Source organism: Streptomyces sp. NPDC014676 (assembly GCF_043084105.1).
Lineage (GTDB): Bacteria > Actinomycetota > Actinomycetes > Streptomycetales > Streptomycetaceae > Streptomyces.
The window spans coordinates 139,728-195,644 of sequence record NZ_JBIBZI010000005.1; the positions used below are offsets into that span (position 1 = coordinate 139,728).

The window sequence follows — 55,917 nt, forward strand, 5'->3', positions numbered from 1 at the left end:
CCGCCGGGGGGGGGGGGGGCGGGGCCCGCCGGGCGCCCCCGCCGGGGGGCGCCGCGGGGCGCCCGCCCGGGGGGGGGGGGGGGCCGCGGCAGGGTGTGGCCCGCGCCCCGCCCCGGTCTCAGCCCGTGCTGCAGGAGACGGTCGGCCAGTTCCAGTTGCCGTTGGCCATGATCGTCACCCCCCAGTTGTCGCCGCTGCCGTTGGGCTTGGCGACGAGGGTCTGGCTGTCGGGGTAGGAGGTGCTGACGTTCCAGGTCGAGGAGACCTTCGCCGGGGACGGCACGTTCATGGTCACCGTCCAGTCGCTGCCGCCGCTGACCGAGACGTTGAGGTTGTAACGGTCGCCCCAGCGGCTGCCCGCGGACAGGGTCGCGGTACAGGCGGTGCCGCCACCGCCACCACCGCCTCCTCCCCCGCCGCCGGAACCGTCGGGTGCGACGGCGCGGCCGGTCTGCGGGGAGATCATGCCGGCGCACAGGCCCCGGGAGGCCAGGTTCTGCGCGATGCGCGGGATCGCGGCGATGGTGTTGGCCGGCCAGTCGTGCATCAGGATGACCTGCCCGTTGGTGAGCCGGGAGGCGGCCTGCACGATGGCGTCGGTGCTCGCGTTGTTCCAGTCCTGCGAGTCGACGTCCCAGATGATCTCGGTCAGGCCGTACTTGGCCTCGACCGCGCGCAGCGTCGAGTTGGTCTCGCCGTACGGCGGACGGAACAGCTTGGGCGTGCCGCCGCCGGCGTTCGCGATCGCCTGCTGGGTGCGGGAGATCTCCGAGTCCATCTGGGACTGGCTCAGCTGGGTCATGTGGGGGTGGGTGTAGCTGTGGTTGGCGACCCACATGCCGGCGTCGACCTGGGCCTTGACCAGGGAGGGGTTGGCGGCGGCGTACTGGCCCTGGTTGAACATCGTGGCCCGCAGCCCGTTCTGCCTGAGCGCGTTGAGCAGGTTCATGGTGCTGCCGGTGGACGGGCCGTCGTCGAAGGTGAGCCCGACGTAGCCGCTGCAGGCGGCGGCGTGCGCCGGTGCGGCGTCGAGGGTCGCGCCGGCGGTGCCGGCCAGGGTCAGCGCGGCGACGGCCAGCCCTGACACCAGGGACCGGGAGACTTTTCCGGTGGTCATCTGCGGTGCTCCTCCTCGTTGAGGGGTCAGCCTGCGCTGCAGGAGACCGTCGGCCAGGTCCAGTTGCCGTTCGCCATGATCGTCGCGCCCCAGTTGTCGCCGCCGCCGTCGGACTTGGCGACGAGGGTCTGGCTGTCGGGGTAGGACGCGCTGACGTTCCAGGTCGAGGAGACCTTCGCCGGGGAGGGGACCCGCATCGTGACGGTCCAGTTGTCGGCGCCGCTCACCGAGACGTTGAGGTTGTAGCGGTCGCCCCACTTCTCACCGGCCGACAGGGTCGCGTTGCAGCCGCCGCCACCGCCCCCACCGCCGCCACCGGAACTGCCTTCACTCACGGTGATGTTGGAGCTGCCGCTGCTCTGGTAGCCCTCGGTGGCCATGATCATGTAGTTGTGGTTGCCCAGGTTCATGCCCTTGCTCGCCCAGGCGTCGAAGTGGTTGCCACTGGTGATGGTGCCGCCCGTGCGCTTCGACTGGCGGACACTCCAGTACTGGTCGAAGGTCCTGGTGCCTTCGATGGAGGGGGCGTTGTACCGGGTCGTCTTGTAGATGTCGTACGTGCCGCCGTCACTGGTGACGGTGCCCTTGTACTCGCCGGTGGGACGGTAGGTGCCCCAGTTGTCGACGATGTAGTACTCGATGAGCGGGCCGGTGGTCCATCCGTAGAGCGTGAGGTACGCGTTGCCGGACGGGTTGAAGGAGCCCGAGTAGCTGACGGTCTTGCGGCCGCCGGTGCTCCAGCCCTTGCCGGCCACGAAGTTGCCGGTGTTGCTCCACCGGGTGCTGTAGTTGCCGCCGGAGCCCAGGTCCATGGAGACGGTTCCCTGGGAGTCGGTCCAGAACGAGTACCACCAGCCGTTGTGGGTGCCGGTCTGGTTCGTGGTGACGGCGGTGGCGGTGGTGGCGGTCAGGAGCAGTGCGGTGACGGCGGCCAGCGCGACGGTCCAGACGCTTCTGACTCTGAGCAGCGGTCGGCCGTGTCTGCGGCCCTTCGGATGTACGGGCACGTGCATGTGGTGCGCCTCCTGTGCGGCTCGGTGGGGGTGCGATGCCGGACAGTGTTGGTCTGTGCGCGTCAACCGTCAACAGTTTCGGTGAATGTTTCGAAATCTTCGCTTGATCAAAAACAGGGAGGGATTCACATAACACCAGCTCAATAGGCGTACTGAACCGGTCAAATTCAGGGGCCTTGCACTATGCGTCGGAAAGATGCCGAACTCCGATGTGAAGTAACCGAAAGTTTCGCTCTCCCGAGCGCGGCCGACGATGTCACCTGCCGGTCGCAGGCTCACGAGGGGCGCCGGGTCAAGGCCCTCACTGCCGAGCCCCGGCGGCCACACCTCACGTAGGTGTCGTCCAGCGCGGGGCCGTCTCCGCCCAGGCCGTGTCCCAGTCGGCGAGGTTGCGGCGGCGCAGGGTCAGGCCGGTCAGGGCGTGGGCGGCGGCGCCGGTGAGGGCGACGCCGATGGCGGCGAGGAGGGCCCAGCCCATGGTGCGGCTGCGGACCTCCTTGCGGGTCAGCGGCCGGTCCGTCGCCTCGCCGTCGGCGGTGACCCAGATGCGTACGGTGTTGCCGGCGGTCAGCCCCGGCTGGACCTCCGCCCGGGTGGTGCGGGTCCGCCCCTCGCGGGTGACCACGCGGACCTCGACCGGGTAGCGGATCTTCTTCTCCTCGTCCGAGCCCGGCTCGGGGTGGCGCGGAGCATCGTGGACGAGGGCCGCGTCCGTCTCGTACCGGGTCTGGTTCTGGTGGCGGGCGGTGTCCTCGTAATGCCGGCGGGCGGCGTCGCCGGCGAGGACGGCGGCCATGGGCGCCACGGCCAGTACGGCGATCAGCGCCCCGAGGCCGAGCCAGGCGTGGAGCGTGTCGGTGCGGCGGCGCAGGGGGTTGTGCCGCCAGCGCCACAGCAGGGGGCGCGGGGGCGGGCCCGGGGGCGGCTGTGCCGGAGGGATCTCGCCGGCCACGTCAGGGCTCCTTCCGGTGGCGGGGCGCGGGCGGCCGGGCCGGTCAGACGGTTCCGGTGGCCGAGGGGTGGTGGTGCGCCGAGGCGAGGAGGCCGGCGGCGCCCCGGACGGCGGCGGTGTGCGGCGACGGGACCTGCCGGACCGCGCAGCCGAGGCCGGCGGGGAGGCCGTGGGTGATGTCGGGACGCAGCGCGCCGCCGCCGGCCAGCAGGACGTCCCGGCGCAGGGCGGCACGGGTGAGCCCGGTGCGGTCCTGCCGCAGCATCGCGGTCACCATGCCGGCCACCGCCGCGGTGATGTCGCCGGGCGGCGTGCCGTCGGCCAGGTCGGCGGTGCCCAGCGCGGTGCGACGGGCGTCGGTGACCGCGCCGTCCACGAGCAGCACCACCTCGGTGAGGTGGGCGCCGATGTCCACGACGAGCAGCGGCCGGATGTGGTCGACGCCCGCCGCCAGGGCCACCGCGCGGGCGCCGGGGACGGTCAGTACGGCGCGCGGGCGGAGGATCTCGACGGCCGTGCGGGCGGCGGTCCGGAAGGCGAGCCCGTCCAGGACCGGCGCCGTGACGACGACCAGCGGGCGGCCGGTCCGGGGCAGCCGGTGCCCGAGCAGCCGCTCCAGCATCCGTGCCGTACCGGGGGTGTCGACGATGGTGCCGCGCTGAATGGGGTGGATCGCGCCGGTGCCCGGGAAGGTCACGGTGGGCACGTCGAGGACCATGCCCCGTCCGGTGATCCAGGCGCGTGTGCGGGCGCTGCCCAGGTCGAGAGCGATCCCCGGGCAGCGCCGGCACAGCGGCCGGTGCCGGTGCCGTACCGGAGCCGGGAGGGAACGCCGGATCACGGTCACCGGCCGGCCTCCCTCACCTGCTGGCAGCGCCCGCAGTAGCGGGCCTGGGGGACGATCAGCAGGCGGTGGCGTTCGACGGCGCGGCGGCACAGGTGGCAGGCGCCGTACTGCCCGGAGTCCATCCGGGCGAGCGCCGCCTCGACGTCGGCGAGCACCATGCGGGCGGACGCCGCGAGCTTGACGCCCACCTCGATCTGTGCGGCGTCCGTCTGACGCCGGTCGTCGGCACGGTTCGAGGAGTGGACGGCGAACTGCCGTAGCTGCTCCTGCCGGAACAGCCGCTGCTCGTGCAAATTCTCGCGCAGCGCGGCGAGGTCCTCGTCGTCGAGGACCGTGTCGCGCTCGCCGATGATCTGGTGGGTCACCACTGCACCCCTTGGGCAGAGCGGGAGGGAAGGACGACAGGACCTAAGAACGCCCCTGGCAGGCGACGCAGTACCGGGTGTGCGGGAGGATCTCCAGCCGCTCCGGCGGTACGGCCTTGGAGCAGCCCAGGCAGGTGCCGTAGGTGCCGTCGTCGACGCGTGTGAAGGCCTCGTCGATCTCCTTCAGGACCCGCTTGATGGCGTCCTTCTGGTTGGACATCAGGTGGTCGCCGGGACTCTGCCCCGTTTCGTCGAGGGCCTTGAGCTGCGCGAGCCGGGTCGTACGGGCGTGTTCGAGGCGCCGGCGGACCTCGTCGGCGGCCGGGTGGGCGGTACGGGTTTCGGTGCGGGGCAGGTCGAGCGACACGGACGGTCCTCCTCGGGGACGGTGACGTACAGGGGTGACGTACGGATGTGACGTACGGGTGTTGTCCCCACCCTCGCCCGTTTCCGCCCCGGCGCCCATCGGGCGCGGTACCCATCCGAGCGGGGTCCGAGGACCCACCCCGCCCGGTGCGGGCCGGGCGGGCCGGCGGAAATGGGTCGCGGGGCCCATCGACCGGGGGCCGCTCCTGGTGCAGGCTGGCCGGTGTCCGCCGGGACAAGGGGGCCGCGGCCGCACAGGACGGCACGGTGACCGACAGTAGAGGCAGACGAGAAAGAGGAAGGCGTGACCTCCGTGTCCCTGTACTGGCGGATCTTCGGGCTCAACGCGGTGGTGCTGGGCAGTGCCACCGCGCTGCTGCTGTGGGCTCCGGTGACCGTGTCCGTTCCGGTGCTGCTGACCGAGGCGGTGATCCTGGTGGGCGGCCTCGGCGTCATGCTCGTCGCCAACGCGGCCCTGCTGCGCATCGGCCTCGCCCCGTTGGACCGGGTGACGCGGCTGATGACCACCGTGGACCTGCTGCGCCCCGGTCAGCGGCTGCCCGTGCGCGGTGGCGGCGAGGTCGCCGAACTGGTCAGCACGTTCAATTCGATGCTGGAGCGGCTGGAGGGGGAACGCGTCGCGAGCAGCGCCCGCGCCATCCTCGCCCAGGAGGGCGAGCGGCGCCGTATCGCCCAGGAGCTGCACGACGAGGTCGGACAGAGCATGACCGCCGTGCTGCTGGCCCTGAAGCGGGCGGCCGACGAGGCGTCCCAGCCGCTGCGCGGTGAACTCCAGCAGGCGCAGGAGATCACCCGGGAGAGCCTCGACGAGGTCCGCCGGCTGGTGCGCCGGCTGCGCCCGGGCGTCCTGGACGATCTGGGCCTGGTCAGTGCGGTCACCTCGCTGGCCACCGAGTTCGCCACGCACACCGGGCTGCGCGTGCTGCGCCGCTTCGACCCCGATCTGCCCGCTCTCGACCACGAGGCGGAACTGGTGATCTACCGGGTGGCGCAGGAGAGCCTGACCAACGCCGCGCGGCACGCCGAGGCGCGGTGCGTGGAGGTGAGCCTGCACGCCACCGACGGGTGCGTCGTCCTGGAGGTGGGCGACGACGGCCGCGGCATCGGGGCCGCCCGCGAGGGCGCCGGGCTCCGCGGGATGCGGGAGCGGGCCCTGCTGATCGGGGCCGGACTGGACATCTCCGGCCCCGGCGAGACTTCCGCGACACCGGCCGGTACCCGGGTCCGGCTGACCGTGCCCACCGTCAGGAAGCAGCCATGAACCACCAGGACACCCAGGACACCCACGGCGACCGCCGGACGGATCCCCCGATCCGGATCCTGCTCGCCGACGACCACGCGCTGGTACGGCGCGGTGTGCGGCTCATCCTCGACCGGGAGCCGGACCTGGAAGTGGTCGCCGAGGCGGGTGACGGCGCGGAGGCGATCGCCATGGCCCGCACCCACGACGTCGACCTGGCCGTCCTGGACATCGCCATGCCCCGGCTGACCGGTCTGCAGGCCGCCCGCGAGCTGACCGTGCTGAAGCCGGGGCTGCGCATCCTGATGCTGACGATGCACGACAACGAGCAGTACCTGTTCCAGGCGCTCAAGGCCGGAGCCGGCGGTTACGTGCTGAAGTCCGTCGCGGACCGGGACCTGGTCGCCGCCTGCCGGGCGGCGATGCGGGACGAGCCGTTCCTGTACCCGGGTGCGGTGACCGCCCTGATCCGCAACTACCTCGACCGGGTCCGGCACGGTGAGGAGGCACCGGAGCGGTTGGTGACCCCGCGCGAGGAGGAGGTGCTCAAGCTCGTCGCCGAGGGGCATTCGTCGAAGGAGATCGCCGAGCTGCTGTTCATCAGCGTCAAGACGGTCCAGCGGCACCGTGAGAACCTGCTGCACAAGCTGGGGCTGCGGGACCGCCTCGAACTGACCCGTTACGCCATCCGTGCCGGGCTCGTCGAACCTTGACCGCCGGCCGGCGGGGACGCTCCGCCCTTCCGTCCCGGGCCGCCGCGGCGGCCCTCGCCGCGTTCGCGGCCGTGCTGCTGGCCCTCGGGTTCACCCACGGCGCGGAACTCGCCCCCGCCACCGCTTCCTCCGCCGCCTCGGCGTACCAGTCCGACACCCGTCCGTACGGCGACGACGCCTACGTCGGTGCCCGCACCCTGTTCGTCAGGCCGGAGCGGGACACCGGTGAGCGGACGGTGCCCGCCGGCCATCTGCTCTTCACCGCGGCGCACACGCCGCCGGTCCCGCCCCGGCCAGCCCGGCCCGCTCCGGCGGCCGGGCACGCGCCGCCCGCCGCCGCGCACATGCCGTCGGACCTGGGGCGCGCCCCGCCCACGGCCTCCAGCACCTGAGATTCCCTCTTCCTCTTCTCCGCGTGCCTGCTGGAGGCATCTGTGAAACGTCCCGCCCGCGTCAGGGCGTTGTTCGCGCTCGCCGTGATCGCCCTGTCCGTGTTCGTCGCCGTCACCGTCCCGGTCCGTCTGGGCCTGGATCTGCGGGGCGGCACCCAGATCGTGCTGGAGACCCGTTCCACCGAGACCGTGAAGGCCGACGCCGAGGCCACCGACCGCACCCTGGAGGTGCTGCGCGGCCGGGTCGACGCGCTCGGCGTCGCCGAACCGGGCATCGTCCGCTCCGGGGAGAACCGGATCATCGTCGAGCTGCCCGGCGTACAGGATCCGCGCAAGGCCGCCGACGTCCTCGGCCGTACCGCGCAGCTCTCCGTGCACCCGGTGCTCGGCACCGCCACCGGGTCCGACGAGGCTCGGAAGGAGGGCGAACGCGTCCTGCCAGACGAGCAGTCCGGTGAACGGCTGCGGCTGGCCGCCGCGTCACTCACCGGTCAGGACGTCGAGGACGCCGAGGCCCTCTTCGACCAGCAGAGCGGTGCCGGCTGGCACGTCACCGTGGACTTCGAGGACGGCAAGGGCTGGGCGAAGCTGACCGGCGAGGCCGCCTGCCATCCGGCGGGCGACCCGCAGCGCCGGGTCGCGATCGTACTGGACGACAAGATCATCTCCTCGCCGCAGGTCGACCCGTCCGTCGCCTGTGGCACGGGCATCACCGGCGGATCCACGCAGATCACGGGTTCCTTCACCAACGACGAGGCCAAGGAGCTCGCCCTGCTGGTCAAGGGCGGCGCCCTGCCGGTGCCGGTCGAGACGGTGGAACAGCGGACCGTGGGCCCGACGCTGGGTGCCGAGGCCATCGAGGCCAGCGCCTGGGCGGCCGTCGTCGGCACCGCGCTGACCGCGCTCTTCATCATCGTCGTCTACCGGCTGATGGGCGTCCTGGCCACCCTGGCCCTGCTCTGCTACGGCCTGATCTCCTACGCCGGTCTGGCGGCCCTCGGCGCCACCCTCACCCTGCCCGGTCTCGCCGGTTTCGTCCTGGCCATCGGTATGGCCGTGGACGCCAACGTGCTGGTCTTCGAACGGGCCCGGGAGGAGTACGGCAAGCGCAACCGGCCCAGCGGCCGCTCGGCCCTGACCGCCGGCTTCAAGGGCGCGTTCAGCGCCATCGCGGACTCCAACGTCACCACGCTGATCGCGGCGGCGCTGCTGTTCCTGCTGGCGTCCGGTCCGGTGAAGGGCTTCGGTGTCACGCTGGGCATCGGTGTCCTCGCCTCCATGATCAGCGCCCTGGTGATCACCCGGGTGCTCGCGGAGTTCGCCGTGGCCCGCCGCTGGGTGCACCGGCGTCCGGGGGTCACCGGTCTGGCCTCCATCGGCCGGGTCCGTACGTACCTGACCCGCCGCGACCCGCGGCTGATGCGGCGCCCGCGCCGCTGGCTGGCGGTGTCCGCCGTGGTGCTCGCCGTCGCCGGTGCGGGCATCCTGGTGCGCGGGCTGGACTTCGGGGTGGAGTTCACCGGCGGCCGTCTCATCGAGTACTCCACCGGCGAGACCGTCGACCCGGACCGGGCCCGTGCGGCCCTGGCCGACGCCGGGTTCCCGCAGGCCGTCGTGCAGTCCTCCGGGGACGACAGGCTGACGGTGCGCACCGAGGAGCTGACCAACGCGGAGGCGGTCGAGGTGGCCGACGCCGTCGCGGAGGTCGGCGGCGGGGCGGAGAAGGTCCGCGACGAGCTGATCGGCCCGAGCCTCGGCGACGAGCTGCGGCGCAACGCGCTGATCGCGCTCGGTCTGGCGCTCGGCGCCCAGCTGCTGTACCTGGCCTTCCGGTTCCGCTGGATGTTCGGTACGGGGGCGGTGGCCGCCCTGGCGCACGACGTGGTGATCCTGACCGGCGTCTTCGCCTGGCTGGGCAAGCCGGTCGACGGTGTGTTCCTGGCCGCGCTGCTCACCGTGATCGGTTACTCGGTGAACGACTCCGTCGTGGTCTTCGACCGGATCCGCGAACTGTGGCGCAAGGACGGCAGGGCGCCGCTGGCGCAGGTCACCAACCAGGCGATCCTGCAGACGGTGCCCCGTACGGTCAACACCGGTATCGGTGTGATCTTCATCCTGGCCGCGCTGGCCCTCCTGGGCGGCGACTCGCTCACCGACTTCGCGCTCGCGCTGCTGATCGGCGTGCTCGTGGGCACGTACTCGTCGGTCCTGACCGCCTCGCCGCTCGCCGTCGTGCTCGACGCGTACGCCGGTGACGGCAAGGGCGGCCGGGGCCGTTCCGGGCAGACGAGGTCCGGCGCCGCGGGGCGCCCGGAGCGGACCGAGGCCGCCGCGCGGGCACGGTAGGAACAGCCGGAAGGGGTGGGCCGCCCGGAGGCCGTCCATCCCTTCCGCCCGGCAGCGCCGCTACGCCACCGCCGCCTCCCCCGGCCGCCGTTCGAACTGGGTGCGGTACAGCTCGGCGTAGCGGCCGCCGGCGGCCAGCAACCGCTCGTGCGTGCCGCGTTCCACGATCCGGCCGGCCTCGACGACCAGGATGAGGTCGGCGGTGCGGACGGTGGACAGCCGGTGGGCGATCACCACCGCCGTCCTGCCCTCCAGCGCCTCCGTGAGCGCCTCCTGCACGGCCGCCTCGGAGGTGTTGTCCAGGTGGGCGGTGGCCTCGTCGAGGATGACGACGCGCTGGCGGGCCAGCAGCAGCCGGGCGATGGTCATGCGCTGGCGTTCGCCGCCGGAGAGGCGGTAGCCGCGTTCGCCGACCACCGTGTCCAGGCCGTCGGGCAGGGACCGTACGAGGGCGTCGAGGCGGGCCCGGCGCAGGGCGTCCCACAGGTCGGGCTCGTCCGCCTCCGGCCGCGCCAGGAGCAGGTTGGCGCGCACCGTGTCGTGGAAGAGGTGACCGTCCTGGGTAACCATCCCGAGAGTGGCGCGCAGGGAGGCGGCGGTCAGGTCGCGGACGTCGACGCCGCCCACGCGTACGGCGCCGGAGTCGACGTCGTACAGCCGTGGCAGGAGCTGGGCGACGGTCGACTTGCCCGCGCCGGAGGAGCCGACGAGGGCGACGGTCTGCCCGGGGTCGGCACGGAAGGAGATGCCGTGCAGGACTTCGTCACCGCCGCGCGGGTCGAGGGTGGCGACCTCCTCCAGGGAGGCCAGGGAGACCTTGTCGGCGGACGGGTAGCCGAAGCGGACGTCGTCGAACTCGACGGCGACCGGGCCCTCGGGCACCTCGCGCGCGTCGGGCCGCTCCCGGATCAGCGGTTCGAGGTCCAGGATCTCGAAGACCCGCTCGAAGCTGACCAGCGCGCTCATCACCTCCACCCGTGCCCCGGCGAGCGAGGTGAGCGGCGCGTACAGCCGGGTCAGCAGCAGCGCCAGCGCCACGACGGCGCCCGGCTCCAGGGTGCCGTCGAGGGCGAGCCGGCCGCCGAGGCCGTAGACCAGGGCGAGGGCGAGGGCGGAGACGAGGGTCAGCGCGGTGATGAACACCGTCTGCGCCGTGGCCGTACGCACCCCGATGTCCCGCACCCGGCGGGCGCGGACCGCGAACTCCTCCGACTCCTCCTCGGGGCGTCCGAACAGCTTGACCAGGGTGGCGCCGGGGGCGGAGAACCGCTCGGTCATCCGGGTGCCCATGGCCGCGTTCAGGGCGGCGGCCTCGCGCTGCATCCCGGCCATGCGGCGGCCCATGCGGCGGGCCGGGACCACGAACACCGGCAGCAGGACCAGCGCGAGCAGGGTGATCCGCCAGGACAGGGTGAGCATGACGGCGAGGGCGAGGACCAGGGTGACCAGGTTGCCGACCACGGTGGACAGGGTGTTGCTGAAGGCGCGCTGGGCGCCGATGACGTCGTTGTTGAGACGGGAGACGAGCGCTCCCGTACGAGTGCGTGTGAAGAACGCGACCGGCATCCGCTGTACGTGGTCGAAGACCGCTGTCCGCAGGTCGAGGATGAGTTCCTCGCCGAGGGCCGCCGAGAGTCTGCGGCCGAGTACGCCGAGGGCCGCCTCCACGACCGCGATCAGCGCGATGAGCAGGGCCAGCCGGACCACCGTGGCCTCGTCGCCGGCGGAGACGATGGTGTCCATGACGCGCCCGGCCAGTACGGGGGTGGCGACGGCGAGCGCCGCGGTCGCCGTGCCGAGGAGCACGAACAGGACCAGACGGCGGCGGTGCGGGCGGGCGAAGGCGCCGATGCGGCGCAGCGTCGCCCTGCTGAGGGGGCGGTGCTCGTCCTCGGCGGTCATGATGCCGCGCAGTTGTGTCCACGCTGTGGTCTCCATGCTCATGCGGACGACGGTAGGACCTCAAGCATGATTGAGGTCAAGGACGGCCCGGTGCCGTCGTCCGGCCGTCAGCGGGCGTCCGGGCCGCCGCAACCCGCCGTTGGTGCCCGGCGGGCATCCTCGGCGAGCGTGACGGGGACGATCCGCCGGGTGCTGTGTGTGCTGCCGCTGCTGCTCGTGACCGTGGTCGCGGTGCGGCACCGGTCGGTGCTGGCCGAGGGATTCGCCCACCTGGCGACCGCCCGGTGGCCCTGGCTGCTGGCCGCGGCGGGCGTGACCTGTCTGACCTGGGTGGCGGCCGCGTGCACCCGGCAGGGCGCGGTGCTCGAACGACTGCCCCGGCGGCGGCTGCTGGCCACCCAGTTCGCGGCGGGCGCGGCGAACCACCTGCTGCCGACGGGGCTGGGGGCGAGCGCGGTCAATCTGCGGTTCATGACGGTGTGCGGGCTGCCGCCGGCCCGCTCCTCGGCCGCGCTGGCGCTGTATCTGCTGGCGGAGTCCGTGGGCCGGGTGGGGCTGCTGGCGGCCCTGCTGGTGGCGTTCCCCGGCGCGCTGCGGTTCGGTTCCCTGCTGCCCGAGGGGGCGTTCGGTCCGCTGCTGCTCACGGTCGGCGCGGTGCTGGCCGTGGTGGCGGGCGCGCTCGTGGCCGTACGACGGCTGCGGCGGGCGGTGGGCGCGTTCCTGCGGACGGCACTGGGCGAGGCGCGGTCGGTGCACGCCCTGCCCTCCCGGGCGCTGGCGCTGTGGGGCGGGGCGCTGGCCTTCCCCGCGCTGCAGGCGGCCGTGCTGGTGCTGGTGGGCCTGGCGTTCGGGCTGCCGGTGCCGCCGGCACACATGGCGGTGGCGTATCTGGCGGCGACGGTCGCGGTGGCGCTGGTGCCGACTCCCGGCGGGATCGGCTCGGTGGAGGCGGCGCTGGTCGTGGCGCTGGTGGCGGTGGGCGGGGCCGCCGCGCCGGCCACGGCGGTGGTGCTGGCCTTCCGGGTCGTCACGGTGTGGCTGCCGCTGCTGCCGGGGGCGTTGACGCTGGGCGTGCTGGTGCGGCTGAAGGTGATCTGACCAGCGGGGCGAGGACGGAGCCGGTACGAACTACCCTGCGGGATACGGCAGGATGAGCGATCGCGCCGGCCGCCGGTCAGGGACGGCCGGCGCGATGTACATCCCGTAGAAATCGAGCAGGTGACGACACGTGACACGACTTCACATACGGCCGTCGGCCAGGGCGTTCACCGGGGGTGAGCGGTGACCCGCGCGCTCACCGGGCACGACCTGCTGTACGCCGGCATCGCCCTCGCGGCCGGCCTGCTGGCGGCGTTCCTGCTGCGGATGCTGCTGCGCTGGCTGGGCCGGCACGCCGACCGCACCCGCTGGCGCGGGGACGACGTCCTCGTGGACGCGCTGCGCATGATCGCGCCGTGGGCGGCGATCGCGGGCGGCGCGGCCTCCGCGGCGGCGGCGCTGCCGCTGACCCGCACCGTGCAGCACAACGTCAACCAGGTGCTGACGCTGATGGTCATCTTCGCGGCGACCATCTCGGCGGCCCGGGTGGTGGCGGGGCTGGTGCGCTCGGTCACCCAGTCCCGCTCCGGGGTCGCCGGGTCGGCGACCATCTTCATGAACATCACCCGGATCCTGGTCCTGGCGATCGGCTTCCTGGTGGGGCTGCAGACGCTGGGCATCTCGATCGCCCCGCTGCTCACCGCCCTCGGCGTCGGCGGTCTCGCGGTCGCGCTGGCGCTCCAGGACACGCTCGCCAACCTGTTCGCGGGCATCCACATCCTCGCCTCCAAGACCGTGCAGCCCGGGGACTACATCCAGCTCAGCAGCAGCGAGGAGGGCTACGTCGAGGACATCAACTGGCGCCAGACGACGGTCCGCAACCTGTCCAACAACCTGGTGGTCATCCCGAACGCGCAGCTCGCCAAGACGAACATGACCAACTTCATGCGTCCCGAGCAGCAGCTGACCATCCTGGTGCAGGCCGGGGTGTCGTACGACAGCGACCTGGAGCAGGTGGAGCAGGTGACGAAGGAGGTCGTCGCCGAGGTGATGACGGAGATCACCGGTGCCGTGCCGGAGCACGAGCCGGCGGTGCGGTTCCACACCTTCGGGGACTCCCGTATCGGCTTCACCGTCATCCTGGGCGTCGGCGAGTTCAGCGACCAGTACCGGATCAAGCACGAGTTCATCAAGCGCCTGCACCGCCGCTACCGCGAGGAGGGCATCCGCATCCCGTCGCCGGCGCGGACGGTGGCGCTCCAGCAGGGCTCGGTGGTCTTCCCCCAGCAGCGCGGCGCGGACGCCGCGACGGACTCCGCGCCGGACGACATGACCATCGCCCGGCCGATCTGAGCCCACCGTCCCGGGTGATCTCCCGCCGCGCCGGTGAGGACCGCGGCGGGAGGCCGGCCGGAACTCGGCGCGGACCCCTGTCGAGCCCCGGTCGATCACGAGATATCTTGATGTCGAGCAATGTTGCAGACGTGGAGCGGAGCACCCGGTGACTGACTCGACCATCATCTATACGCACACTGACGAGGCCCCGGCCCTGGCGACGTATTCCTTCCTGCCGGTGGTCCAGGCGTACGCCTCGCAGGCGGGTGTCACCGTGGAGACGCGTGACATCTCGCTGGCCGGGCGCATCATCGCCCTGTTCCCGGAGTACCTGTCCGAGGACCAGCGCGTCCCGGACGCCCTCTCGGAGCTCGGTGAGCTGGCGAAGACGCCGGCGGCCAACATCATCAAGCTGCCGAACATCTCGGCGTCGATCCCGCAGCTCAAGGCCGCGATCGCCGAGCTGCAGGGCCAGGGCTACGCGCTTCCGGCCTACCCGGACGACCCGAAGACCGACGAGGAGCGCGACATCCGCGCCCGCTACGACAAGGTCAAGGGCTCGGCCGTCAACCCGGTGCTGCGCGAGGGCAACTCCGACCGCCGCGCCCCCGCCTCGGTGAAGAACTACGCCAAGAACCACCCGCACCGCATGGGCGCCTGGACCGCCGAGTCCAAGACCAATGTGGCGACCATGGACGCGGACGACTTCCGCTCCACCGAGAAGTCGGTCGTCATCGCCGAGGACGGCGCGCTGCGCATCGAGCTCAAGGGCGACGACGGCTCCACCACCGTGCTGCGCGAGTCCGTCCCCGTCCTGAAGGGCGAGGTCGTCGACGCCTCCGTGATGCGCGTCGCCGCGCTGCGCGAGTTCCTGACCGCGCAGGTCGCCCGCGCCAAGCAGGAGGGCGTTCTGTTCTCCGTGCACCTGAAGGCCACGATGATGAAGGTCTCCGACCCGATCGTCTTCGGCCACGTGGTGCGCGCCTTCTTCCCGAAGACCTTCGCGCGGTACGGCGAGAAGCTGGCCGCCGCCGGCCTGACCCCGAACGACGGCCTGGGCGGCATCTACAAGGGCCTGGAGGCCCTGCCCGAGGGCGCCGAGATCAAGGCGTCCTTCGACGCCGAGCTCGCCGAGGGCCCGGCGCTGGCGATGGTCGACTCCGACAAGGGCATCACCAACCTGCACGTCCCCTCGGACGTCATCGTCGACGCCTCCATGCCGGCCATGATCCGCACCTCCGGCCACATGTGGGGCCCCGACGGCCAGGAGGCCGACACCCTCGCCGTCCTGCCGGACTCCAGCTACTCCGGCGTCTACCAGGCCGTGATCGACGACTGCCGCGCCAACGGCGCCTACGACCCGTCCACCATGGGCTCGGTGCCGAACGTCGGCCTGATGGCGCAGAAGGCCGAGGAGTACGGCAGCCACGACAAGACCTTCGAGATCCCCGTCACGGGCACGGTCCGCCTGGTCGACGGCAACGGCGACGCCCTCATCGAGCAGGCCGTGTCCGCCGGCGACATCTTCCGCGCCTGCCAGACCAAGGACGCGCCGATCCGCGACTGGGTGAAGCTGGCCGTCACCCGCGCCCGCGCCACCGGCGACCCGGCGGTGTTCTGGCTGGACGCCACCCGCGCCCACGACGCCAACCTGATCGCCAAGGTCGAGCAGTACCTGCCGGAGCACGACACCGAGGGCCTGGACATCCGCGTCCTGTCCCCCGTCGAGGCGACCAAGCTGTCGGTGGAGCGCATCCGCCGCGGCGAGAACACGATCTCCGTCACCGGCAACGTGCTGCGCGACTACCTGACCGACCTGTTCCCGATCCTGGAGCTGGGCACCAGCGCCAAGATGCTGTCGGTCGTGCCGCTGATGGCGGGCGGCGGCCTGTTCGAGACGGGTGCCGGCGGCTCCGCGCCGAAGCACGTGCAGCAGCTCGTCAAGGAGAACTACCTGCGCTGGGACTCCCTCGGTGAGTTCTTCGCGCTGGTGCCGTCCCTGGAGCAGTACGCCTCGGTCACGGGCAACACCCGCGCCAAGGTCCTCGCCGACGCCCTCGACCGCGCCACGGCGACCTTCCTCAACGAGGACAAGTCCCCGACCCGTCGCGTCGGCGGCATCGACAACCGCGGCAGCCACTTCTACCTGTCCCTGTACTGGGCGCAGGAGCTGGCCGCGCAGAGCGACGACGCGGACCTGGCGAAGGCGTTCGCGCCGCTCGCCGAGACGCTCGCCGCCAACGAGGCGACGATCGTCGACGAGCTGAACGCCGTCCAGGGCAAGCCGGCCGAGATCGGCGGCTACTACCAGCCCGACCCGGCCAAGGCGGCCGAGGTCATGCGCCCGTCCACCACGTGGAACGAGGCGCTGGCGTCCCTGAGCTGACGCGAGCGGTCCCTTGGTGCTCCGCCCCGGCCGGCCATGCGCCCGGCCGGGGCGGAGCCGTCTCCCGGGGCGTTGTCAGTGCCGTGTGGCATCTTGATCATGTCGTGCACCACTGACCATTCCCCTGGAGCAGTTGAATGACCGGTACACCGCCGTCCTTCGAGGTTCTTTCCGGTGATCCGGACTCCCCCGTGATCCTGCATGTGCCGCATTCCTCGCGGGAGATACCGGGGGACGTGCGATCCGGGATCGTGCTGGACGACGCCGGTCTTGAGCGGGAGCTGGACCACATCACCGACTCGCACACCGCGTCGATCGCCGAGGCGGCGGCCCGGGCGGCCGGTGTCACGCCCTGGCGGTTCGTGAACCGGCTCTCGCGGCTGGTCGTCGATCCCGAGCGGTTCCCGGACGAGCGGGAGGAGATGCTGGCCGTCGGCATGGGCGCGGTCTACACGCGGACCACGCACAAGGACGTGCTGCGGCCCGACGGGTTCGACGCCGAGCCGCTGATCGAGCGGTACTTCCATCCGTACGCGCGGGCGATGACCCGGGCCGTCGTCGACCGGCTCGCGGCGACCGGGCGGGCCGTGATCATCGACGTGCACTCGTATCCGAGCACGCCGCTGCCCTACGAGCTGCACGGCGACGGGCCGCGGCCGGAGGTCTGCCTGGGCACCGATTCCTTCCACACCCCGCCCGGGCTGCTCGCCGCCGCCCGCGAGGCGTTCGCGCCGTGCGGGGGGACGGGGCTGGACAGCCCGTTCGCCGGGACGTACGTACCGCTGGAGTTCTACGGCAAGCGGGCGGAGGTGTCCGCCCTGATGGTGGAGATCCGCCGGGACACCTACATGACCGAGCCGGGCGGCCCCGCGGGAGAGGGCCTGTCCCGCCTCGCCTCGGCACTCACCACCCTGATCGACGCGGCCTCCCGCTGACACCGGCACATGTCAGCCCCTCCGGCGTTCGAGGAGCGGGGGTCCGGGGGCAGCGCCCCCCTGGGAAGGAGAAGGGGCGGCGGGGGCGGTGGACCCGGCCCCCGCACGGCAGCGGCTGCCCGCCCGCCGCGCAGTGCCCTCGAAAAGCCGGGAGCCCGTGGACAGGCCCGGTCGAACCCCCGGCTCCAGGCCCGGCAGGGTCATGCGCGGAGCCACTCCGTGACGACCACGTCGTCGTCGGTGCGCAGGCGCAGGGCGAAGGGGCCGGAGGGCGGGGTGGCGGTGGTGAAGCGGCCCAGGTCGTCGGCGGTGAGCGGGGTGGCGGGCTGCGGGCCGCCGAGTACCTCGACGCGGGCCGGCCGGGGCGGCAGCACCTGGCCCATCAGGCCCTCCGCGGTCACCTCGACGTCCAGCGTCACCTCACCGGCGGTGAAGGTGAGCATGCGCGGCACGTCCGTCGCGCCCCTGACCGGGATGGCGTCGACCAGCGAGTCGAAGGTCAGCTCGGCCACGCGGACGTCGAGGTCGTGCAGCGCGTAGGCGTCGACGGCGATCTGCAGCAGGGCGGGAGGCAGCGGGTCCAGGACGGCTGCCGCCTGCCGGAGTTCCTCCTCCAGCAGCCCGCTGTCGAAGTCGTCGTGCATATCGTCGTTCACGTCGTCGTTCACGTCGCCCTCCGTGCCTCGAGCCGGGCCCGCAGCCGGCGCAGACAGCGCTGGCGCAGCGGTCCGATGCTGCCCACCGCGATGTCGAGCGCGGCGGACACCTCCTGATAACTGGGCGGCGGCGAGGCGATCAGCACGCGCAGCAACTGCCTGCACCGCTCGCCCAGTTCCTCGAACTCCTGCCACAGCCGCCGCACGCGTTCGCTCTGCGCCGCGGCCTCCTCCGACTCCAGCAGCGACTGCTCCGGCGCACCGTCCTCACTGACCCGGTCCAGCAGTTGCGGATCGTCCGTCAGCACCAGCCGCCGCGCGTCCCTGTGCACCTTCAGGCACTCGTGCCGTGCGGTACTGGCCAGCCAGGAGCCCGTCTTGTCGGGTTCCCGGATCCGCCCCAGGTGCTGGGCGAAACGGAACCACACGGTCTGGTAGACCTCGTGCGCGTCGGCGTCGGAGAGCCGGTGCGCGCGCACCACGGACCACACCAGTGGGCCCAGCCCTTCCACGATCGCCTTCCAGGCCGCCGCGTCGCCGTCGACAGCGGACCGGACCAACGCGCCGACTTCACTACGCTCCACGGCCCCACCCCTCGTGTACGGCACGTCATCGTACGCCGCGGAGGGGAGGACTCCGGTCCTCATGACCGTGCCGAGGGGGGTGAGACCTGCACGGGGCGCCAAGTGGGCGGAAGAAGCGCCGGGACGTGCGCCCCGCGCACTTGTGCGTACTCGGTGGTGGCGTCGAGCAGTTGCCGGCGGGCCTTGCGCGGGTCGGTCTCCGCCTGCGCGGTCATGTGGGCGGCGACCATGCCGACGGCGACGGGGGTGGCGAACGAGGTCCCGCTCCACTGGGCGAGCCCCTCGAACATCACCTGGTCAGGCTTGCCGGAGCCCTCGTCCTCGCTCAGCACGCCGGTGTGGCGCGGGTGGTGACACGTGCAGGCGTACGTGAAACCGTAGCGGCAGGCGTCGTAGGTGGAGTGCTGGTACACGTACGGGACGGGCGTGGTGAAGCCGGTGAGGGCGCTGACGAGACGCTCACCGGGCGCGTAGGCCTTCACCCAGCCGCCGTGGTTGCTGAAGCAGGCGCCGAACTCGCCGTCCCCGCGCAGCGCGCCGACGGACAGCACGGCGTTCTCGTAGCCGGGCAGATCGGCGTAGGCGGCGGGCCAGAAGGGCGTGGCACTGCCGTTGTTGCCGGCGGCGGCGACCAGCAGGGTGGGCCGCTCCCGCAGTTCCCGCATGAAGGCATCGACGCCGAGGAGTCCGTCGGTACGGCCGTTGGAGGTGCCGGCGGAGAGGCTGATGACGTCGGGCCAGCCGTCGCGGTCCACGGCCTCGAAGAGCTTCTCGCCGAACTCGGACTCCAGGACGGCGCCCGCGTCGTTGAGCGTGCCGTGGACGGTGATGTCGGTGTTGGGGGCGACGGCGGCGACGAGTCCGGCGATGAACGTGCCGTGCCCGCAGTACTGCCGGAGGGTCCCGTCGCCGTCGCACTCCTCGACCTGGGCGTCGCCCCGGGTGTGGGCGAGCGGCGGGTAGGAACGGTGGTCGTGCATGAGGCCGGTGTCGATGACGAGCACGCCGACGGCGGTGTCCGCGTCGTGGGCGGCGTCGGCGACGGCCGGGTTGGGCTGCCCGCCGGGCGCCACGGGCACGGGCTCGTCGCCGGGGCAGGCGTTGACCGCGATCGACACCACGTGGTTGCGGCTGACCAGCCGGCGCCCGGCGCGGCCCTCGGCCGCCGACAGCGCGCGCAGCGCTCCCGCGACCGCCGGGTCGCCGCTGCCGTCGCCCCGGCCGGGGTCGGCGACCCGGATGCGGGTGATGCCGGAGCGGTTGGTCTCCGGGCTCGTCCGGCGCACCTGGTCCGGGGTGAGGCCGGCGAAGGTGGTGAAGTGCTGTCGCACGGTGTCCTCGACGACGCGGGCCTCCTCACCGTCGCGGGCGAGGACGACGCCCTTCTCGTAGAGGAACTCTCCCGCGTCGTCCGGCCCGATCGCCAGGGGGACGCCGGGCATCGAGCGCTGGATCTGTGCGAACTGCTCGCGGAATCGCTGTGGTGCCATGGCGTGTCCTCCACTGGTGCGACGGCGGCCGGTGCCGCGGAGCTGTCGTGTATGCAGAGCCGGGGGGCGGGCGTTTGATACAACGCCATACCTGTGAGGCGTGGTTGCGGACCACTACCATCGTGGGGTGACAGCCGGAAGCGACACGGTGCTGGAACTGCTGCCGATGGTGTTCGCCGCCCCGGGTGAGGCGCTGGCGAGGGCGGAAGCGGTGCTGGGCGACCGTCCGCCGCCCCTGCACGCCTCCGTCGCCCATCAGGTGATCGGCATCTGGCAGCGGGACTTCGGCGACATGCGGCTGGCCCTGGCGCATCTGCGGCGGGCCCGGACCTGGGCGGCGCGCGCGGACTCGGCCGAGCGGGAGGCGGACGTCCTCGCCACGCTCGGGGTCGCACTGGTGCACGCGGGGCGCACCCGGCAGGGCATGGACGCGCTGGGGCGCGGCGTCGAGCGCGGCACCGGGCACACCCGCGCGCGGGTGCTGTTCCGCCGGGCGTACTCGTGGTGGGTGCTGGGCCATCACAAGGAGGCCCTGGAGGACGTACGGCGGGCCATTCCCGTACTGCGGCAGGCCGACGACGTGATCTGGACGGCGCGGGCGCTGACCCTGCGGGCGACGGTGCACCTGGCGCTGGGTTCGGTGGAGCGGGCGAACGCCGACTTCACGGCGGCCGAGGCGCTGTGGGACACCACAGGGCAGGAGCACGACAAAGCGGACGCGGTGGAGAGCCGGGGGCTGGCCGCGTTCCGCGCGGGCGACGTCCCGGCGGCGCTGCGGCTGCTCGACGAGGCGGAGGAGCGGTACGCCAAGCTCGGCACGCCGACGTTCATGCTGGACATCCGGCGCTGCGAGGTGCTGATGGCGGCCGGTCTCGCCGCGGAGGCGCTGGCCGAGGCGGACGCGGCGCTCCGGGCGCTGGACGGGATCGGCGGGCAGTCCACGCGCAAGGCGGAGCTGCTGCTGGCCGCCGCGCGGGCGGCCCGGCTGGCCGGCGAGCCGCAGACGGCGATCGCCCGCGCGGCGCTCGCGGTGCGGCTGTTCGCGGGGCAGCGGCGCACCTGGTGGGAGACGCACGCGCGGCTGGTGCTGATCGGGGCCCGGCACGCGGCCGGGCGCGGTTCGGGCCGGCTGGTCGCGGACGCGGCGACGGTGGCGGAGAAACTGGCCGCACTCGGTGCCCCGGCCGCCCCGGAGGCGTCGCTGCTCGCGGGCCGGATCGCGCTGGAACTGGGCTGGACGGCGGACGCGGAGCGGCATCTGGCGGTCGCCGCGCGCAGCAGACGCGGCGGGCCGCCGCTGGCGCGGATGACGGGCTGGGCGGCGCAGGCGCTGCGCGCGCAGGCCGCCGGTTCCGCGCGGGGTGTGCTGGAGGCCTGCCGGCGCGGTCTGGACGTGCTCGACGACCACCGGATGACGCTGGGCGCCTCGGAGCTGCGGGCCCGCGCCACCGCGCAGGGCGCGGAGCTGGCCGCGCTCGCCCAGCGGGCCAGTCTGGTCTCGGGTGGGCCGCGGCGGCTGCTGGTGTGGAGCGAACGCTGGCGGGCCACCGCGCTGTCCGCGCCGCCCGCCCGGCCGCCGGCCGACCCGGCGCTGCTCAGCGGCATGACCGCCTACCGGGAGATCGCCGCCCGCGCGGAGGAGGCCCGCATGGAGGGCAGGCCCGTACCGGCCCTTGAGCGGGAACAGCGGCGGCTGGAGCGGGAGATCCGGTCGCGGACGCTGCACATGCGCGGTGAGGCCCCCGGCGGCGGTGACCGCTTCGACGTCGGCCGGCTGCTCGCGCGGCTGGGGAACGAGACGTCCCTCGTCGAACTGGCCGTGCTCGACGGGCGGGTGCAGGTGCTGCTGTGCGGGCGGGGGCGGGTGCGGCGGTTCGAGGCGGGTCTGCTCGCGGCGGCGGAGACCGAGGCCGAGCACGTACAGGCGGGGCTGCGGCGGCTGGCCCATCCGGGGGCGCAGGCGCGGCTGCCGGTGGTGGAGGCCGCGGGCCGCCGGCTGGAGGAGCTGCTGCTCGGTCCGGCCGCGGCGCACCTCGGTGACGGCCCGGTGGTGATCGTGCCGCCGGGGCGGCTGCACCGGGTGCCGTGGGCGCTGCTGCCCTCGCTGCGGGAGCGGGTGCTGAGCGTGTCGCCGTCGGCGAGCAGCTGGCTGCGCGCGAAGGAGACGGCGCCGCCGCCCGGGGGCCGCCAGGTGCTGGTGCGCGGTCCGGGTCTCGCGACGGGCGGCGCGGAGGTGCCCGAGCTGGCCGGCCGCTACGGCGGCGCGACCGTCCTGGAGCACGACGACGCGACGGTGCCGCGCGTGCTGCGGGAGCTGGACGGGGCGGGGCTGGCGCACATCGCCGCGCACGGCGCGTTCCGCGCGGACGGACCGCTGTTCTCGTCCCTGCGGATGGCCGACGGGCCGCTGATCGTCCACGACTTCGAGCGGCTGGACCGCAGTCCGTACCGCATCATCCTGTCCTGCTGCGACACCGCGCGGTTCGCCGCGGTGGGCGCGGATGAACTCCTCGGTCTGGTCACGGCGTTGCTGCCGCTGGGCACGGCGGGGGTGGTGGCGTGCAGCGCGCCCGTCAACGACGCGGCGGTCGTCCCCCTCATGGTGGCCCTCCATATGGGCCTGGGGGCCGGGTTGTCCTTGGCGGAGGCTTTGCGGGATGCGCGTGCCGCGCTGCCGGGGGACGCGGTGCATCGGGCCACGGGGTGGGCCTTCAGCGCCTTCGGGGCTGCGTGATCCCCGCCGTGGGCGGCTGCGGGTGGGCGCGAGCAACCACGAACCACCCGCAGCCGCCGACGAAACATGATCCCCGAGCCGTCAAGCGGTCCGACGGGGCACGGTCGCGCCCAGCCGGGTGTACGCCCCGTACAGGTGATTCCCCACCGTGCGCACGGAAAGGGTGAGGCGTTCCGCGATCTGCCGATTGCTCAGCCCCTCCGCGGCCAACGCGACGATCTGCCGTTGCCGCGCGGTGAGTTCACCGAAAGCGAGGCCCGCGAGCGCCGGTGTGCGGGCGTCTCCGCAGCGGCGGGCGAGGGCGGCCGCACGGGTGCGCGCGGTGCGGGCGGCGTGCGGTTCCCGGTGGGCGGAGGCCGCCTGCGCGTGCGCCTCCGCGGCGAACAGCAGGAAGCCCCGCCGCTCGAAGTCCTCGCCCACCCGGTCCAGTGCGGGCCCGTCGGCCCGCGCGAGGGCGTCGGCGTGGTCGGCGAAGACGCCGGTGAGCCGGCCGGCGGCCCGTTCGGGAGTGCCGAGGCGTACGGCGTCGTACGGGTCGCCGTACGCCTCCGGGGTCCCCTCCGCGCGGGCGAGTTCGGTGCGGCAGGACGGGTCGCCGGGGGCGGTGCGCAGGCCCTCGCGTGCCCATGCGGCCGCCTCCCGCAGCGCGCCGCGCAGTCGCGCGTACCGGGCGCGCAGGGCCGCGTACCCGGCGGGGACCGGCGTCCCCTCGTCCACGAGCCGGTCCCCGACGGGCGCCGGGTCCGCCGTCACGTCGGCCCGTTCGATCCACCGGGTCAGTTCCGCCGACTCGGCGGCCAGGGCGGGGGCGCAGTCCTCGGGTGTGCGGGCGAGCCGGCGGGCGCGCAGCCGGCCGGCGGCGGCCCGCAGGACCGGGCCGTGCAGGGGGTGGGCCAGGCGGATGCCGCCGTGGTCGTCGACGTGGACCAGGCCCGCGGTCTCCAGGCGTTCCAGGACGGTGAGGTCGAGGCCGTCGCCGTCGAGCGGGAGGGGTTCGGCGAAGGCGAGGCGGTCGAGGGTCTCGCGCTCCTCGGGGCGGGCGCGGTCCAGGAGGTGGGCGGCGCGTTCGCGTACGGCCGGGGTCAGGGGCAGCGGGCCCCGCCCTTCCCAGGTGCCCGGGACCTCGGTGGGCCGGCCGTGTGCGCGTACCGCGTCCGACAGGTCGCGCAGCAGACGCAGGTCCCCGTCGCACAGCCGGTGCAGCCGGTTCGCGGTGAGCGGCTCCGGGGCGGGTCCCCCGCCCGCCGCGAGCAGCCGCGCGGTGTCCTCCCGGGGCAGCGGCGGCAGGGCGAGCCGGGGCAGCAGCTCCCCGGTCCACAGCCGGGACACGGCGGCGGGCACCGGCTCGCCGTCGGTGACGACGACCAGCAGCCGGGTGCGTCCGTGCACGGCGAGCTGGTGGACCAGGGCGGCGGAGGCGTCGTCGAGCAGGTGGGCGTCGTCGACGAACAGCGTGCGCACCTCGGACAGCCGGCGCAGTGCGCGGTGCAGGGTGACGGGCTCGGGCAGCAGCGGGGCGAAGGCGGCGAAGGGCAGGTGCCGGGTCCCCGGCGTCCCGGTGACCCGGGCGCGGTCGGTACCCCGTACGGCCTCGGTGACGAGGCGGGTCTTGCCCCGTCCCGCCGGTCCGGTCACCACGAGGCCGCGTCCCGCGCCGGTCGGCGAGCGCCGTACCAGGTCGAGTTCGTCCTCCCGGCCGGTGAACGGCCAGGGCGCTCGCAGTGTCGTCGCGTCCTTCTCGCACGGGCCGGTGGCATCGCGTCGCAAGGTCATCACAAGAACAGGAGCCCCGGTACTCAAGCCTGATACAGGGTCACTTGAGCAGACCCCGACTCAAGCGCCCGCAGCGGCGGCACGGCAGCCTGTGCTCCATGACCGTCCGCCACTGCTCGCTGCCGCCGCAGCCGGCCCCCGCGTATCCGCCGGGCCTGGCCGCCGAGCGGCTCGGCGCGCTGGTCGGCGGGCGGCGGCTGTGGGTCGCCGGCACCGTGCTGCACTACTGCTTCTTCGGCGACGACAGCGCGGGGTCGGAGATCGCCGTGCCCGGAACCGGGCGGACCCGGTGGGTTCCGTGGGGCGGGGCCGAGGAGCAGCGGGACGTGGTGCGCGAGTGCTTCGAGGAGTGGCGGGGACTCGGGCCGGGCCTGACGTTCACCGAGGTCCACGACCGCACCGAGGCGGAGCTGCGCATCGGGTTCCAGCTCGGTGACGGCTCCTGGTCGGCCGTGGGCAGGGACGCGCTCCGGACCGGCGTGCACGAGCGCACCATGAACTTCGGCTGGGACCTGACCGCACCGGGTGAACGCGCCACCGCCCTGCACCAGATCGGGCACGCGCTGGGCATGCTGCACGAGCACCAGAGCCCGTACGCCGGTATCCACTGGGACGACGAGGCCGTGTACACCGAGCTGGCGGGCCCGCCGAACCACTGGAGCCGGGACAGGACGTACCACAACATCCTGCGCAGGCTCGGCCCGGACGAGGCCAACGGCCCTGTCTGGGACCCGCAGTCGATCATGCAGTACGCGCTGCCGCCGGGGCTGGTCCTGGAGCCGGAGCAGTACCACAGGGGTGTGCACCCGCCCGGCACCCTCTCCCCCGCCGACAAGGAGTTCGTGCTCCGCCGGTACCCGCCGGCCGATCCGCCGCTGCCACCGCCGCTGGTGCCGTTCCGTTCGGTGCCGCTGGGTCTGGGCCCCGGTGGGCAGGCGGACTTCCGTGTCGATCCGCCGGAGACCCGCGACTACACGGTGGGCACCTTCGGCGAGGCCGACCGGGTCGTCGTGCTCTTCGAGGAGCGGGACGGGGAGCCCCGTTTCCTCGCCGGCCACGACGACGGGGGAACCGCGCGGAACGCGGCCGTCACGGCCCGGCTGGTCAAGGGACGCCGCTATTACGTCCGGGTCCGCCTGTACTCCGCGTGGGGTCCGGGCGAGACGGCGGTCATGTGCTGGTAGCCGACCGCCCACGGACGACCGAGCCACATCCGGCGCCGGGGGAGCGGCCGGGGACGTCACCTTCGGGGGAGGGTGGCGTTCCCGGCCGGTGTGGTGGGGTGTGGACCGCGGTACCTCCCCCCCTGGCACGCCGCCGCCGAACGCGGCGATCGTGCGGTCCGGCTCGATGGCGGCGCGGGGTCCGCGCGAGCACCGGACGTCACCCGAGCCGCCCTCCAGGCGTGTGCCACCGTCCGCACGGCCCGCGGTGACGAGTGCGAGCCGGGCCGGCCGGCAGGAGCGCTGCCGCGTCCGCGCCGAAGTCCGCCGCCGCTGCGAGCGGGCATGCGACGACCCGCCCGCCTCCCTCGGCTGACGCTCGGACGGCCGGACGGACTCCGCGAGGGTGGCGTTTCGCCCGTACCCGCACGGTTACCCCTGAGGAGGGGTAACCTCGCGCGCCCGCTGTGCACGGTCCGGACGCCGGGGGCCGTGGTTCGTCGACGGGATCGGAACGGAGCTCGCATGGCCAGCACCAAGGTGTCCGACTACATCCTCCAGCGGCTGCGCGAGTGGGATGTCGACCACGTCTTCGCCTACGCGGGTGACGGCATCAACGGTCTGCTGGCGGCCTGGGGACGGGCGGACGACAAGCCGAAGTTCGTCCAGTCCCGCCACGAGGAGATGTCCGCGTTCCAGGCCGTCGGCTACGCGAAGTTCTCCGGCAGGGTCGGGGTGTGCGCGGCCACCTCCGGACCCGGCGCCATCCACCTGCTGAACGGTCTCTACGACGCCAAGCTGGACCACGTCCCCGTCGTGGCGCTGGTCGGGCAGACCAACCGCAGCGCCATGGGCGGCTCCTACCAGCAGGAAGTGGACCTCGCCAGTCTCTACAAGGACGTGGCCTCGGACTTCCTTGAGACGGCCATGGTCCCCGAACAGCTGCCGAACCTGATCGACCGGGCGTTCCGCACCGCTTACGCCAAGCGCACCGTCACCGCGATCATCCTCCCCGCCGACGTGCAGGAACTGGACTACAGCCCGCCGACGCACGCCTTCAAGATGGTGCCCTCCAGCCTCGGTCTGGGCCGGTACGCGCCGGTGCCGGCCGACGAGGACCTCCAGCGGGCCGCCGACGTGCTGAACGCGGGCGAGAAGGTCGCCGTGCTGATCGGGCAGGGTGCCCGCGGCGCACGTGAGGAGGTCGAGCGGCTGGCGGACGTCCTCGGTGCCGGGGTGGCCAAGGCCCTGCTCGGCAAGGACGCCCTGCCCGACGACCTGCCCTACGTCACCGGCTCCATCGGGCTGCTGGGCACCCGCCCCTCCTACGAGCTGATGCGGGAGTGCGACACCCTGCTGACGATCGGCTCCAGCTTCCCGTACACGCAGTTCCTGCCGGAGCTGGACCAGGCGCGGGCCGTGCAGATCGACATCGACCCGCACATGATCGGCCTGCGCTACCCGAACGAGGTCAACCTCGTCGGCGACGCCCGCGAGACGCTGCGCCGCCTGCTGCCCAAGCTGCACCGCAAGCAGGACCGGGCATGGCGGGAGAAGACCGAGAAGAACGTCGCCCGCTGGTGGGAGGTCATGCAGCGCCGTGCCGCCGTCAGCGCGGACCCCGTCAACCCGGAGTACGTCGTCCACGCCCTGGACGGCAAGCTGCCCGACGACGCGATCCTCGCCGCCGACTCGGGCTCGGCCGCGAACTGGTACGCCCGGCACCTGCGGCTGCGCGGCCGGATGCGCGGCTCCCTGTCGGGCACCCTGGCGACGATGGGCCCGGGCGTGCCGTACGCCATCGGGGCGAAGTTCGCCCATCCCGGCCGGCCCGCCATCGCCCTGGTCGGGGACGGCGCCATGCAGATGAACGGCATGATGGAGCTGGTCACCGCCGCGAAGTACTACCGCGAGTGGTCCGACCCGCGGCTGATCGTGGCCGTGCTGAACAACGGTGACCTCAACCAGGTCACCTGGGAGATGCGCGCCCTGTCCGGCGCTCCGCAGTTCGAGGAGTCCCAGCACCTTCCCGACCTCCCCTACGCGGACATCGCCCGGCGCATCGGCCTGGACGGTGTGCGGGTGGAGAAGCCCAAGCAGGTCGAGGCCGCCTGGGACCGGGCCCTCGCCGCCGACCGGCCGTTCGTCATCGACTTCCGCACCGACCCGGCCGTCCCGCCCGTCCCGCCGCACGCCTCCCTGGACCAGATCGAGGCCGCGGCCACCGCGATCCTCAAGGGCGACAGCGACCGCGGCTCCATGGTGAAGCAGGGACTCAAGGCCAAAGTGCAGGAGATGCTCCCCGGCAGCCGGCACCGCGACGACCGCCCCGGCGCCGGCCGGCACGACAGCAGCGAAGGGAACAGGTGACCCGGAGGGCGCCGCAGGACCGGACGTGCCAGGACGGGCCCGTCGTGGAGCGTCCGGCCGTCTCCGTGTACCGGATTCCCACCGAGTCTGCCCGCCGCCGAACGCCCTGGTCCCCCACTGGTCCCCTGGAATGACCGAGGGGCCGCTTCGGATTTCCCCTGAAGCGGCCCCTGGCTTACGACTTCGTAAAGTCGGGACGACAGGATTTGAACCTGCGACCCCTTGACCCCCAGTCAAGTGCGCTACCAAGCTGCGCCACGTCCCGATGCGGTTCGCGCGGCGAACCGCGTGATCTCGCAGGTCAACACTACCGCATCGGGGCGCGGGTCAGCCGCGCACGGCGGGGGCCCCGGGCTTCGTTTCCGGGGTGGCCGGCTGTACGGAGGAGGAGGCCGGGCGGGTGGTGCGGCGGGCCGGGACCAGGAGGGCCGCGCCCGCCGCCGCGAGGCAGAGCACGGCGAGCAGGGCGAAGCCCTGGGTGTAGCCGGACTCGTACGGCAGCCCCGAGGGCTGGAGCCGGCCGGTGACCAGGACGCTGGTGATCGCGGCGCCGATGGAGCCGCCGATGGTGCGGATGTTGGCGTTCATGCCGGTCGCGGCGCCGGTCCGGTCGGCCGGGACGCTGCCGACGATGAGGTTGGCCATGGCGGCGAAGGCCAGTCCGATACCGAGGCCGAACACGCCCGCGGCCAGGGCGACCTGCCACTGCCGCCCGTGCCAGAGGGCGAGGACGGCGCAGGCGAGCGCGCCGAGCGCGGCACCGGCCGTCAGCAGCGCCTTGGCGCCCACGACCGGCTCCAGCCGGCCGCTGAGCATCCCGGAGAGGAACATCGCGACCAGCATGGGCAGCATCAGCAGCCCGGCGGTGGTGACGCTCGCGCCGAAGCCGTAGCCCGCGGAGTCCGGGGTCTGTACGAAGCCGGGGAGGAAGGACCAGATCGCGTACATGCCGGCGCCGAAGAGCAGTGCGGCCGTGTTGGTGGTCCACACGGCGGGCAGCCGCATGACACGCAGGTCGATCAGCGGGCTGCGGGAGCGGGACTCGGCGTACAGCCAGAGTGCGAACAGGACGACGGCGGCGCCGAGGAGTCCGAGGACGCGGGCGGAGCCCCAGCCCCAGCCGCCGGCCTGGCTGAGTGGCAGCAGCAGGGCCACCAGCCAGGCCGAGAGGAGCCCGGCGCTCGCCCAACTGACACTGCCTTCGGACCGGTTGGGGGACTCGGGTATGTAGCGCAGGGCGATCAGGGTGGTCACCGCGACGACGGCCACGGGGATCCAGAACAGCCAGCGGTAGTCGAGTGCGGTGACGATCGGGCCCGCCGCCACCATGCCGACGCCACCGCCGGCGGCGATCACGGCGGACAGGCTGCTGATGCTGCCGCTCACCTCGGAGGCCCGGAACTCGTCGCGGATGATGCCGAAGGAGAGCGGGAGCAGGGCGCCGCCGACACCCTGGACGACCCGGGCGAGGATGAGGACGCCGATGGTCGGCGCGAGGGCGGCGAGCAGACAGCCGGCCGCCACGGCGACGAGGACGCCGACGAGGGTCCGCTTGCGGCCGATCAGGTCGCCGACGCGGCCGAGGATCGGGGTGAACACCGAGGCGGACAGCAGGTACGCGGTCATCACCCAGGTCGCGGTGGACTGCGAGGTGTGCAGCGCGTGCTGGACGGTCGGCAGGGCCGGCGCGATCAGCGACTGCAGCATGGAGAACACGCCGGCACCGGTCGCGAGGACCGCGAAGGTGAGGCGGGTGGACGAGCGGGGCATGGAAAGCCTCTCCGAATCCGAACAGGTGCGGCCGCCGCCGCACGGCCGGCGTGCCGCGGCGGCCGGGTGCGGGGCCGATGCGGCACGCGGGCGGCGTCGGGCACTCCGGCGGCCGTGGGGGCGGTCGCGGAACGGTGGCACGGGACGGGGGCGGTGCGCCTGGCGCAGGGCCCGTGAGGGAGGTCGTACGCGGAGGTACGGGAGTAAGGGGTAGGGGGTGCCGACGCGCCCGTCGATGCGTGCGGCCGCACGCGTCCACGGCGATCACACCCCGCACTGCTAAAGTGGAGGCACCCCTCCACTGTAGCGGAGGTACCCCTCCGCTTCAATCCGAGCCCCGTCCGGGAGGCAGTCGTGACCGCCCAGCCGTTCCCCGTCAGCGAGATCGTGGCGTCCCGGCGACCGCACCGGAAGGACGCCGCCCGCAACTACGACGCCCTGCTGGCCGCGGCCCGCGAGGCGTTCGCCGAGCACGGCTCGGAGGCCTCCCTGGAGGACGTCGCCCGCCGGGCGGGGGTCGGCATCGGCACCCTCTACCGGAACTTCCCGACCCGTCGGCACCTGTTCGAGAGCGTCTACGCGGGTGAGGTGAACGACCTGTGCCGGTACGCCGAGGAGGTCGCCGACGGGGAGCCGTGGGAGGCGCTGGACGCGTGGCTGCGCCGGTTCGTGGACTACACGGTCACCAAGCGGGCCATCCGGGAGGCGATGGACGGCGAGTCGGAGATCTTCCTGGCGTGCCGGGAGTCGATGTACGCGGCGGGCGGTCCGCTGTTCGAGCGGGCGCAGCGGGCCGGGCGGGCGCGGGGCGACATCGCCTTCGACGATCTGCTGCGGATGGTCGCCGGGATCACCGCGACGAACTTCCTCGACGACGCCCAGCGCGACCGGGTGCTGGCCATCGCCCTGGACGGGGTGCGCACCGAACGCTGAGCCGCGACGCACCGCGGGGCGGCCCCCTTCCCGGGGCCGCCCCGCGGTCGTATCGGGTGGTGCGCGGTCAGTGCCTCGTCCGTCTGCTCCCACTCGGTGGCGAGTACGGGCCTGATCGGACCGCCGGTGTCGAGCACCACCAGGTTCTCGTACGGTACCCGCGGGTGGTCGGCCTCCGTTTCGGCGCCCGGCGCCCAGCTCTCCGGGAAGCCGCCCCGATTGACGGCCAGGGTGCTGGCCTCGTCCGTGCTCCCGGGGCCTTCCGAGCAGTCCGCGAGGACCAGCACGGTCGCCATTGACGCGACGGCGAGGGCTCTGGGGCTGCCGCCGTTCCTCATGCTTCTCATGGACCGAGCGCCTCCTTGCGCCGGGTGGCGCGGGAAGGGAGGGAAGGGAAGGGCCTGGGGTGCGCACGGAGCCGACGAGCCGTGCGGTGCCAGTGAAGGTACTGGTGAAGCGGGAAAGCCCACCCTTCCCGGGGCGCAAGGTGATGCTGCGCGTCGGAAAGCACCGGTGCCCGGAGCGCACGGTGTCCCGTGTCCCTGAAGCCCAGGGGCACGGGACACCGTGCGCGCGGCCGGACTCAGCCGGTGGCGACCAGTTGCCGCGGTTCGCCGTCCCGCCGCTCCGGCCGCGCGGTCCGCAGCGCGGCGATCCCGATGAAGACCATCGACGCCGTGCCGGCCAGGGCGAAGGCCGTGAAGCCCCAGTCGCCCTTGTCCGCGGCGAGCAGCTGGCCGCCCAGCCACGGTCCGAAGACCGCGCCGAAGCGGCCCATGCCGGAGGTCCAGCCGACCGCCGTGGCCCGGTTGGCGGGGGCGGAGCCGATGGACACGGTCGCGTAGATCATCGTCTGGGCGCTGTTGAGGAACACACCGGTGAGGAAGACGACGACGAAGGTCAGCGCGAGCGGCATGTGGACGCTGAGCAGGAAGACGCCGCCGGCGGTCAGCGCGAACCAGATCGCCGAGATGCGCGGGGCGCCGAAGCGGTCGGAGGCCCGGCCGGCGATCAGCATGCCCACGATGCCGCCGAGGTTGAACAGGACGACGAAGGTGAGCGCGGAGCCGAGTTCGTAGCCCTCGCTGCGCATCAGGGTGGGCAGCCAGGTGGCGACGCCGTAGACGAGGAGCAGGCCGCCGAAGGAGGCCAGCCAGTACAGCAGGGTCTGGACCCACTCGCCGCCGCGGAACAGGTTGAGCAGGTTGGCCCAGGGGGCGCCGGCGGCGGTCCGGTCCTTGGCGGCGGGCAGCTCGGCGTCGTAGCGGGCGGCCAGCGCGCGGGCCTCCTCCGTGCGGCCGCGGGCGACGAGGAAGCTCAGCGACTCGGGCAGGAACCGGGCGAGCACGGGGACGAAGAGGAGCGGGACCACACAGACCCAGAAGGCGGCGCGCCAGCCGAGCGGCTCGACGATCCACAGGGCCACGTAGGCGGAGAGGATGCCGCCGGCGTGGTGGGCGGTCATCAGCAGACCGATGGTGAGGGCGGCGCGGGCGCGCGGGGCGTAGTCGGAGACCATGCTGATCGCGGTGGGGAGCAGGCCGCCGAGGCCGAGGCCGGCCAGGGTCCGGCCGAGGCCGAAGACGGCGACGCTACTGGAGACCGCGCAGAGGCCGGAGGCCAGCGAGAAGAGCGCCACGCAGGAGACCATCAGCTTCTTGCGGCCGATGCGGTCGGCGACCGTCCCCGCGGTCAGCGCGCCGACGAGCATGCCGAAGGTGGCGTAGCTGCCGAGGTCGCCGGCCTGGGCCGAGGTGATGCCGAGGGCCTTCTCCTCGAGCATGTGGGGCAGGACCGAGCCGTAGATGAACATGTCCAGGCCGTCGAAGAGGACGGCGAGCCAGCACAGGCCGACGACCAGCAGGGCCAGTCTGCTGCCGCGGGCGGGCGGCGCGGAGGAGGAGGACATCGTTGTTTTCCTCTCGTCCAGGAGGAGTTTCCCTGGAGGGGACGTGTGATGGGGCGACGCTAAGGACCCCGCTCCCGAAGTGTCAACGCTTTTGTTAACAATCTCAGCAACAATCTGAGACACCGGAGTCGGAACACGTACACGGAGGGGGCGGACCGCGCGCGACACGCGCGGTCCACCCCCTTCTTGTCCGATGTCCGTCAGGCGACCGGCGGCGTGCCGTGGGTGTGGAACGACGCGATGGTCTTCAGGCCCCAGGCCTGTCCCTTGGCCCGCTCCGCCTCGGTCCAGGTGATCAGCGGCCAGTCGGGCGCCAGCACCAGACGGGTGAGCGGGTTGCACAGCTCGATGCGGTTGCCGCCCGGCTCGTAGACGTAGAGGAAGAACGTCTGCTGGATGGCGTGCTTGTGCGGGCCCGTCTCGATGAACACGCCGGTGTCGATGGCGAGGTCGGCGGCGCGCAGGATGTCCTCGCGGGTGTCGGCCGCGAAGGCGATGTGGTGCAGCCGTCCGGAGGAGCCGGTCCAGTCCTCGGTGTAGACGACGTCGTACGACTTGTCGGTGAAGGTCAGCCAACGGGCGGCGGTCTTCCCGGAGTCGAGCCGGATCTGCTCGGTGGGCCGGGCGCCGAGGAGCTGTTCCTGGAACTCGGCGTTGGCGAGCACGTCGGCGGCGAGGAAGTTGATGTGGTCGAGGCGGCGTACGCCCACGCCCCGGTTGGGCCTGGCCTGCGGCTGGTTCTTCAGCGCCGGCTTCAGCTCCTCGGGGGCCCGGTAGTGCTCGCTCTCCCAGTACAGGGCGTGCTCGTGGCCGTCGGGGTCGGCGGTGAGGTAGAGCCTGCCGATGCCGGGCTCGTCCTCGACCCACTTCCCGGGCCGGCCCGCCGCCTCCAGGGCCGCCACCCGGCGCTGGAGGGCCTCCTCGCTGGAGGTGCGCAGCGCGAGCCGGCCGAGGCCGGGGTGTTCGCGGGCGGTGAGGACCAGGCTGTGGTGTTCGTAGTCGTCGTAGGTGCGCAGGTAGACGGTGTCGCCGTCCCGGCCGTTGACGGTCAGGCCGAGGTAATCGGTGAAGAAGGCGACGCTGGCGTCCAGGTCGGGCGTGAAGAGCTGGGCGTGGCCGACGTGGGCGATGTCACCGAGCGGCGGAGTCATGGGTGCCTCCAGGGCGTTGTGCGGGGATCGGTGCCGTCTCGGCGGACCGGGGGAAGACGGTGCCGTCGAAGATCTTGCGCGCGGTGCGTACGACGGCGGTGCGGCGGACCGTGGCGGAGCCGGGGTCGACGTGGACGTCGACCTCCAGGAAGCCGGTGGGGTGTTCGACGCGTACCCGGTCGCCGGAGTCGGGGAGTCGTGAGATCCCCTCCCCCACCCCGCCGGGGACGCGCAGTCCGGCCGCCACGCTCGCGGCGCCCAGGACGCCGATGGAGGTGTGGCAGCGCACCGGGATGAAGGTGCGGGTGGTGACCGCGCCGCCGTGCCGGGGCGGGGCGAGCAGGGTCAGTTTGGGCACGGTGGTGCCCTCGACGTCCCCGAGGCCCATCAGGTGCCCGGCGGCCAGCCGGATCTCCTTGAGGCGGTCGGCGAGCGCCGCGTCCTCCTCCAGTTCCGCCGGCGTCTCGTACCCGGTGACCTGCAGCGCGGCCGCCGGGATCAGCACCACCGGCATGCCGTTGTCGACGCAGGTCACCTCGGTGCCGGCGATCGTGTCGCGGACGTTGCCGGTGGGCAGCAGCGGGCCCTCGCCCTTCGGGAACTCGATGACGACCGGGGCGGCCGTGCCCGGCACGCCGGATATCCCGGCGGTGCCGGTGTAATCGACGCGCCCGCCCGGGGTCGGGAAGGTCGCGACGGCGCGTTCACCGGTGTTGAGCATGCGGATGCGTACGGACGTCCCGTCGTCCCCGGCGGCCACCAGCCCGCGTTCGACGGCGAACGGGCCCACTCCGGCGAGGATGTTGCCGCAGTTCTGCCGGTCGGTGACCTCGGGTGTGTCCACGGCGACCTGGAGGAACAGGTAGTCGACGTCCGCGTCCGGGTCGGCCGAGCGGGAGACCACGGCGACCTTGCTGGTCAGCGGGTGCGCGCCGCCCAGGCCGTCGATCTGGCGCGGGTCGGGGCTGCCCATGATCCGCAGCAGCAGGTCGTCGCGGGCGGCGGGATCGGCGGGCAGGTCGTCGGCCAGGAAGTAGCCGCCCTTGGAGGTGCCGCCGCGCATCAGCGTGCAGCGCACCCCGTCGGAGCCGGTCACGACCGCTCCCCGGCCGCGTACGCGTCGTACGACTGGTAGGTCACGCCCAGTTGCCTCAGCTTCTCGCGCAGCCCGTAGCGGTCGAGGCCGAGCTGGCCCTCGATGAAGGCGGCGCGGGAGGCGGCCTCCTTGTTCTCCCGGGCCTCGGACGCCTCGGCCGTCTCCCGGGCCTTCTCGCGGGGGACGACCACCACGCCGTCGTCGTCGGCGACGATCACGTCGCCGGGGCGGATCACCTGGCCGTCGACGGCGACCGGCACGTTCACCGAGCCTCCGGTGGCCTTGACCGTGCCCTGTGCGGAGACGGCCCGGGACCAGGCGGCGAAACCCATCTCGCGCAGCTCCTGCGTGTCGCGGATGCCCGCGTTGATGACCAGGCCGCGGACGCCGCGCCGTTGCAGCGCGGTGGCGAACAGCTCGCCGAACATGCCGTCGGTGGACGGGGAGGTGGTGGTGACGACCAGGACGTCGCCCTCGCCGCACTGCTCCACGGCGGCGTGGATCATCAGGTTGTCGCCGGGCCAGGAGAGCACGGTGACCGCGGTGCCCGCGACCCGTACGCCCTGCTGGACGGGGCGCAGCTCCGGTCCGAGCAGACCGGTGCGGTCCATGGCCTCGCTGATCGTGGCCACGCCGTACCCGGCGAGCGCCTCGACGTCCTTCGCGTCGGCCTTCGGGGGGTTGGTGACGACGACGCCGCTCATGCCAGCTCCTTCGCGATCTGCGGGTACGGGCGCATGAACGCCTCGGCCATGGTCTTGTGCGGCAGGCCCAGGTTGGGGCCCGCGTTGCGCTTGAGCTGGACGCCGCGGCGGACGGCCAGGTCGGTGTAGTAGTCCCACAGGTGCCGCTGGGCGCCGAGGCACTCCATGGCCTTGCGCTTGGTCTCCCACACCTCGGTGATGTCGAGCAGGACCTCCGGCCTGAAGCCGCTCATCTCGGGCTGGTGCGGCTCGAAGTAGAAGACGGGCGGGGCGCCGATGATCTCGCCCTCGCCCGGGTAGCCGATGGCCTGGGCGAGGACGCGGGCCTGGAGGGCCATGCGGTTGGCGGCCGGGTGGTCGCCGTTGTACGGGTCCTCGACGGGGTGGGTGAGCACGACGTCGGGCTGGGTGGCCCGGTAGACCTCCACGAGCCGGTCGGTCAGTTCGGGGGTCTCGGTCAGCGGGTAGTCGCCGGCGTCGAAGAAGCGGACCTCGGCGCCGAGGGCGGCGGCGGCCTTCTCCGCCTCCTCCCGGCGTATCGCCTTGATCTCCTCCAGCTTCTTCCCCTCGCGCCAGGCCTTGGCCGACTCACCGCGCTCGCCGAAGGTCAGGCACGCGATGGTGACCTTCTCCCCGCGGGAGGCGGCCAGGGCGATGGCGCCGCCCGCCCGCCACACGAAGTCCCCCGCGTGCGCGGTGACGACGAGCGTCGAACGTGGGACGGCGGCGGGCGCGTTGGCATGCGTCATGACTGAAGATCTCCTTGGTGACAGGTGACGCCCGCCCCGGTGCGTGTGTCAGTCGCGCAGCGCCTCGATCACGCTGGTGAGGTGGGCGCGGACGGCCGCCTCGGCCGCCTGCGGGTCCCTGGCCGCGATCGTCTCGATCATGGCCAGATGCTCGTTCAGGGATTGCTGCGGACGCCCCGGTCGCAGCGCCAGCTGGAAGCGGTGCCGCACCAGTTGGGCGTTGAGCCGCTCCAGGAGCTCCACCGCCGTCGCCTGGCCGGAGAACTCCCGGATCCTGGCGTGGAGTTCGTGGTTGAGCTCCGAGTAGGTGAGCGGTTCACCGTCGGCCACGGCCTTGCGCATCGACGTGCCCAGGTCCTTGAGTTCGGTGACCTGTGCGTCGGTGACGGCGGCCGCCGCCTTCGCCGCGCAGAGTCCTTCGAGGACCAGGCGGCATTCGGTGATGGCGACCGCTTCCTCCACGGTCACCACCCGCACCCGTGAACCACGGTTGCGGATCCGCTCCACGAGCCCCTGGGACTCCAGCTCTATCAGCGCGGCCCGGATGCTGGCCCGGGTCACGCCGAACTGCTCGGCGAGTTCGTTCTCCACCAGCCGCTGCGCCGGCGCCATCTCGCCGTGCAGGATCGCCTCCCGCAGCTGCCCGAGCGCAAGCTGTTTGGCCTGCTCCCCGGTGCCCGGACGGACTTGGTTCGGCATGGTTGCCCTCCCTGAGTGAGTGCCTGTCGAACGTAAATCTAGCCAAACAAGATTGTCAACAATTTTGTTCGCCGTATTGCGGTGGTCGCTTCCGGTGCGTGGATTGTCCTGTCAAAAGGTTGACATGACGCCGGGTGCCCGCAGAAGGTGAGCGGGCAGGACACGGACCGGGCCGGAGAGGGGCTTTCATGGTGGATGCACTGGGTGTCGCCGTCGTCGGATTCGGCTGGATGGGGCGGGTGCACACCCAGGCGTACGCACGCGTGCGGCACCACTATCCGCAGCTCCCCCTCCGACCCGAACTGGTCACGGTCGCCGAGGAGGTGCCGGGCCGGGCCGAGGAGGCCGCCGCGCAGTTCGGGTTCGCCTCGACGACCCGCGACTGGCGGGAGGTGGCCGCCGATCCCCGGGTGCGGGCCGTCAGCATCACCGCCCCGAACTTCCTGCACCGCGAGATCGGTGTCGCGATGGCCGAGGCCGGCAAGCACCTCTGGATCGAGAAACCGGTGGGCCTGGGCGCGGACGACGCCCGCACGGTCGCGGACGCGGTCGCCAAGGCCGGGGTCCAGGGGACGGTCGGCTTCAACTACCGCAACGCGCCCGCCGTGGAGGCGGCCCGCGAGCTGATCGCCTCCGGTGAGATCGGCACGGTCACCCATGTCCGCATCCGGCTCTTCAGCGACTACGCGGCCCACCCGGAGGGCGCGCTGACCTGGCGTTACGAGCGGGAGCGCGGGGGCAGCGGGGTGCTCGGCGACCTGGCCTCGCACGGCGTGGACCTGGCGCGTTTCCTGCTCGGCGACATCGCCTCGCTGACCGCGGACACGGCGGTCTTCCTGCCCGAGCGGGCCCGGCCGGTGGGTGCCACGGCCGGTCACTCCCGCGCGGCCGGCGGTGAACTCGGCCCGGTGGAGAACGAGGACTACGTCAACTGCCTGCTGCGGTTCGCCTCCGGTGCGCGCGGGGTGCTGGAGGCCTGCCGGGTGTCGGTCGGCGAGCAGAACAACTACGGCTTCGAGGTGCACGGTACCGAGGGGGCGGTGTTCTGGGACTTCCGCCGGATGAACGAACTGGGTGTCAGCCGGGGCACCGGCTACCAGGACCAGCCCGTCAGCACGGTCTACGTCGGCCCGGGGCACGGGGAGTTCGGGGCCTTCCAGCCGGGGGCGGCGAACGCCATGGGGTACGACGACCTGAAGGTGATCGAGGCGTACCGGTTCCTGCGCTCCGTCGCGGAGGGGGTTCCGTACGGTGCGGGGCTCGCGGACGCCGTGCACAGTGCGGTGGCGCTGGACGCGATGGCGCGGTCGGCGGAGAGCGGGGCCTGGGTGGTGCTCTGACATCTCCTTGCCCCCGCCGCCCCTTCCCTCCCGCTCGAGCGAGGTCGAGAGTGGGGGAGGGAAGGGGCGGCGGGGGCGAGAAAAAGGAGCGTCACTCCGCCCGGGCGTTCTCACGCCGGCCCAGCCACACCTTCACCGGTACCAGCACCAGCCACCACCACATGGCGGCGGGCCCGACGGCCAGGGCGAGCGGGACGGTCACCAGGAACACCGTCACCGTCGCCCCCAGGTCGACGGCGTAGAGCCACTCGTCCCGCACGGGTGCGGATCCGCCGCGCAGCCAGGGGCGCCGGGCGACGAGGGCGGCCAGCGCCAGGTGGACGGCGCCGAGCGAGGCCACCGTCACCGCGTAGATGATCACCGGGGCGCGTTCGTCGCCGTACTCGGAGACCAGCGCGGTCGGGAACGGCAGCAGGGCCGCGATACCCAGACCGAGCAGGGTCAGCGAGATCACCTGGCCGTCCACCTGCCGGACCGTGCGGAAGATCGCCCGGTGGTCGCGCCAGAAGCCGCCCAGCACCGCCAGGCTGATCCCGTAGGCCCCCAGACTGGGCACCGTGTCACTCAGGGCCTGGTGGAACTCCTCGGAGTCCAGTCCTTGCGGCACGGAGATGTCCAGGACCAGCAGGGTGATGGCGATGGCGAACACGCCGTCGGCGAGCGCGATCAGCCGCTCGGGCCCGCCTTCCGGGGTCGGTTTCCTCATGCGCACGACGGTAGGCAGGCCCGGCCCGGGGCCCGGGGTTACACGCCCGGCCGTCACCCCGCCGGCATCGGGGGCGGCATGTTGTAGGGGGTCACCACCTGGACGGCGGAGGGGAGGGTGGGCCCGGCAGGCGGCAGGGCGCCGTGGGCGCGCATCACCAGGTGGCAGGCCTCGCGCAGGTCGTGGCGCAGGTCGTGGTGGAGCACGGCGGACAGCCGGTGCTCGCGCAGCAGCCGGGTGTTGTCGTGGTCGAGGTCGTGCGCGACGAACACGGCGCACTCGCGTCCGGCGTCCTCGAAGGCGCGCAGGGTCGCGATGTTGCCGCCGCCGATCGAGTAGACCGCGCGGATCCCCGGGTCGCGTTCCAGGGCGGCCCGGACCAGGTCGTACTGGGTGGCGTCCAGGCCCTGGCCCTCCGCGATCTCGACCAGCGCCCGCCCCGGCTGCCGTGCTCGCATCGTCGCCCGGAACCCCATCTCGCGCTCCTCCTCATTGCGGAAGGACCCGCTCGACAGACTGGTGAGGACATTGCCCGGCCGGTCCCCCAGCCACTGCCCCATCAGATACGCGGCGGTCGCGCCCGCCGCCCGGTTGTCGCTGCCGACGTGCCCGATCCGGGCGCTCGCGGGCAGGTCCGTCACCAGGGTCACCACGGGGATCCCGGCCGCCGCGAGCCGGCCGACGGCCGCGGTGACCTCGGGGACGTCGGGGGCCTTGAGGAGTACGCCCTGGGAGCCGCGCCGCCCGATCCGGTCCAGGACGGCGACCAGTTCCCCCGCCGGGCCCGTCTCCCGGAAGTGGAAGCGGGAGCGGACCACCGCCGGGTGCAGGGAGGGCAGTTCGGCCTCCAGGGCGGCCCGGACGGCCGTCGAGAACCGCTCCGGCGACTGCATCACGATGTCCACCATGAACGTCCGGCCGACCAGCCGGACCTGGGTGCGCTGCCGGTCCAGGTCGGCGATCGCCAGGCGCACCTCCCGTGCGGTGCTCTCCCGCACTCCGCCCCGGCCGTTGAGGACCCGGTCCACCGTGGCCTCGCTCAAACCGGCCTGACGTGCGATTTCCCGGATCGGGAAGGGATGGCCCACATCCGCTCCTGAGGGGTTTTTGATGGCTCACTGCTGGTTGTTCGAAGGGTTTGTACTGACAAGAATGACATCAGTCGCGTCGCTCCGTGACCCGAAGGGACGACCCCATGTCAGCCTCCACCCACCAGCGGACGCCCGCGCCGGCCACCTGGCTGTCCGAGCGGGACTGCGACCTGGACGCCTTCCGCGCACTGGTCGAGCAGCCGACCGACCTCGACGCCTACCCGCACGCCGGTGGTGTCGAGCGGAACGTGCTGCTGTACGACGCCGACCGGCTCGCCCTCGCCGACCGCCGTGCCGTCCAGGCCGAGCTGGTGCGCGCGTTCGCGGACGGCCCCGGCATCGTGGTGATCCGCGGGGCCTTCGCCGACCCGGCGGTGGTCGACCGGACCACCGCCGTGTTCGACGCCCTGATCGCCGAGCAGCGCGCCTCGGGCGCCGGAGCCGGCGACCACTTCGCCAGGCCGGGCGCCAACGACCGGGTGTGGAACGCCCTGGAGAAGGCGGCCCTGTACGACCCCGAGGCGTTCGCCGACTACTACGCCAACGACGTGATCGCGCTGGTCTCCTCCGCCTGGCTCGGCCCCGGCTACCAGATCACCTCCCAGGTCAACGTGGTCAATCCGGGCGGCGCGGCGCAGACCGTGCACCGCGACTACCACCTCGGGTTCCTCTCCGACGAGGCCGCCTCCGCCTACCCGGCGCACGTGCACCGCCTCTCCCCCGTGCTCACCCTCCAGGGCGCGGTGGCCCACTGCGACATGCCCGTCGAGTCCGGGCCCACGCTGTACCTGCCGCACTCGCAGAAGTACGAGCCCGGCTACCTCGCCTGGCGGCTGCCGGAGTTCCGGGCGTACTTCGAGGAGCACCACGTGCAACTGCCGCTCGCCAAGGGCGACATGGTGTTCTTCAACCCGGCGCTGTTCCACGCCGCCGGCGCCAACCACTCGGCGGACATCCGGCGCATGGCCAACCTGCTCCAGGTGTCGTCGGCGTTCGGCCGGGCGATGGAGACGGTGGACCGCGAGGCCGTGGCGGGCGCCGTCTACCCGGTGCTCCTCAAGCGGCGGGGCGAGGGCGCCGGCGAGCGGTGGCTGGAGAACGTGATCGCGGCGAGCGCCGAGGGCTACCCCTTCCCCACCAACCTCGACCGCGACCCGCCGGTCGAGGGCCTGGCCCCGCCCTCACAGGCCGATGTCGTACGCCGGGCCCTGCGTGAGGGCTGGACCGCGCGGACGCTGCGGGGCGAACTGCGGGCCGGCGCCAAGCGGCGCGAGAGCTGAGAGGACCCGGACGCAGGCATGGGACTCCTCGACGACAAGGTCGTCCTCGTCAACGGCGGCAGTCAGGGCGTCGGTGCGGCCGTCGCGCGGGCCGCGGCCCGCGAGGGGGCGGTCGTGGCCGTGAGCGGGCGGCGCCCGGAGCCCGGTGAGGCGCTGGTGGCCGAGCTGGCCGCCGCGGGCGGCAAGGCGATGTTCGTACGGGCCGACCTGGCGGACGCCGAACAGGCCAAGGCCTGTGTCGCGCGGGTGGTGGAGGCGTACGGGCGGATCGACTGCCTGGTCAACTCCGCGGGACTCACCTCGCGCGGGACGCTGCTCGACACCACGCCCGAACTGTTCGACCAGCACATCGCGGTCAACCTCAAGGCGCCGTTCTTCGCCATGCAGGCCGCCGTCGCCGACATGGTGCGGCGCACGGCGCCCGGCACGGTCGTCAACGTCATCACCTCCTCCGCGCACGGCGGGCAGCCGTTCCTGGCGCCGTACGTCGCCGCGAAGGCGGGGCTGATCGGCCTGACGCGGAACGCGGCGCACGCCCACCGCTGGGACCGGATCCGGATCAACGGCCTGAACATCGGCTGGACCGCCACCGAGGGCGAGGACGCCACCCAGCGCGCCTTCCACGGCGCCGGGGACGACTGGCGCGAGCAGGCCGCCGCGCGACTGCCGATGGGAAAGCTCGGCCAACCGGACGAGATCGCCGACTTCGTGGTCCTGCTGCTCTCCGACCGTTCCGGGGTGGTCACCGGCTCCGTGATCGACTGGGACCAGAACGTCCTCGGCGGCCTCGACTGACCTCCCCGCACGCCCCGCTCGTACGAACCCGCAAGCAAGGAGCACGTCCCCATGCGCATCGGAATCCTCGGCCTCGGCCGCATCGGCGCCTTCCACGCCGAGACCCTCTCCGGGCTCGGCGCCGTCGAGTCCCTCGTCGTCTCCGACCCGTTCACGGACGCCGCGAAGGCAGCCGCCGAACGGTTCGGCGCCGAGGTCGCGGACTCCCCCGAGGCCCTGCTCGCGGCCGGGGTGGACGGCGTGGTCGTCGCCGCCGCGACCGACGCCCACCCGGCGCTGATCCTCGCCTGTGCGGAGGCGGGCGTGCCCGTCTTCTGCGAGAAGCCGGTGGCCCGCACCATGGCCGAGGGGGTGGCGGTGCTGAAGGCGGTCGAGGGCCGTGACGTGCCGGTCCAGATCGGCTTCAACCGCCGCTTCGACGCCGGCTTCGCCGCCGCGCGGGCCGCCGTACGGAGCGGGGAACTGGGCACCCTGCACACCGTGCGCTCGACCACGCTGGACCCGGCGCCGCCGCCGGCCGCGTACGTCGCCGCGTCCGGGGGCATCTTCCGGGACTGCTCGGTGCACGACTTCGACATCATCCGCTGGGTGACCGGCCGCGAGGTGACCGAGGTGTACGCGGCCGGCGGCAACCGGGGTGCCGACTACATCAGGGAGGCGGGCGACGCCGACACGACCGGCGCGGTCCTCACCCTGGACGACGGCACCCTCGCAGTGGTCTCCAACAGCCGCCACAACGGGCGCGGTCACGACGTCCGCATGGAGATCCACGGCTTCGCCGACTCCGTCGCGGTGGGGCTGGAGGACAAGCTGCCGCTGCGGTCGGTGGAGCCGGGCACGACCTTCCCCTCCGGCACTCCCCACGACTTCTTCATGGACCGGTTCGCTGCCGCCTACCGTGCCGAACTGGCCGCGTTCACCGAGGTCGTGGCCGGTGTCCTCCCCTCGCCGTGCACGGTCGCGGACGCCCTGGAGGCGGGCTGGATCGCCGAGGCGTGCACCCTGTCGCTGCGCGAGCACCGTCCCGTCACCGTCGAGGAGGTACGGCACACCTGAGCGGGTCCGGCCGGGCCCCCGCGCATCGGAATCCCCGGAGCCGCGCGGGCGGGCCCGCTGTCACCGGTACAGCGCGGGTTTCTCCACCAGCCCGACCTCCACCCGGCCGCCCTCCTCCAGCGCCCGCACCCCCGCCTCGCACACGGCCGCCGCGGCGTAGCCGTCCCATGTGCTGGGGCCGGTGATCTCGCCGCGCCGGGTCGCGTCGACCCAGGCCTGGACCTCGTCGTCGTAGGCCTGGGCGAAGCGTTCGGTCCAGTCCTGGGTGATGGTGCCGCCCCAGTGGCCGGCCGTGTGGGTGACCAGGGCGTGGCCGTCGCCGATGCGGGCGGTGCCGCGTTCGCAGACCACCTCGGCCTGTACCTGGTAGCCGAAACCGCAGTTGACGAAGATCTCGACGTCGCTGAGCGCGCCGCCGTCGGTCTCCAGGACGACGAACTGCGGGTCGCGCAGTCCCTCGGGGGCGCCGGCCGACGGGGTGGGGCGCAGGACCGTGACGGCGGCGATCTCGTGGCCGAGGAGCCAGCGGGTGGCGTCCACCTCGTGGGCCACGGAGTCGGTGACGATCATCGCACTGGTGAAGAAGGGCGCGCTGGCCACGTTGCGGTGCCGGTTGTGCAGCATCAGCGGGCGGCCCAGCCGCCCGGTCTCCAGCAGGGCTTTCAGGCGCACGTACTCGGTGTCGTAGCGGCGCATGAAGCCGACCTGGACCCTGCGGTGGCCGAGGGCCTGCTCGGCCTCCATGACGCGCAGGGCGGAGGCCGCGTCGGGGGTGAGCGGCTTCTCGCACAGGACGGGCAGGTCGTGTGCGAACGCGGTGAGCAGGGCGGCCTCGTGGGCCGGCCCGGAGGAGGCGATGAGCACGGCGTCGACGTCGGCCGCCGCCATCGCGGCGGCCGGGTCGGTGTGGGCGGTGCAGCCGTCGACGCCCGCGGCGACGGCCTCGGCCCGTTCGGCGTCGATGTCCACCACGGCGGTGACCCGCGCGCCGCTGACGGCCCGGTCGATGCGGCGTACGTGGTCGGCGCCCATCCGGCCGGTGCCGATGACGGCGACGCGCAGTGGCTCGCGCCGGTCCATGGCTCTCGCCTCCCCTTCGTCGGGCTCGTCAGGCGCCGCAGGAGCGGAGGAAATTGCGGGTGCGTACGGCGATGGGGAGCGGCTTGTCCGGCTCGCAGGGGTACATGTCCTGCTCGACGATCGCGAACAGGTCCACGCCCAGTTTCTGCGCGGCCGTGAGGACCGGGCCCAGCTCGGGGACGCCGGCGGGCGGTTCGCACATCACCCCGCGCTGCACGGCCGGCCCGAACGGGACCTCGTTCCTGACGACGTCGGCGAGGATCTCCGGGTCGACCTGCTTGAGGTGGAGGTAGCCGATGCGTTCGCCGTAGGTCTCGATCAGCTTGACGCTGTCGCCGCCGCAGTAGGCGTAGTGGCCGGTGTCCAGGCAGAGGTTGACCAGGCCGGAGTCGGTCGAGTCGAGGAAGCGCTCGACGTGCTCCTCGGTGTCGATGTGGGTGTCGGCGTGCGGGTGGACGACGATGTCCAGGCCGTACGTGTCCTTCACCTCGCGGCCGAGGCGTTCCATGCCCCGGGTGAGGTGGCCCCACTGCTCGGTGGTGAGCTCCGGGGCTTCGAGGATCTCGGCGGTCTTGTCGTCGCGCCAGAAGGACGGGATGACGACGAGGTGCTCGGCGTCCATGGCCTGGGTGAGCGCGGCGACGCGGCTCACCTGTTCCCAGGTGCTGTCCCATTCGGAGGGGCCGCGGTGCAGTCCGCAGAAGATGGTGCCGGCGGAGACCTTGAGGTCGCGCTTCTTCACCTCATCGGTGAGGCGGGCCGGGTCGGTGGGGAGGTAGCCGTAGGGGCCGAGTTCGATCCAGGAGTAGCCGGCCTCGGCGACCTCGTCGAGGAAGCGCTGCCAGGGCACCTGCCGCGGGTCGTCGGGGAACCAGACGCCCCAGGAGTCGGGGGCGGAACCGACCCGGATGCGGTCGAGCGCGACTGCCATGTCAGGACTTTCCTTCCGGAGTTGCGGCCGCGGGGGCCTGGAGGTCGCCCTCCTCGGGGAGTTCCTCGGTGTCGACGCCGCCGACCTGCGCCAGTTCGTGCTTGAGCGTGGCCAGTTCGGCGCCGCCGGCCATGTGGTTGGTCAGCTCCTCGAGGCCGACCTCGCTGCGGGGGGCGGACAGTTCCGTGGTGCCCAGGCGCAGCACGCTGAAGTGGTCGCCGACCATGTAGGCGTGGTGCGGGTTGTGGGTGATGAAGATGACGCCGAGGCCGCGGTCGCGGGCCATCGCGATGTACTTCAGGACCACGCCGGACTGCTTGACGCCGAGGGCGGCGGTCGGCTCGTCGAGGATGAGGACGCGGGCGCCGAAGTAGACGGCGCGGGCGATGGCGACGCACTGGCGCTGGCCGCCGGAGAGGGTGCCGATGGGCTGCTCCAGGTCGTCCAGGACGATGCCCATGTTGCGCAGTTCCTCGTCGGCCGTCCTCTTCATCCGGTCGATGTCGAGGCGGCGGACGGGCCAGGGGCCCTTGGTCATCTCGGAGCCGAGGAAGAAGTTCCGCCACACCGGCATCAGCGGGACGACCGCGAGGTCCTGGTAGACGGTGGCGATGCCCTTGTCGAGGGCCTCGCGCGGGGTGGAGAAGCGCACCGGCTCGCCGTCGACGAGGAACTCGCCCTCGGTGTGCTGGTGCAGCCCCGAGATGATCTTGATGAGGGTGGACTTGCCGGCGCCGTTGTCGCCGAGGACGCAGGTCACCTTGGCGGGGTGGACGGTGAGGTCGACGCCGTGCAGGGCGCGGATGTTGCCGTAGGACTTGCCGGCGGCGCGGAGTTCGACCAGGGGGCGGTCGCCGTCGGGCGCGGTGTCCTTGAGGACGGGGCCGTGGGTGCCGGGGGTCTTGTCGGTCATTGCGGTCACCTCCGGGTCGCCTGGCGCTGGACCCACAGATTGATGAGGACGGCGCCGAGCAGCATCACGCCGAGGAAGGCCTTGAACCAGTCGGGGTTCCAGCCGGCGTAGACGATGCCCTGCTGCACCATGCCGAACATGAAGGCGCCGAAGACCGGGCCGATCGCGCTGCCGGCGCCGCCGGTCAGCAGACAGCCGCCGATGACGGCGGCGGCGATGTAGATGAGCTCCTGGCCCACGCCCTCGCCGGACTGGACGGTGTTGAAGGAGAACAGGTTGTGCATGCCGACGAACCAGGCGCCGAAGCCGACCAGCATGAACAGGGAGATCTTGGTGAAGGTGACGGGGACGCCGACCGCGCGGGCGCTCTCCTTGTTGCCGCCGACGGCGAAGACCCAGTTGCCGTACTTGGTGCGCAGCAGCACCCAGGTGGCGAGGGCGGCGAAGACGAGCCACCACACCACGGTGATCTTCACCTCGATGCCGGCGACGTCGAAGGTGGAGGCGAAGAGGGCCTTGGCCTGGCCGAAGCCGTCCATGTCGGCGACGCTGTCGGTGGCGACGTTGCCGGTGACCAGCTTGGTCACCGCCAGGTTCACGCCCTGCAGGATGAGGAAGGTGCCGAGGGTGACCAGGAAGCTGGGCAGTCCCGTCCTGACCAGCATCCAGCCGTTGAACGCGCCGATGCCCAGGGAGACCGCCAGGGCGACGATCACGCCCGTCCACACGTTCAGGGTGAGCTGGTAGCTGAGCATGCTCGCGGTCAGTGCCGAGGTCACGACGGCGACACCGGACGAGAGGTCGAACTCGCCGCCGATCATCAGCAGGGCCACGGGCAGTGCCATGATCCCGATGACCGACGACTGGTACAGGATGTTCGCCATGGAGCCGCCGTCCCGCACCGGCGGAGCGGCGAACAGGAAGAACACCATGACGGCCATGGCGCCGAGGAACACGCCGACCTCGGGACGGGCGAGGAGCCGCAGTGCGAGCGGGCGCCGCACGGTGCGGCCGTCGCTCTGTTTCGGGCCGGGGGCCGGCGGTGGACTCACCGCCGGCTCAGCCTGTTGGGCCATGCTCATCACCGAGTGCCCTTCGCGGCGTACTCGGAGACCGCGTCGACGTTGGACTTGTCGACGAACGCCGGGCCGGTCAGCACCGGCTGCTCACCGCCGCCGCTGTAGTTGCCGTTGTTCTCGTAGAGCCACAGGCCGTCGACGGCGAGGTAGCCCTGAAGGTAGGGCTGCTGGTCCACGGCGAACTCGATGTCGCCGGCCTCGATCGCCTTGGTCAGCTCCTTGTTGAGGTCGAAGGTGGCGACCTTCGCCTTGCTGCCCGCGTCGCCCACCGACTGCACCGCGGTCGGCGCGAAGGGCGCGCCGAGGGTGACGACGTAGTCGATGGAGGAGTCCTGCTTCAGCTTCGCGGTGATGGTCGACTTCACCGACGGCATGTCGGTGCCGTTGACGTTGAGGATCTGGGTCTCGCCCTCGAAGGTCTTCTTCACGCCGTCGCAGCGCTGGGTCAGGCCGACGTTGCCCTGCTCGTGGATGACGCAGACGGTGTTCTTCGCGCCGACCTCGTTCAGCTTCTTGCCGAAGGCCTCACCCGCGACGGACTCGTCCTGGCCGAAGAATTCGAGCAGGTCGAGGTCCTTCCAGTCGGTCAGCCCGGAGTTGAGGCCGACGACGGGGATGCCGGCCGCGTTCGCCTTGGCTATGACGGCCTTCAGCGCGTCCGGCTTGGCGAGGGTGACCGCGATGCCGTCGACCTTCTGGTCGATCGCGTTCTGCACCAGGTTGGCCTGGGTGCCGGCGTTCGGGTCGTTGCTGTAGACGAGGTCGACGTTGTCCTTGGCGGCGGCGGCCTCGGCGCCCTTGCGGACGATGTCCCAGAAGGTGTCGCCGGGCGCCTGGTGGGTGACGAGGGCGACCTTCATGCGGGGCGTGTTCGCCTTGCCCGCGGAGGCGTCGGCTCCGCCCTCCTCGGACTCCTTGCCTCCGGAACCGCTGGAGCAGCCTGCGAGGGTCAGGGCGGCTGCCGCCGCGACCGCGACGAACGCGATTCTGCGGGAGCGGGTGTGCGAAGAGCGGTCCATCTGTCCTGCACCTCACTGTGCTACGCGGGGAAGGGGCGGGAGTCCGAGGATCCGGTGCCCGGTGCCTCGGAAATCCGTGGGTGTGCCATGGAATACGGCGGTCACGCTGGGACGCGATCCAATCCCCAGAACCGCCCGGTGTCAATACTTTGTTAAGACATCATTTCACTAACTAGTCCGAATGTAAGTACAAACTATTGACATCGCCGCCCTCCGAGACCTACACCTGTGAGGCGGCAGGTCCCTGGAATCCTCGCCCCCCACCGTGGCAGGGCGCCCTGGGACCCGCATCCCCAGCAGCTCGAGGAGCGTCGCTCAATGGCCGTCCCACCACACTATTTCGACCTGATCACCATGGGTCGCATCGGGGTCGATCTTTATCCACTGGAGACCGGCGTTCCGCTGGCGCGGGTGGAGACGTTCGGGAAATTCCTGGGCGGATCGGCCGCGAATGTCGCGGTGGCGGCCGCGCGAATGGGACGTTCCGCGGCCATCATCACGCGTACCGGTGACGACCCGTTCGGCACGTTTGTGCACGAGGCGCTGAAGGAGTTCGGCGTGGACGACCGCTGGGCCACCCCGGTCGCCGCGTACCCCACCCCCCTCACCTTCTGCGAGATCTTCCCGCCGGACGACTTCCCGCTGTACTTCTACCGCCGCCCCAAGGCCCCGGACCTGGAGATCCGCGCCGACGAGCTGGACCTGGCCGCCGTACGCGCGGCCGGGATCCTCTGGATCACCGGCGCCGGTCTGAGCGAGGAACCGAGCCGCTCGGCCACCCTCGCCGCCCTGGAGGCCCGCGCCCGGGCCGGGACCACCGTCTTCGACCTGGACTGGCGCCCCGTGTTCTGGCGGGACCCGGACCAGGCACGCCCGTACTACCGCGAGGCACTGCGGCACGCCACGGTCGCGGTCGGCAACCTCGACGAGTGCGAGGTCGCCACCGGTGTGCGCGAGCCCGCGGCCTGCGCCGAGGCGCTGCTGGAAGCCGGTGTGGAGCTGGCCGTGGTCAAGCAGGGCCCGAGGGGAGTGCTCGCCGTGCACCGCGACGGCCCCCGGGCCGAGGTGCCCCCGGTGCCGGTCGAGGTGGTCAACGGCCTCGGCGCGGGCGACGCCTTCGGCGGCTCGCTCTGCCACGGTCTGCTCTCCGGCTGGGACCTGGAGCGGACCATGCGCCACGCCAACGCCGCGGGAGCCGTCGTCGCCTCCCGCCTCGCCTGTTCGTCCGCCATGCCGACCGGGCCGGAGGTCGCGGACCTCCTCGCGCGGGCCGCCTCGCCGGACCCGGCGGACCTGCCGAGCCAGTCCTGAACGGAGCCCTTCCTTGAACCTCAGCATCCCCGACCTCACCGCGGTCCGGGCCCGCAACCCGGAGGCCGTCGCCGAGGCCGCGGCCCGCCGGGCGCGCCGCCCGCTGATCGGCGACAGCGGCCGGCTGATGATCGTGGCCGCCGACCACCCCGCGCGGGGCGCGCTCGGCATCGGCGACCGCCGGCTGGCCATGGCCCACCGCGCCGACCTGCTGGAACGTCTCTGCATCGCGCTGTCCCGGCCGGGCGTCGACGGGGTGCTGGCCACCGCCGACATCCTGGAGGACCTGCTGCTCCTCGGGGTGCTGGAGAACAAGGTCGTCATGGGCTCGATGAACCGCGGCGGCCTGGCCGGCGCGTCCTTCGAGATGGACGACCGCTTCACCGGCCACCGCGCCGAGGACATCGCCCGGCTGGGCTTCGACGCGGGCAAGCTGCTGGTCCGTATCGACTACGACGACCCGGGCTCGCTGGCCACCCTGGAGTCCGCCGCCCGCGCCGTGGACGCCATGGCCGAACGCCGGCTGCCGGTGTTCGTGGAGCCGTTCATCTCGCGCCGGGGTGCGGACGGCCGGGTCCGCAACGACCTGTCCGCCGAGGCCGTCACCCGTTCCATCGCCATCGCCTCCGGTCTGGGCGGCACCTCCGCCTACACCTGGCTGAAGCTCCCCGTCACCGACGACGTCGACGCCATGCCGGAGGTGCTGGGGGCCTCCACGCTGCCCGTCGTCCTGCTCGGCGGCGAGGTCGGCGACCAGGAGGCGGCGTACGAGCGGTGGGGCAAGGCACTGCGGCTGCCCACCGTGATGGGGATGGTCGTCGGCCGTTCGCTGCTCTACCCGGCCGAGGGCAGTGTGGAGACGGCGGTGGACACGGCCGTCGGCCTGTTGTGAGAAGCCTGTTGCGACCCGGAGGCACGCCATGACACATCACCTTCCCGCGGGCAGGGCCCTCGCCGGGCCCTACGCCGTCGACGTGAACCCGGAGAACGCCGGCTGGGGCCACTCCAGCCTGCGTGTCCTGGAGCTGCCGCCCGGCGGCGCGCACACCTTCGACACCGGTGACAGCGAGTGGATCGTGCTGCCGCTGAGCGGCGGCTGCACGGTCACCGCCGACGACGACTTCGGCCACGAATCCTTCGAACTCACCGGCCGCACCGGTGTGTTCGACGGCGTCACCGACTTCGCGTACGTCCCGCGCGACACCCGCGCGACGGTCACCTCGGCGGACGGCGGGCGGTTCGCGCTCACCGGCGCCCGCTGCACCCGCCGGCTGCCCGCCCGCTACGGACCGGCCTCCGGCGTCCCCGTCGAGCTGCGCGGCAGCGGGAACTGCTCACGGCAGGTCAACAACTTCGGCGCGGCGGGCACGTTCGAGTGCGACAAGCTGATCGCGGTCGAGGTGCTCACGCCCGGCGGCAACTGGTCGTCCTTCCCGCCGCACAAGCACGACGAGCACCGGCCCGGTGAGGAGTCCGTGCTGGAGGAGATCTACTACTTCGAGTTCGCCGGCCACGACGGCACCCCCGGTCTCGGCTACCAGCGGGTCTCCCCGTCCGGTCCGGGCCGCGAGACGGACGTACTGGCGGAAGTGCGCGACGGTGACGTCGTCCTCGTCCCGGACGGCTGGCACGGCCCGTCCATGGCCGTGCCCGGCCACCACATGTACTACCTCAACGTCATGGCGGGGCCCGACCCGGAACGCGCCTGGCTGATCTGCGACCACCCCGACCACGCCTGGATCCGCGACACCTGGCCGGACCAGGCCGTCGACCCCCGACTCCCCCTCTACACCGCACCGGAGAGGTCCGTATGAGCGCCGCCACCCGCCGACTGACGACCGCCCAGGCCCTGGTGCGGTTCCTGTCCGCGCAGTACACCGAACGCGACGGCGTGCGCCGCCGGCTGATCGCGGGCACCTGGGGCATCTTCGGCCACGGCAACGTGGCGGGCATCGGGCAGGCACTGGTGGAGTACGCCGCCGTGATGCCGTACCACCAGGGCCGCAACGAGCAGGCGATGGTGCACGCCGCCGTCGGCCACGCCCGCCAGCTCAACCGGCTCTCGGCGCAGGCGGTGACGACGTCCATCGGCCCCGGCGCGACCAACCTCGTCACCGGCGCCGCCCTCGCCACCGTCAACCGGCTGCCGGTGCTCCTGCTCCCCGGTGACTACTTCGCCTCGCGCGTCGCCGATCCGCTGCTCCAGCAGCTGGAGCACCCGGTCGAGGCCGATGTGTCGGTCAACGACACGCTCCGCCCGGTGTCGCGCTACTTCGACCGCGTCACCCGCCCCGAGGCCCTGATCCCCTCCGCGCTGGGCGCCGTGCGGGTGCTCGCCGACCCGGCCGAGACCGGCGCGGTGACGCTGGCCCTCCCCCAGGACGTGCAGGCGGAGGCGTACGACTGGCCGGAGGAGTTCTTCGCCGACCGCGTCTGGTCCGTACGACGTCCCGCCCCGGACCCGGCGGAGCTGGCGGCGGCCGCGCAGGCCGTACGGGCCGCGCGGCGCCCGCTGATCGTCGCGGGCGGCGGGATCCACCACAGCGAGGCCGAGGAGGCGCTGAAGGCGCTGGTGGACGCCACCGGCATCCCGGTCGCCTCCACCCAGGCCGGCAAGGGCTCCCTGCGCCACGACCACCCCGCCGACCTCGGCGGCATCGGCCACACCGGCACGGCGGTGAGCGACGCGCTCGCCCGCACCGCCGACCTGGTGATCGGCGTCGGCACCCGCTACACCGACTTCACCACCGCCTCCGGCACCCTCTTCCAGAACCCGGACGTCCGCTTCCTCAACCTCAACATCACCGGCTTCGACGCCCACAAGCTGGCGGCGCGCACCCTGGTCGGCGACGCGCGCACCGGTCTGGAGCAGCTCACCGGGGCGCTCGCCGGCCACCGCGTGGAACCGTCGTACGAGGAGGAGTACCGGGCCGGCAAGGAGCGCTGGGAGCGGGTCGTCGAGACCGCCTACCGCGCGGACGACGACACGGCCGTACCGACGCAGACGCAGGTGCTCGGCGCGCTCGACGCGGTCGTCGGCGACGAGGACGTGGTGATCAACGCGGCCGGTTCGCTCCCCGGCGACCTGCACAAGCTGTGGCGCGCGCGCAGCCCCCGCCAGTACCACCTGGAGTACGGCTACTCCTGCATGGGCTACGAGATCCCGGCCGCCCTCGGTGTCCAGCAGGCCGCGCCCGGCACCCCGGTGTGGGCGCTGGTCGGCGACGGCACCTATCTGATGAACCCGACGGAGATCGTCACCGCCGTCCAGGAGGACCTCCCGGTCAAGCTGGTCCTGATCCAGAACCACGGGTACGCCTCCATCGGCGGCCTGTCGGAATCGGTGGGCGCCGAGCGCTTCGGCACCGCCTACCGTCACCGGGCCGCCGACGGCACCTTCACCGGCGCCCCGCTGCCCGTGGACCTCGCGGCGAACGCGGCCAGCCTCGGGATGGACGTACTGCGCGCCAAGACCGTGCGGGAGCTGCGCGACGCGCTGGCCGAGGCGCGTGCCTCCTCCCGCCCGACGTGCGTGTACGTGGAGACCGACCCCGCTCCCACCGCTCCCCCGGCCGAGGCCTGGTGGGACGTGCCGGTGGCCGAGGTGTCCGCCCGCGAGGCCGCCGTCCGGGCCCGCGCACGGTACGACGCCGAGGCCGCCGGCCGCCGCCGGCACCTCTGAACCCGCCCGCGCTGCTACAGGAAGGTACGTCCATGGCGAAGACCGGCGACCCCGCACGTGCCGCGACCGGACCCGCGCTGAGCACCCTGGACTTCGCCCTGGACCGGGGCAGTCCGGTGCCGCTGTACCACCAGCTCGCGCAGCAGTTGGAGGCGGCGATCGAGCAGGGCGTCCTCGCCCCCGGCAACCTGCTGGGCAACGAGGTCGACCTGTCCGTGCGGCTCGGCCTGTCCCGGCCCACCGTCCGCCAGGCCATCCAGTCCCTCGTCGACAAGGGGCTCCTGGTCCGGCGGCGCGGGGTGGGCACGCAGGTGGTGCACAGTCAGGTCAGGCGCCCCCTGGAACTGAGCAGTCTCTACGACGACCTGGAGAAGGCCGGGCAGGGCCCGACCACGCGGGTGATCCGCAACGAGACCGTGCGGGCGCCGACGGACGTGGCGGCCGCCCTGGGGCTGGCCGAGGGCGCCGAGGTCGTCCTGCTGGAACGCCTGCGCCGCACCCATGCACAGCCGGTCGCCCTGCTGTGCAACTACCTCCCGTCGGGCCTGCTCGGCCTCGACAGCGCCCGCCTCGAGGCGACCGGCCTGTACCGGATGATGCGTTCGGCCGGCATCACCCTGCACAGCGCCCGCCAGACCGTCGGCGCCCGCGCGGCCACCGCTCAGGAGGCCGCCGGCCTGGACGAGAAGGAGGGCGCCGCCCTGCTCACCATGCAGCGCACGGCCTACGACGACACCGGGCGGCCGGTGGAGTACGGGACCCACGTCTACCGTGCGTCCCGGTACTCGTTCGACTTCCAGCTGCTGGTCAGACCGTGAGGCGGTTCAGTGCGCCGCGTCCAGCCGGGCCCGCTGCTCCGCCGACAGTTCCAGGTCCACCGCCGCCAGGTTCTCCTCCAGTTGGGCCACCGACGACACCCCGGCCAGCGGCAGGACCGGCAGCTCGTGGCCGATCTGCCAGGCCAGCACCACCTGGCCCGGCGTCGCCCCGGTCTCCCGGGCGACCTCGTGCAGTACCGCGAGGCGGGCGGGGGTGCCCGGGTGGTCGTAGTCTCCGGGCAGGCGTTCGGGCCGGGCGTAGGCGCCCTTGAGCAGCGGCGAGTAGGCGACCAGGGTCAGGGCGGGCTCGGCCCGCAGATAGCCGGCCAGTTCCGCGCCCGCGTGGCCGAGGCTGCCGTCGGGGAAGAGGGCGTCGGGGACGTCGGCGCGGGGCCGCAGATAGCTGTGCTGGTACTGCAGGACCTCGTAGCCGGGCAGGCCGGCCGCCGCCGCGAGGGCGCGGGCCCGCTCCACCCGCCAGATGGCCTGGTTGCTCACGCCGAGCAGCCCCACCGTGCCCTCGGCGACCAGGGCCCCGAAGCCCTCGACGGTCTCGCGCTGGGGGACGGTGTGGTCGTCGATGTGCGCGTACAGCAGGTCCAGCCGCTCCAGCCCGAGCCGTTCGCGGCTGCGTTCCGACGACTCCCGGATCACCTTCGCGGACAGGCCCTCGGCGTTGTCGGTGTAGCTCGTGCCGGGGGCGAGGGGGCGGGCGCCGAGCTTGGTCGCAAAGACGATCTCGTCGCCGGCCCCCCGGCTGCGGCGCCAGCGGCCGAGCAGTTCCTCGCTCTGTCCGCCCTGGCCGCCGTCGGTCCAGAAGGCGTAGTTGTCGGACGTGTCGACGAAGTTCCCGCCGGCCTCGACATAGCGGTCGAGCAGGGCGAAAGAGGTCTTCTCGTCGGTCACCGATCCGAACAGCATCGCCCCGAGCGCGAGCACGCTCACCTCGCGGCTGTGCGGACCGGTGCCGATGGTGCGGTACTTCATGGCTGGTCCCTCCCGTTTCCGTACCCCGTCGTCGGGGCACGGACCGGGAGTCTTCCGCTTGAAGAGCGCTCCAAGTCAAGCGTCTTCGCGGCGCATCGAGGCGAAGCGGAAACTGATCCGCTCCGCGGTTCGTCCTGGACGACGAGTCGAGCGGACGGGAAACCAGGTGGAGCAGACAGCAGTGACCGGAGGGGTGTGGCGCCGACGGGTGCGGACGCGGGGGCGGGTGCCCGCCGTTCTCGCGGTGCTGACGGCCGGGCTGCTGGTGTTCCACCGGGTGGTGCCCAACTCCGTGCTGCGCGTGGGCAGTCTGCTGGAGACGTTCCTGCCGTGGCTGGGCCTGGTGATCGTCGTGCTGTCCGGCCTGGCCCTGCTGCGCCGTTCGGCCGCCGCCCTGATGGCGCTGCTCCTGCCGGCGGCGGCCTGGACCCACCTCTTCGGCGGACTCCTCCTGCCGGTCGAGGAGTCCGGCCCGCACGACCTGATCGTGGTGCAGCACAACGTCAGCGACGAGAACACCGACCCGGCGGGCACGGCCCGCGCCCTGGCCGCCGCCGGGCCCGATCTCATCGCGCTGCAGGAACTGGTGGCCCCGGCGCTCGCGGTCTACGAGAGGAGACTCGCCCCGGACTACCCGTACCACGCGGTCCGGGGCACCGTCGGACTGTGGTCGAGGCATCCGCTCACCGACGCCCGGCTCCTGGACATCAAGCCGCGGGGCGTCACGGAACCCTGGAGCCGCGGACTGCGGACCGTGGTCCACACACCGCACGGCGAGATCGCGGCGTACGTCGCGCACCTGCCCTCGGTCCGGGTGGGGGCGGGCGGCCTCGCGTCCTCCCGGCGCGACGAGAGCGCCGGCCTGCTGGGCGAGGCCGTCGCCGCCGAGCCGCTGGAAACGGTGATCCTGCTGGGCGACCTCAACGGCACGGTCGACGACCGCGGGCTGGCCCCGCTCACCTCACGGATGAACGTGGCGCGGCGGGGCTTCGCCTTCAGCTTCCCCGCCGCCCTCCCGGTGGCACGGATCGACCAGGTCATGGCCCGCTCGGCGACCGTCGACCACATCCGCCCCCTGCC

General features: G+C 72.8%; 48 protein-coding genes and 1 tRNA gene (1 of these 49 cut by a window edge). 22 read left to right on the forward strand and 27 right to left on the reverse strand.

The window, feature by feature from the left end:
* Window positions 1-118: 118 nt before the first annotated feature.
* The 6 genes from ACF1DX_RS16115 to ACF1DX_RS16140 form a co-directional block, all read right to left on the reverse strand.
* Entirely contained in the window at window positions 119-1,117 is a 999-nt protein-coding gene (locus ACF1DX_RS16115; RefSeq protein WP_391791799.1) for a polysaccharide deacetylase family protein, read from the reverse strand.
* Window positions 1,118-1,143: 26 nt separating this feature from the next.
* On the reverse strand, window positions 1,144-2,130 hold the full coding sequence (locus ACF1DX_RS16120; protein ID WP_391791800.1) for a glycoside hydrolase family 11 protein: 987 nt from the start codon (window positions 2,128-2,130) through the stop codon (window positions 1,144-1,146).
* A gap of 328 nt (window positions 2,131-2,458) precedes the next feature.
* Window positions 2,459-3,082, reverse strand: a complete 624-nt coding sequence (locus tag ACF1DX_RS16125) for a hypothetical protein (protein ID WP_391791801.1) — start codon at window positions 3,080-3,082, stop codon at window positions 2,459-2,461.
* Window positions 3,083-3,125: 43 nt separating this feature from the next.
* Window positions 3,126-3,929 carry a rod shape-determining protein gene (locus ACF1DX_RS16130; RefSeq protein ID WP_391791802.1) on the reverse strand — a complete coding sequence of 268 codons (804 nt, stop codon included), beginning with the start codon at window positions 3,927-3,929 and terminating at the stop codon, window positions 3,126-3,128.
* Complete coding sequence (locus ACF1DX_RS16135; RefSeq protein ID WP_391791803.1) at window positions 3,926-4,294, reverse strand: TraR/DksA family transcriptional regulator; 369 nt, start codon at window positions 4,292-4,294, stop codon at window positions 3,926-3,928. Before ACF1DX_RS16135 ends, ACF1DX_RS16130 begins: the two co-directional genes overlap by 4 nt.
* A gap of 43 nt (window positions 4,295-4,337) precedes the next feature.
* Window positions 4,338-4,661 (reverse strand): TraR/DksA family transcriptional regulator, encoded by a 324-nt coding sequence (locus ACF1DX_RS16140; protein WP_391791804.1) that lies wholly within the window; start codon window positions 4,659-4,661, stop codon window positions 4,338-4,340.
* 303 nt (window positions 4,662-4,964) lie between these two features.
* Here ACF1DX_RS16140 and ACF1DX_RS16145 point away from each other — a divergent pair, with 303 nt between their 5' ends.
* From ACF1DX_RS16145 to secD, 4 genes are read left to right on the forward strand one after another with little or no spacing between them, the layout of a single operon-like run.
* Window positions 4,965-5,942 carry a HAMP domain-containing sensor histidine kinase gene (locus ACF1DX_RS16145; RefSeq protein ID WP_391791805.1) on the forward strand — a complete coding sequence of 326 codons (978 nt, stop codon included), beginning with the start codon at window positions 4,965-4,967 and terminating at the stop codon, window positions 5,940-5,942.
* Window positions 5,939-6,634 carry a response regulator gene (locus ACF1DX_RS16150; RefSeq protein ID WP_391791806.1) on the forward strand — a complete coding sequence of 232 codons (696 nt, stop codon included), beginning with the start codon at window positions 5,939-5,941 and terminating at the stop codon, window positions 6,632-6,634. The genes ACF1DX_RS16145 and ACF1DX_RS16150 overlap by 4 nt, the downstream gene beginning before the upstream one ends.
* Complete coding sequence (locus ACF1DX_RS16155; RefSeq protein ID WP_391791807.1) at window positions 6,631-7,026, forward strand: hypothetical protein; 396 nt, start codon at window positions 6,631-6,633, stop codon at window positions 7,024-7,026. Before ACF1DX_RS16150 ends, ACF1DX_RS16155 begins: the two co-directional genes overlap by 4 nt.
* A 42-nt stretch (window positions 7,027-7,068) precedes the next feature.
* Window positions 7,069-9,372, forward strand: coding sequence for a protein translocase subunit SecD (gene secD / locus ACF1DX_RS16160; RefSeq protein WP_391791808.1), 2,304 nt, complete (start codon window positions 7,069-7,071; stop codon window positions 9,370-9,372).
* A gap of 60 nt (window positions 9,373-9,432) precedes the next feature.
* On the opposite strand, the gene ACF1DX_RS16165 is transcribed toward secD, so the two are convergent.
* Window positions 9,433-11,310 carry an ABC transporter ATP-binding protein gene (locus tag ACF1DX_RS16165; RefSeq protein WP_391792133.1) on the reverse strand — a complete coding sequence of 626 codons (1,878 nt, stop codon included), beginning with the start codon at window positions 11,308-11,310 and terminating at the stop codon, window positions 9,433-9,435.
* Window positions 11,311-11,472: 162 nt separating this feature from the next.
* Here ACF1DX_RS16165 and ACF1DX_RS16170 point away from each other — a divergent pair, with 162 nt between their 5' ends.
* The 4 genes from ACF1DX_RS16170 (at window position 11,473) to ACF1DX_RS16185 (ending at window position 16,968) form a co-directional block, all read left to right on the forward strand.
* Entirely contained in the window at window positions 11,473-12,372 is a 900-nt protein-coding gene (locus ACF1DX_RS16170; protein WP_391792134.1) for a YbhN family protein, read from the forward strand.
* Window positions 12,373-12,555: 183 nt separating this feature from the next.
* Window positions 12,556-13,665: a mechanosensitive ion channel family protein gene (locus ACF1DX_RS16175; protein WP_391791809.1), complete on the forward strand. Its 1,110-nt coding sequence runs from the start codon at window positions 12,556-12,558 to the stop codon at window positions 13,663-13,665.
* Window positions 13,666-13,813: 148 nt separating this feature from the next.
* Window positions 13,814-16,033: an NADP-dependent isocitrate dehydrogenase gene (locus ACF1DX_RS16180; RefSeq protein ID WP_391791810.1), complete on the forward strand. Its 2,220-nt coding sequence runs from the start codon at window positions 13,814-13,816 to the stop codon at window positions 16,031-16,033.
* A 137-nt stretch (window positions 16,034-16,170) separates the two neighbouring features.
* Window positions 16,171-16,968, forward strand: a complete 798-nt coding sequence (locus ACF1DX_RS16185; RefSeq protein WP_391791811.1) for an N-formylglutamate amidohydrolase — start codon at window positions 16,171-16,173, stop codon at window positions 16,966-16,968.
* A 200-nt stretch (window positions 16,969-17,168) separates the two neighbouring features.
* Here the strand turns inward: ACF1DX_RS16185 and ACF1DX_RS16190 are convergent, their stop codons facing one another.
* From ACF1DX_RS16190 to ACF1DX_RS16200, 3 genes are read right to left on the reverse strand one after another with little or no spacing between them, the layout of a single operon-like run.
* A complete protein-coding gene (locus tag ACF1DX_RS16190) occupies window positions 17,169-17,612 on the reverse strand; it encodes a hypothetical protein (RefSeq protein ID WP_391792135.1) in 444 nt (147 codons plus the stop codon).
* A 20-nt stretch (window positions 17,613-17,632) separates the two neighbouring features.
* Window positions 17,633-18,208 (reverse strand): RNA polymerase sigma factor, encoded by a 576-nt coding sequence (locus tag ACF1DX_RS16195; protein ID WP_391791812.1) that lies wholly within the window; start codon window positions 18,206-18,208, stop codon window positions 17,633-17,635.
* A 59-nt stretch (window positions 18,209-18,267) separates the two neighbouring features.
* The gene (locus tag ACF1DX_RS16200; RefSeq protein ID WP_391791813.1) at window positions 18,268-19,698 is read right to left on the reverse strand and encodes a S8/S53 family peptidase; all 1,431 of its coding nucleotides are present in this window, start codon (window positions 19,696-19,698) and stop codon (window positions 18,268-18,270) included.
* Window positions 19,699-19,864: 166 nt separating this feature from the next.
* On the opposite strand from ACF1DX_RS16200, the gene ACF1DX_RS16205 reads away from it, so the two are divergent.
* Window positions 19,865-22,432 carry a CHAT domain-containing protein gene (locus ACF1DX_RS16205; RefSeq protein ID WP_391792136.1) on the forward strand — a complete coding sequence of 856 codons (2,568 nt, stop codon included), beginning with the start codon at window positions 19,865-19,867 and terminating at the stop codon, window positions 22,430-22,432.
* Between the two features lie 81 nt (window positions 22,433-22,513).
* Here ACF1DX_RS16205 and ACF1DX_RS16210 read toward each other — a convergent pair whose 3' ends face one another.
* Window positions 22,514-24,205, reverse strand: coding sequence for a LuxR C-terminal-related transcriptional regulator (locus ACF1DX_RS16210; protein ID WP_391791814.1), 1,692 nt, complete (start codon window positions 24,203-24,205; stop codon window positions 22,514-22,516).
* Between the two features lie 98 nt (window positions 24,206-24,303).
* On the opposite strand from ACF1DX_RS16210, the gene ACF1DX_RS16215 reads away from it, so the two are divergent.
* Complete coding sequence (locus ACF1DX_RS16215; RefSeq protein WP_391792137.1) at window positions 24,304-25,389, forward strand: M12 family metallopeptidase; 1,086 nt, start codon at window positions 24,304-24,306, stop codon at window positions 25,387-25,389.
* Window positions 25,390-25,893: 504 nt separating this feature from the next.
* Complete coding sequence (locus tag ACF1DX_RS16220; RefSeq protein ID WP_391791815.1) at window positions 25,894-27,738, forward strand: thiamine pyrophosphate-requiring protein; 1,845 nt, start codon at window positions 25,894-25,896, stop codon at window positions 27,736-27,738.
* Window positions 27,739-27,929: 191 nt separating this feature from the next.
* On the opposite strand, the gene ACF1DX_RS16225 is transcribed toward ACF1DX_RS16220, so the two are convergent.
* Together ACF1DX_RS16225 and ACF1DX_RS16230 are read right to left on the reverse strand one after the other, a co-directional pair.
* Window positions 27,930-28,003, reverse strand: a tRNA-Pro gene (locus ACF1DX_RS16225).
* A gap of 62 nt (window positions 28,004-28,065) precedes the next feature.
* Window positions 28,066-29,508 (reverse strand): MFS transporter, encoded by a 1,443-nt coding sequence (locus tag ACF1DX_RS16230; protein ID WP_391791816.1) that lies wholly within the window; start codon window positions 29,506-29,508, stop codon window positions 28,066-28,068.
* Between the two features lie 354 nt (window positions 29,509-29,862).
* On the opposite strand from ACF1DX_RS16230, the gene ACF1DX_RS16235 reads away from it, so the two are divergent.
* A complete protein-coding gene (locus ACF1DX_RS16235; protein WP_391791817.1) occupies window positions 29,863-30,441 on the forward strand; it encodes a TetR/AcrR family transcriptional regulator in 579 nt (192 codons plus the stop codon).
* Between the two features lie 583 nt (window positions 30,442-31,024).
* Here ACF1DX_RS16235 and ACF1DX_RS16240 read toward each other — a convergent pair.
* The 6 genes from ACF1DX_RS16240 to ACF1DX_RS16265 all read right to left on the reverse strand — a co-directional run bounded on the left by ACF1DX_RS16240 (window position 31,025) and on the right by ACF1DX_RS16265 (window position 36,749).
* The gene (locus tag ACF1DX_RS16240) at window positions 31,025-32,350 is read right to left on the reverse strand and encodes an MFS transporter (RefSeq protein WP_391791818.1); all 1,326 of its coding nucleotides are present in this window, start codon (window positions 32,348-32,350) and stop codon (window positions 31,025-31,027) included.
* A 200-nt stretch (window positions 32,351-32,550) separates the two neighbouring features.
* On the reverse strand, window positions 32,551-33,501 hold the full coding sequence (locus ACF1DX_RS16245; protein WP_391791819.1) for a catechol 2,3-dioxygenase: 951 nt from the start codon (window positions 33,499-33,501) through the stop codon (window positions 32,551-32,553).
* The gene (locus ACF1DX_RS16250; protein ID WP_391791820.1) at window positions 33,482-34,597 is read right to left on the reverse strand and encodes a 4-oxalomesaconate tautomerase; all 1,116 of its coding nucleotides are present in this window, start codon (window positions 34,595-34,597) and stop codon (window positions 33,482-33,484) included. Before ACF1DX_RS16250 ends, ACF1DX_RS16245 begins: the two co-directional genes overlap by 20 nt.
* Window positions 34,594-35,301, reverse strand: a complete 708-nt coding sequence (locus ACF1DX_RS16255; protein WP_391791821.1) for a 4-carboxy-4-hydroxy-2-oxoadipate aldolase/oxaloacetate decarboxylase — start codon at window positions 35,299-35,301, stop codon at window positions 34,594-34,596. Before ACF1DX_RS16255 ends, ACF1DX_RS16250 begins: the two co-directional genes overlap by 4 nt.
* Window positions 35,298-36,050, reverse strand: a complete 753-nt coding sequence (locus tag ACF1DX_RS16260; protein ID WP_391791822.1) for a PIG-L deacetylase family protein — start codon at window positions 36,048-36,050, stop codon at window positions 35,298-35,300. The genes ACF1DX_RS16255 and ACF1DX_RS16260 overlap by 4 nt, the downstream gene beginning before the upstream one ends.
* 48 nt (window positions 36,051-36,098) lie before the next feature.
* Window positions 36,099-36,749 carry a GntR family transcriptional regulator gene (locus ACF1DX_RS16265; protein WP_391791823.1) on the reverse strand — a complete coding sequence of 217 codons (651 nt, stop codon included), beginning with the start codon at window positions 36,747-36,749 and terminating at the stop codon, window positions 36,099-36,101.
* Window positions 36,750-36,937: 188 nt separating this feature from the next.
* Between ACF1DX_RS16265 and ACF1DX_RS16270 the strand changes: the two genes are divergently transcribed.
* Window positions 36,938-38,089: a Gfo/Idh/MocA family protein gene (locus ACF1DX_RS16270; protein WP_391791824.1), complete on the forward strand. Its 1,152-nt coding sequence runs from the start codon at window positions 36,938-36,940 to the stop codon at window positions 38,087-38,089.
* Window positions 38,090-38,180: 91 nt separating this feature from the next.
* On the opposite strand, the gene ACF1DX_RS16275 is transcribed toward ACF1DX_RS16270, so the two are convergent.
* Both ACF1DX_RS16275 and ACF1DX_RS16280 read right to left on the reverse strand, forming a co-directional pair.
* Window positions 38,181-38,795: a TMEM175 family protein gene (locus ACF1DX_RS16275; RefSeq protein ID WP_391791825.1), complete on the reverse strand. Its 615-nt coding sequence runs from the start codon at window positions 38,793-38,795 to the stop codon at window positions 38,181-38,183.
* 53 nt (window positions 38,796-38,848) lie between these two features.
* Window positions 38,849-39,883 carry a LacI family DNA-binding transcriptional regulator gene (locus tag ACF1DX_RS16280; RefSeq protein WP_391791826.1) on the reverse strand — a complete coding sequence of 345 codons (1,035 nt, stop codon included), beginning with the start codon at window positions 39,881-39,883 and terminating at the stop codon, window positions 38,849-38,851.
* A 107-nt stretch (window positions 39,884-39,990) separates the two neighbouring features.
* Here ACF1DX_RS16280 and ACF1DX_RS16285 point away from each other — a divergent pair, with 107 nt between their 5' ends.
* From ACF1DX_RS16285 to ACF1DX_RS16295, 3 genes are read left to right on the forward strand one after another with little or no spacing between them, the layout of a single operon-like run.
* Window positions 39,991-41,166 (forward strand): phytanoyl-CoA dioxygenase family protein, encoded by a 1,176-nt coding sequence (locus tag ACF1DX_RS16285; protein WP_391791827.1) that lies wholly within the window; start codon window positions 39,991-39,993, stop codon window positions 41,164-41,166.
* An 18-nt stretch (window positions 41,167-41,184) separates the two neighbouring features.
* The gene (locus ACF1DX_RS16290; protein WP_391791828.1) at window positions 41,185-41,961 is read left to right on the forward strand and encodes an SDR family oxidoreductase; all 777 of its coding nucleotides are present in this window, start codon (window positions 41,185-41,187) and stop codon (window positions 41,959-41,961) included.
* A 51-nt stretch (window positions 41,962-42,012) separates the two neighbouring features.
* Window positions 42,013-43,017, forward strand: coding sequence for a Gfo/Idh/MocA family oxidoreductase (locus ACF1DX_RS16295; RefSeq protein ID WP_391791829.1), 1,005 nt, complete (start codon window positions 42,013-42,015; stop codon window positions 43,015-43,017).
* Window positions 43,018-43,077: 60 nt separating this feature from the next.
* On the opposite strand, the gene ACF1DX_RS16300 is transcribed toward ACF1DX_RS16295, so the two are convergent.
* Genes ACF1DX_RS16300 through ACF1DX_RS16320 form a run of 5 tightly spaced genes read right to left on the reverse strand, consistent with a single transcriptional unit; the run spans window position 43,078 to window position 48,039 of the window.
* Complete coding sequence (locus ACF1DX_RS16300; RefSeq protein ID WP_391791830.1) at window positions 43,078-44,097, reverse strand: Gfo/Idh/MocA family protein; 1,020 nt, start codon at window positions 44,095-44,097, stop codon at window positions 43,078-43,080.
* 28 nt (window positions 44,098-44,125) lie between these two features.
* The gene (locus ACF1DX_RS16305) at window positions 44,126-45,028 is read right to left on the reverse strand and encodes a sugar phosphate isomerase/epimerase family protein (RefSeq protein ID WP_391791831.1); all 903 of its coding nucleotides are present in this window, start codon (window positions 45,026-45,028) and stop codon (window positions 44,126-44,128) included.
* Window position 45,029: 1 nt separating this feature from the next.
* Window positions 45,030-45,941, reverse strand: a complete 912-nt coding sequence (locus ACF1DX_RS16310) for an ATP-binding cassette domain-containing protein (RefSeq protein WP_391791832.1) — start codon at window positions 45,939-45,941, stop codon at window positions 45,030-45,032.
* A 5-nt stretch (window positions 45,942-45,946) separates the two neighbouring features.
* Window positions 45,947-47,023 carry an ABC transporter permease gene (locus tag ACF1DX_RS16315; protein WP_391791833.1) on the reverse strand — a complete coding sequence of 359 codons (1,077 nt, stop codon included), beginning with the start codon at window positions 47,021-47,023 and terminating at the stop codon, window positions 45,947-45,949.
* Window positions 47,023-48,039 (reverse strand): sugar ABC transporter substrate-binding protein, encoded by a 1,017-nt coding sequence (locus ACF1DX_RS16320; RefSeq protein WP_391791834.1) that lies wholly within the window; start codon window positions 48,037-48,039, stop codon window positions 47,023-47,025. The genes ACF1DX_RS16315 and ACF1DX_RS16320 overlap by 1 nt, the downstream gene beginning before the upstream one ends.
* Before the next feature lie 318 nt (window positions 48,040-48,357).
* Here ACF1DX_RS16320 and iolC point away from each other — a divergent pair, with 318 nt between their 5' ends.
* The 5 genes from iolC to ACF1DX_RS16345 are packed head-to-tail and all read left to right on the forward strand — an operon-like array spanning window position 48,358 to window position 53,850.
* Window positions 48,358-49,350, forward strand: a complete 993-nt coding sequence (gene iolC, locus ACF1DX_RS16325) for a 5-dehydro-2-deoxygluconokinase (RefSeq protein ID WP_391791835.1) — start codon at window positions 48,358-48,360, stop codon at window positions 49,348-49,350.
* Window positions 49,351-49,363: 13 nt separating this feature from the next.
* Window positions 49,364-50,242 carry a deoxyribose-phosphate aldolase gene (locus tag ACF1DX_RS16330; protein ID WP_391791836.1) on the forward strand — a complete coding sequence of 293 codons (879 nt, stop codon included), beginning with the start codon at window positions 49,364-49,366 and terminating at the stop codon, window positions 50,240-50,242.
* Window positions 50,243-50,270: 28 nt separating this feature from the next.
* Window positions 50,271-51,164: a 5-deoxy-glucuronate isomerase gene (gene iolB / locus ACF1DX_RS16335; protein WP_391791837.1), complete on the forward strand. Its 894-nt coding sequence runs from the start codon at window positions 50,271-50,273 to the stop codon at window positions 51,162-51,164.
* Window positions 51,161-53,032, forward strand: coding sequence for a 3D-(3,5/4)-trihydroxycyclohexane-1,2-dione acylhydrolase (decyclizing) (iolD, locus tag ACF1DX_RS16340; protein WP_391791838.1), 1,872 nt, complete (start codon window positions 51,161-51,163; stop codon window positions 53,030-53,032). The genes iolB and iolD overlap by 4 nt, the downstream gene beginning before the upstream one ends.
* A gap of 32 nt (window positions 53,033-53,064) precedes the next feature.
* Window positions 53,065-53,850 (forward strand): GntR family transcriptional regulator, encoded by a 786-nt coding sequence (locus ACF1DX_RS16345; protein WP_391791839.1) that lies wholly within the window; start codon window positions 53,065-53,067, stop codon window positions 53,848-53,850.
* Between the two features lie 6 nt (window positions 53,851-53,856).
* On the opposite strand, the gene ACF1DX_RS16350 is transcribed toward ACF1DX_RS16345, so the two are convergent.
* Entirely contained in the window at window positions 53,857-54,837 is a 981-nt protein-coding gene (locus tag ACF1DX_RS16350; protein WP_391791840.1) for an aldo/keto reductase, read from the reverse strand.
* A gap of 166 nt (window positions 54,838-55,003) precedes the next feature.
* Between ACF1DX_RS16350 and ACF1DX_RS16355 the strand changes: the two genes are divergently transcribed.
* Window positions 55,004-55,917, forward strand: the 5' portion of a protein-coding gene (locus ACF1DX_RS16355; RefSeq protein WP_391791841.1) for an endonuclease/exonuclease/phosphatase family protein. 52 nt of this gene lie beyond the right edge of the window; only the first 914 of its 966 coding nucleotides appear in the window; it begins with the start codon at window positions 55,004-55,006; its stop codon lies beyond the right edge, outside the window.

Excerpts from the sequence above, each read along its gene's own strand:
- ACF1DX_RS16115 (WP_391791799.1), bottom strand. The coding sequence starts at position 1,117 with ATGACCACCGGAAAAGTCTCCCGGTCCCTGGTGTCAGGGCTGGCCGTC.
- ACF1DX_RS16120 (WP_391791800.1), bottom strand. The coding sequence starts at position 2,130 with ATGCACGTGCCCGTACATCCGAAGGGCCGCAGACACGGCCGACCGCTG.
- ACF1DX_RS16150 (WP_391791806.1), top strand. The coding sequence starts at position 5,939 with ATGAACCACCAGGACACCCAGGACACCCACGGCGACCGCCGGACGGAT.
- ACF1DX_RS16165 (WP_391792133.1), bottom strand. The coding sequence starts at position 11,310 with ATGGAGACCACAGCGTGGACACAACTGCGCGGCATCATGACCGCCGAG.
- ACF1DX_RS16185 (WP_391791811.1), top strand. The coding sequence starts at position 16,171 with ATGACCGGTACACCGCCGTCCTTCGAGGTTCTTTCCGGTGATCCGGAC.
- ACF1DX_RS16190 (WP_391792135.1), bottom strand. The coding sequence starts at position 17,612 with ATGCACGACGACTTCGACAGCGGGCTGCTGGAGGAGGAACTCCGGCAG.
- ACF1DX_RS16200 (WP_391791813.1), bottom strand. The coding sequence starts at position 19,698 with ATGGCACCACAGCGATTCCGCGAGCAGTTCGCACAGATCCAGCGCTCG.
- ACF1DX_RS16205 (WP_391792136.1), top strand. The coding sequence starts at position 19,865 with ATGGTGTTCGCCGCCCCGGGTGAGGCGCTGGCGAGGGCGGAAGCGGTG.
- ACF1DX_RS16210 (WP_391791814.1), bottom strand. The coding sequence starts at position 24,205 with ATGACCTTGCGACGCGATGCCACCGGCCCGTGCGAGAAGGACGCGACG.
- ACF1DX_RS16215 (WP_391792137.1), top strand. The coding sequence starts at position 24,304 with ATGACCGTCCGCCACTGCTCGCTGCCGCCGCAGCCGGCCCCCGCGTAT.
- ACF1DX_RS16220 (WP_391791815.1), top strand. The coding sequence starts at position 25,894 with ATGGCCAGCACCAAGGTGTCCGACTACATCCTCCAGCGGCTGCGCGAG.
- ACF1DX_RS16230 (WP_391791816.1), bottom strand. The coding sequence starts at position 29,508 with ATGCCCCGCTCGTCCACCCGCCTCACCTTCGCGGTCCTCGCGACCGGT.
- ACF1DX_RS16240 (WP_391791818.1), bottom strand. The coding sequence starts at position 32,350 with ATGTCCTCCTCCTCCGCGCCGCCCGCCCGCGGCAGCAGACTGGCCCTG.
- ACF1DX_RS16245 (WP_391791819.1), bottom strand. The coding sequence starts at position 33,501 with ATGACTCCGCCGCTCGGTGACATCGCCCACGTCGGCCACGCCCAGCTC.
- ACF1DX_RS16255 (WP_391791821.1), bottom strand. The coding sequence starts at position 35,301 with ATGAGCGGCGTCGTCGTCACCAACCCCCCGAAGGCCGACGCGAAGGAC.
- ACF1DX_RS16260 (WP_391791822.1), bottom strand. The coding sequence starts at position 36,050 with ATGACGCATGCCAACGCGCCCGCCGCCGTCCCACGTTCGACGCTCGTC.
- ACF1DX_RS16265 (WP_391791823.1), bottom strand. The coding sequence starts at position 36,749 with ATGCCGAACCAAGTCCGTCCGGGCACCGGGGAGCAGGCCAAACAGCTT.
- ACF1DX_RS16270 (WP_391791824.1), top strand. The coding sequence starts at position 36,938 with ATGGTGGATGCACTGGGTGTCGCCGTCGTCGGATTCGGCTGGATGGGG.
- ACF1DX_RS16275 (WP_391791825.1), bottom strand. The coding sequence starts at position 38,795 with ATGAGGAAACCGACCCCGGAAGGCGGGCCCGAGCGGCTGATCGCGCTC.
- ACF1DX_RS16285 (WP_391791827.1), top strand. The coding sequence starts at position 39,991 with ATGTCAGCCTCCACCCACCAGCGGACGCCCGCGCCGGCCACCTGGCTG.
- ACF1DX_RS16290 (WP_391791828.1), top strand. The coding sequence starts at position 41,185 with ATGGGACTCCTCGACGACAAGGTCGTCCTCGTCAACGGCGGCAGTCAG.
- ACF1DX_RS16295 (WP_391791829.1), top strand. The coding sequence starts at position 42,013 with ATGCGCATCGGAATCCTCGGCCTCGGCCGCATCGGCGCCTTCCACGCC.
- ACF1DX_RS16300 (WP_391791830.1), bottom strand. The coding sequence starts at position 44,097 with ATGGACCGGCGCGAGCCACTGCGCGTCGCCGTCATCGGCACCGGCCGG.
- ACF1DX_RS16305 (WP_391791831.1), bottom strand. The coding sequence starts at position 45,028 with ATGGCAGTCGCGCTCGACCGCATCCGGGTCGGTTCCGCCCCCGACTCC.
- ACF1DX_RS16310 (WP_391791832.1), bottom strand. The coding sequence starts at position 45,941 with ATGACCGACAAGACCCCCGGCACCCACGGCCCCGTCCTCAAGGACACC.
- ACF1DX_RS16315 (WP_391791833.1), bottom strand. The coding sequence starts at position 47,023 with ATGAGCATGGCCCAACAGGCTGAGCCGGCGGTGAGTCCACCGCCGGCC.
- ACF1DX_RS16320 (WP_391791834.1), bottom strand. The coding sequence starts at position 48,039 with ATGGACCGCTCTTCGCACACCCGCTCCCGCAGAATCGCGTTCGTCGCG.
- iolC (WP_391791835.1), top strand. The coding sequence starts at position 48,358 with ATGGCCGTCCCACCACACTATTTCGACCTGATCACCATGGGTCGCATC.
- iolB (WP_391791837.1), top strand. The coding sequence starts at position 50,271 with ATGACACATCACCTTCCCGCGGGCAGGGCCCTCGCCGGGCCCTACGCC.
- iolD (WP_391791838.1), top strand. The coding sequence starts at position 51,161 with ATGAGCGCCGCCACCCGCCGACTGACGACCGCCCAGGCCCTGGTGCGG.
- ACF1DX_RS16345 (WP_391791839.1), top strand. The coding sequence starts at position 53,065 with ATGGCGAAGACCGGCGACCCCGCACGTGCCGCGACCGGACCCGCGCTG.
- ACF1DX_RS16350 (WP_391791840.1), bottom strand. The coding sequence starts at position 54,837 with ATGAAGTACCGCACCATCGGCACCGGTCCGCACAGCCGCGAGGTGAGC.